41 protein-coding genes and 1 pseudogene (1 of these 42 only partly in view) are annotated in these 46,682 nt (G+C 64.3%); 22 read left to right on the top strand and 20 right to left on the bottom strand.

Annotated features, from left to right (window positions below):
- Window positions 1–707 (top strand): annotated as a pseudogene (locus IVB29_RS22860) (hypothetical protein); the annotation flags it as partial.
- A 30-nt stretch (window positions 708–737) separates the two neighbouring features.
- Here IVB29_RS22860 and IVB29_RS22855 read toward each other — a convergent pair.
- From IVB29_RS22855 to IVB29_RS22820, 8 genes are read right to left on the bottom strand one after another with little or no spacing between them, the layout of a single operon-like run.
- Window positions 738–1,685: a hypothetical protein gene (locus IVB29_RS22855; protein ID WP_247505657.1), complete on the bottom strand. Its 948-nt coding sequence runs from the start codon at window positions 1,683–1,685 to the stop codon at window positions 738–740.
- Window positions 1,669–2,325 carry a class I SAM-dependent methyltransferase gene (locus tag IVB29_RS22850; protein ID WP_247505656.1) on the bottom strand — a complete coding sequence of 219 codons (657 nt, stop codon included), beginning with the start codon at window positions 2,323–2,325 and terminating at the stop codon, window positions 1,669–1,671. Before IVB29_RS22850 ends, IVB29_RS22855 begins: the two co-directional genes overlap by 17 nt.
- On the bottom strand, window positions 2,315–3,019 hold the full coding sequence (locus IVB29_RS22845; RefSeq protein ID WP_247505655.1) for an acetyltransferase: 705 nt from the start codon (window positions 3,017–3,019) through the stop codon (window positions 2,315–2,317). The genes IVB29_RS22850 and IVB29_RS22845 overlap by 11 nt, the downstream gene beginning before the upstream one ends.
- On the bottom strand, window positions 3,016–4,188 hold the full coding sequence (locus tag IVB29_RS22840; RefSeq protein WP_247505654.1) for a class I SAM-dependent methyltransferase: 1,173 nt from the start codon (window positions 4,186–4,188) through the stop codon (window positions 3,016–3,018). The genes IVB29_RS22845 and IVB29_RS22840 overlap by 4 nt, the downstream gene beginning before the upstream one ends.
- Window positions 4,185–5,180 carry a glycosyltransferase family 2 protein gene (locus IVB29_RS22835; protein ID WP_247505653.1) on the bottom strand — a complete coding sequence of 332 codons (996 nt, stop codon included), beginning with the start codon at window positions 5,178–5,180 and terminating at the stop codon, window positions 4,185–4,187. Before IVB29_RS22835 ends, IVB29_RS22840 begins: the two co-directional genes overlap by 4 nt.
- 4 nt (window positions 5,181–5,184) lie before the next feature.
- Complete coding sequence (locus tag IVB29_RS22830; RefSeq protein ID WP_247505652.1) at window positions 5,185–6,711, bottom strand: amino acid adenylation domain-containing protein; 1,527 nt, start codon at window positions 6,709–6,711, stop codon at window positions 5,185–5,187.
- Window positions 6,711–7,448, bottom strand: a complete 738-nt coding sequence (locus IVB29_RS22825) for an SDR family oxidoreductase (protein WP_247505651.1) — start codon at window positions 7,446–7,448, stop codon at window positions 6,711–6,713. The genes IVB29_RS22830 and IVB29_RS22825 overlap by 1 nt, the downstream gene beginning before the upstream one ends.
- Window positions 7,449–7,451: 3 nt before the next feature.
- The gene (locus tag IVB29_RS22820; RefSeq protein ID WP_247505650.1) at window positions 7,452–7,670 is read right to left on the bottom strand and encodes an acyl carrier protein; all 219 of its coding nucleotides are present in this window, start codon (window positions 7,668–7,670) and stop codon (window positions 7,452–7,454) included.
- 462 nt (window positions 7,671–8,132) lie between these two features.
- Between IVB29_RS22820 and IVB29_RS22815 the strand changes: the two genes are divergently transcribed.
- The gene (locus tag IVB29_RS22815) at window positions 8,133–8,984 is read left to right on the top strand and encodes a right-handed parallel beta-helix repeat-containing protein (protein WP_247505649.1); all 852 of its coding nucleotides are present in this window, start codon (window positions 8,133–8,135) and stop codon (window positions 8,982–8,984) included.
- Window positions 8,985–9,056: 72 nt separating this feature from the next.
- On the opposite strand, the gene IVB29_RS22810 is transcribed toward IVB29_RS22815, so the two are convergent.
- On the bottom strand, window positions 9,057–9,746 hold the full coding sequence (locus IVB29_RS22810) for a WbqC family protein (RefSeq protein WP_247505648.1): 690 nt from the start codon (window positions 9,744–9,746) through the stop codon (window positions 9,057–9,059).
- Between the two features lie 208 nt (window positions 9,747–9,954).
- On the opposite strand from IVB29_RS22810, the gene IVB29_RS22805 reads away from it, so the two are divergent.
- Window positions 9,955–10,500: a tetratricopeptide repeat protein gene (locus IVB29_RS22805; protein ID WP_247505647.1), complete on the top strand. Its 546-nt coding sequence runs from the start codon at window positions 9,955–9,957 to the stop codon at window positions 10,498–10,500.
- A gap of 123 nt (window positions 10,501–10,623) precedes the next feature.
- On the opposite strand, the gene IVB29_RS22800 is transcribed toward IVB29_RS22805, so the two are convergent.
- Together IVB29_RS22800 and gspD are read right to left on the bottom strand one after the other, a co-directional pair.
- A complete protein-coding gene (locus tag IVB29_RS22800) occupies window positions 10,624–11,220 on the bottom strand; it encodes an A24 family peptidase (protein WP_247505646.1) in 597 nt (198 codons plus the stop codon).
- A 4-nt stretch (window positions 11,221–11,224) separates the two neighbouring features.
- Window positions 11,225–13,597 (bottom strand): type II secretion system secretin GspD, encoded by a 2,373-nt coding sequence (gene gspD, locus IVB29_RS22795; protein WP_247505645.1) that lies wholly within the window; start codon window positions 13,595–13,597, stop codon window positions 11,225–11,227.
- A 129-nt stretch (window positions 13,598–13,726) separates the two neighbouring features.
- On the opposite strand from gspD, the gene IVB29_RS22790 reads away from it, so the two are divergent.
- The 9 genes from IVB29_RS22790 to gspM are packed head-to-tail and all read left to right on the top strand — an operon-like array spanning window position 13,727 to window position 21,232.
- The gene (locus tag IVB29_RS22790; RefSeq protein ID WP_247505644.1) at window positions 13,727–15,424 is read left to right on the top strand and encodes an ATPase, T2SS/T4P/T4SS family; all 1,698 of its coding nucleotides are present in this window, start codon (window positions 13,727–13,729) and stop codon (window positions 15,422–15,424) included.
- 5 nt (window positions 15,425–15,429) lie between these two features.
- A complete protein-coding gene (locus tag IVB29_RS22785; RefSeq protein WP_247505643.1) occupies window positions 15,430–16,641 on the top strand; it encodes a type II secretion system F family protein in 1,212 nt (403 codons plus the stop codon).
- Window positions 16,642–16,687: 46 nt separating this feature from the next.
- Window positions 16,688–17,143 carry a type II secretion system major pseudopilin GspG gene (gene gspG / locus IVB29_RS22780; protein ID WP_247505642.1) on the top strand — a complete coding sequence of 152 codons (456 nt, stop codon included), beginning with the start codon at window positions 16,688–16,690 and terminating at the stop codon, window positions 17,141–17,143.
- Window positions 17,106–17,600 (top strand): prepilin-type N-terminal cleavage/methylation domain-containing protein, encoded by a 495-nt coding sequence (locus tag IVB29_RS22775; RefSeq protein ID WP_247505641.1) that lies wholly within the window; start codon window positions 17,106–17,108, stop codon window positions 17,598–17,600. The genes gspG and IVB29_RS22775 overlap by 38 nt, the downstream gene beginning before the upstream one ends.
- Complete coding sequence (locus IVB29_RS22770; protein ID WP_247505640.1) at window positions 17,578–17,973, top strand: prepilin-type N-terminal cleavage/methylation domain-containing protein; 396 nt, start codon at window positions 17,578–17,580, stop codon at window positions 17,971–17,973. The genes IVB29_RS22775 and IVB29_RS22770 overlap by 23 nt, the downstream gene beginning before the upstream one ends.
- The gene (locus tag IVB29_RS22765) at window positions 17,970–18,692 is read left to right on the top strand and encodes a general secretion pathway protein GspJ (RefSeq protein ID WP_247505639.1); all 723 of its coding nucleotides are present in this window, start codon (window positions 17,970–17,972) and stop codon (window positions 18,690–18,692) included. The genes IVB29_RS22770 and IVB29_RS22765 overlap by 4 nt, the downstream gene beginning before the upstream one ends.
- Entirely contained in the window at window positions 18,689–19,603 is a 915-nt protein-coding gene (locus IVB29_RS22760; protein ID WP_247505638.1) for a type II secretion system protein GspK, read from the top strand. Before IVB29_RS22765 ends, IVB29_RS22760 begins: the two co-directional genes overlap by 4 nt.
- Window position 19,604: 1 nt before the next feature.
- Complete coding sequence (locus IVB29_RS22755) at window positions 19,605–20,642, top strand: PilN domain-containing protein (RefSeq protein WP_247505637.1); 1,038 nt, start codon at window positions 19,605–19,607, stop codon at window positions 20,640–20,642.
- The gene (gene gspM, locus IVB29_RS22750; protein WP_247505636.1) at window positions 20,639–21,232 is read left to right on the top strand and encodes a type II secretion system protein GspM; all 594 of its coding nucleotides are present in this window, start codon (window positions 20,639–20,641) and stop codon (window positions 21,230–21,232) included. The genes IVB29_RS22755 and gspM overlap by 4 nt, the downstream gene beginning before the upstream one ends.
- A 77-nt stretch (window positions 21,233–21,309) precedes the next feature.
- On the opposite strand, the gene IVB29_RS22745 is transcribed toward gspM, so the two are convergent.
- Entirely contained in the window at window positions 21,310–24,918 is a 3,609-nt protein-coding gene (locus tag IVB29_RS22745) for an autotransporter domain-containing protein (protein ID WP_247505635.1), read from the bottom strand.
- A gap of 333 nt (window positions 24,919–25,251) precedes the next feature.
- On the opposite strand from IVB29_RS22745, the gene IVB29_RS22740 reads away from it, so the two are divergent.
- Both IVB29_RS22740 and IVB29_RS22735 read left to right on the top strand, forming a co-directional pair.
- Window positions 25,252–25,941 carry a hypothetical protein gene (locus IVB29_RS22740; protein WP_247505634.1) on the top strand — a complete coding sequence of 230 codons (690 nt, stop codon included), beginning with the start codon at window positions 25,252–25,254 and terminating at the stop codon, window positions 25,939–25,941.
- Between the two features lie 91 nt (window positions 25,942–26,032).
- Window positions 26,033–27,865 carry a hypothetical protein gene (locus tag IVB29_RS22735; protein WP_247505633.1) on the top strand — a complete coding sequence of 611 codons (1,833 nt, stop codon included), beginning with the start codon at window positions 26,033–26,035 and terminating at the stop codon, window positions 27,863–27,865.
- Window positions 27,866–27,891: 26 nt separating this feature from the next.
- Here the strand turns inward: IVB29_RS22735 and rffA are convergent, their stop codons facing one another.
- A complete protein-coding gene (rffA, locus tag IVB29_RS22730) occupies window positions 27,892–29,028 on the bottom strand; it encodes a dTDP-4-amino-4,6-dideoxygalactose transaminase (protein WP_247505632.1) in 1,137 nt (378 codons plus the stop codon).
- A gap of 265 nt (window positions 29,029–29,293) precedes the next feature.
- Here rffA and IVB29_RS22725 point away from each other — a divergent pair, with 265 nt between their 5' ends.
- From IVB29_RS22725 to IVB29_RS22695, 7 genes are all read left to right on the top strand, one after another.
- Window positions 29,294–30,874: a hypothetical protein gene (locus IVB29_RS22725; RefSeq protein WP_247505631.1), complete on the top strand. Its 1,581-nt coding sequence runs from the start codon at window positions 29,294–29,296 to the stop codon at window positions 30,872–30,874.
- 75 nt (window positions 30,875–30,949) lie between these two features.
- The gene (locus IVB29_RS22720; protein WP_247505630.1) at window positions 30,950–32,401 is read left to right on the top strand and encodes a DUF6056 family protein; all 1,452 of its coding nucleotides are present in this window, start codon (window positions 30,950–30,952) and stop codon (window positions 32,399–32,401) included.
- A 222-nt stretch (window positions 32,402–32,623) separates the two neighbouring features.
- Window positions 32,624–33,394 carry a glucose-1-phosphate cytidylyltransferase gene (rfbF, locus tag IVB29_RS22715; protein WP_247505629.1) on the top strand — a complete coding sequence of 257 codons (771 nt, stop codon included), beginning with the start codon at window positions 32,624–32,626 and terminating at the stop codon, window positions 33,392–33,394.
- Window positions 33,391–34,518 (top strand): CDP-glucose 4,6-dehydratase, encoded by a 1,128-nt coding sequence (gene rfbG, locus IVB29_RS22710; protein WP_247505628.1) that lies wholly within the window; start codon window positions 33,391–33,393, stop codon window positions 34,516–34,518. Before rfbF ends, rfbG begins: the two co-directional genes overlap by 4 nt.
- Window positions 34,519–34,523: 5 nt before the next feature.
- Complete coding sequence (gene rfbH, locus IVB29_RS22705; RefSeq protein ID WP_256466901.1) at window positions 34,524–35,885, top strand: lipopolysaccharide biosynthesis protein RfbH; 1,362 nt, start codon at window positions 34,524–34,526, stop codon at window positions 35,883–35,885.
- A gap of 13 nt (window positions 35,886–35,898) precedes the next feature.
- Window positions 35,899–37,656: a thiamine pyrophosphate-binding protein gene (locus IVB29_RS22700; protein WP_247505626.1), complete on the top strand. Its 1,758-nt coding sequence runs from the start codon at window positions 35,899–35,901 to the stop codon at window positions 37,654–37,656.
- Window positions 37,657–37,689: 33 nt separating this feature from the next.
- Window positions 37,690–38,610: an NAD(P)-dependent oxidoreductase gene (locus tag IVB29_RS22695; RefSeq protein WP_247505625.1), complete on the top strand. Its 921-nt coding sequence runs from the start codon at window positions 37,690–37,692 to the stop codon at window positions 38,608–38,610.
- 3 nt (window positions 38,611–38,613) lie between these two features.
- Here the strand turns inward: IVB29_RS22695 and IVB29_RS22690 are convergent, their stop codons facing one another.
- The 3 genes from IVB29_RS22690 to IVB29_RS22680 all read right to left on the bottom strand — a co-directional run bounded on the left by IVB29_RS22690 (window position 38,614) and on the right by IVB29_RS22680 (window position 41,796).
- On the bottom strand, window positions 38,614–39,567 hold the full coding sequence (locus tag IVB29_RS22690; RefSeq protein WP_247505624.1) for a glycosyltransferase family 2 protein: 954 nt from the start codon (window positions 39,565–39,567) through the stop codon (window positions 38,614–38,616).
- Window positions 39,568–39,646: 79 nt separating this feature from the next.
- Window positions 39,647–41,245: a glycosyltransferase family 39 protein gene (locus tag IVB29_RS22685; protein ID WP_247505623.1), complete on the bottom strand. Its 1,599-nt coding sequence runs from the start codon at window positions 41,243–41,245 to the stop codon at window positions 39,647–39,649.
- A 47-nt stretch (window positions 41,246–41,292) separates the two neighbouring features.
- Window positions 41,293–41,796 (bottom strand): hypothetical protein, encoded by a 504-nt coding sequence (locus IVB29_RS22680; RefSeq protein WP_247505622.1) that lies wholly within the window; start codon window positions 41,794–41,796, stop codon window positions 41,293–41,295.
- A gap of 183 nt (window positions 41,797–41,979) precedes the next feature.
- Here IVB29_RS22680 and IVB29_RS22675 point away from each other — a divergent pair, with 183 nt between their 5' ends.
- Window positions 41,980–43,539 (top strand): hypothetical protein, encoded by a 1,560-nt coding sequence (locus tag IVB29_RS22675; protein ID WP_247505621.1) that lies wholly within the window; start codon window positions 41,980–41,982, stop codon window positions 43,537–43,539.
- A 24-nt stretch (window positions 43,540–43,563) separates the two neighbouring features.
- Here the strand turns inward: IVB29_RS22675 and IVB29_RS22670 are convergent, their stop codons facing one another.
- The 4 genes in view from IVB29_RS22670 to IVB29_RS22655 are tightly spaced (each overlapping or abutting the next) and all read right to left on the bottom strand, a layout consistent with a single transcriptional unit that may run on beyond the window.
- Entirely contained in the window at window positions 43,564–44,772 is a 1,209-nt protein-coding gene (locus tag IVB29_RS22670; protein WP_247505620.1) for a glycosyltransferase, read from the bottom strand.
- The gene (locus tag IVB29_RS22665) at window positions 44,769–45,536 is read right to left on the bottom strand and encodes a class I SAM-dependent methyltransferase (protein ID WP_247505619.1); all 768 of its coding nucleotides are present in this window, start codon (window positions 45,534–45,536) and stop codon (window positions 44,769–44,771) included. The genes IVB29_RS22670 and IVB29_RS22665 overlap by 4 nt, the downstream gene beginning before the upstream one ends.
- Window positions 45,533–46,654 carry a DegT/DnrJ/EryC1/StrS family aminotransferase gene (locus tag IVB29_RS22660; RefSeq protein WP_247505618.1) on the bottom strand — a complete coding sequence of 374 codons (1,122 nt, stop codon included), beginning with the start codon at window positions 46,652–46,654 and terminating at the stop codon, window positions 45,533–45,535. Before IVB29_RS22660 ends, IVB29_RS22665 begins: the two co-directional genes overlap by 4 nt.
- On the bottom strand, window positions 46,651–46,682 hold the end of the coding sequence (locus IVB29_RS22655) for a hypothetical protein (protein ID WP_247505617.1). 415 nt of this gene lie beyond the right edge of the window; the window shows 32 of its 447 coding nt (coding positions 416–447); its start codon lies off the right edge, out of view — the gene reads right to left on this strand; it ends in the stop codon at window positions 46,651–46,653. The genes IVB29_RS22660 and IVB29_RS22655 overlap by 4 nt, the downstream gene beginning before the upstream one ends.

The following is a 46,682-nucleotide window of genomic DNA, read 5'->3' as shown; positions in this document are numbered from 1 at the left end:
AGTTTGCGCCGTTCGCGCCGATCGGTGCGGAGAAGACCTCGACCGGTTATGATGTGGCCTGGAAGGTCGCGGGTGCGGACCAGTACATCATCTGGGGCGTTGACTCTGGCGGCAACTTCCTCAGCAATCTCACCAGCGTCGAATCCGGCAGCAGCAACACGATCAAGTCGTTCGAGAGCGTATTCCACCAGGACCTCAACGGCGACGGTACGATTGGGAGTCCAGGCGCCGCCGCGACGACGGTGATCGAGTCCGCCGGCTCCACCAGCCTCACGCAGATTGGAAGCAACTTCTATTTCCTTCAGTCCGGCTCGGGGCCTGAGCTGATGCGTGGCGGCGCGGCCGTCGTCGCCAATCAGTTTGCGCCGTTCGCGCCGATTGGCGTCGAGAAGACCGCGACCGGCTATGATCTGGCCTGGAAAGCCACCGGTGCGGACCAGTACATCATCTGGAACGTCGACAGCAGCGGCAATTTCGTCGCCAACCTGACCGGGGTCGAATCCGGCAGCAGCAGCACGTTGAAATCCTACGAGTCGATCTTCCAGCAGGACCTGAATGGCGACGGCGTCATCAGTCCATCGGCGGCAAGTCCGGTGGCGTCGGTGGTTCAGCACGATCCCGGCAACACGTTCGCACTTCAACACGATACCAGCACGATCGGTGCGCAGCTTGCGGAGTTGCTCGCGCACGACTTCTTCATTCGATGACGCGGCTGCCCGCAGTCTTCGCCGGTGCGATCAGCCGGCGAGGCGGCCTCGCATGCGCGCCACGCCGAAGCCATCCTTGCCGTAAGCGTTGCCGTTGTAGAGCAGATAGCTGACATCGCCGTGCTGCAAGAGGCTGCCGTAGCAGACCATCTCGGAATCCCAGCCGGAGCGGCTCGTGGTCAGCAGCGGCTCGTCGGTCCGCTTCCAGGAAATGCCGTCGTCCGAGGTCGCGGTGTAGATGCGGTAGGTCTCGTTGAGGCGGCGTGCGCAGTAGATCATGACATAGCCATGGCCCTCGCGCATGACCACGGGCCGGGCGAGGGCATGCTCGCCCTCGAGATAGGGCAAGCAAAGCCGCTCGCTGGTCCGCCAACTGACGCCGTCGTCGCTGACGGCATGCTTGATCGTGTAATAGTGCACCGGCTTGGGGCCGCCGTCGGGATCATCGATCCATTGGGTACCGGACACGTACCACATCCGGAACACCCCGTTGTCCCTGAGCACCCACGGTGCGCCTGCCAGGTAAGGATCATGCGGATTGCGGCCAAGCACCGGCGCCTCGGAGATGCGCTCAAACGTCTCGCCGCCGTCTGAGGACTGCGCCAGCCCGACGAAGAAGTGGAAGGGGACCGTGCCTCCGAGCGTCCAGCCACCGTAATACATCATGAGGCGACCGTCATGCTCGACCATCGAGGCCGGGACCGCGCCGGAATCGTCGAACGCACCAAGCTTGCCCGGCGCGATCGACGGTCTTGGCGCAAAGCGCAGCAGCTTCAGCCCGTCGTCCGCCGCCTCGAACTCGGCCCAGGCGCCGTGCGAACGGTTGCGGTCGTCGCGGCTCGCGAAGTGAATCCTGTAGGTCGAGGGTGTGAGTTGTTGGGTGAACGGCCCGAGGCAATGAGTGCGTGCCCAATCCAGGCCGTTCGGCCGACAGAGCAGGCCCAGTGGCTCGACGGACGGCTCAGCTCTGCCGGTCATGGCGAACCAGCACGGTGAATTCGTAAGGCGGCCGGCCATGCGCAAGCGAGGCGCGGCGGCCGTAACGGGCGATGCATCGGTTCAGCATCTCGCCCGGATCGGCGTAGTAGAGCCGCGGCTCCCGCCGGTCGCGGTCGCTGAACGAGGTCAGGCAATTGAACGCGAATCCGCGATCCGCGATCGCGGCCATCAGATCGGTCGTGGCAAAGATATAGTCGAGCCAGACATCGTCGGGAATGTCGAAGCGGACGTTGAAGATGCCGCTGGCGACGCAGTAATCGGCGCGTCGTTGCGGCAGGACGCCGGCGTCGAGCCGCGCGAACTCCGCATCCGGATAGGTCTTGCCGGCCGCATCGACCATCTCCTGCGCAATATCATAGCCGGCATAGGTCAAGTCGAGCCCCGACTGGTGGATATAGCCGTACAGCGCGCCATAGCCGCAGCCGAGCTCGATCAGGCTCGCGCCCGCACCATCGGCAATCTTCAGCAGCGCGTCGAACCGAACTTCCTGGCTTTCCCGGTCGCGCCAATCCACCCCGCGCGGCGTAGGCCCGTGCTCGCGCAGCTTCCCGGCGTAATAGGCGGCGACCCGTTGATGGATCGAGCCCTGGCTCGTCGCGTTGTTGCCCTCAGATGTCATGGCGCAGCAGCTTCACGAACCGCTTGCTGTCGATCCCCATGGCAGGCGTGGGCTCGACCACGTGGACCGCGCCTTCTGCGGTGTCGGACGCGATCAGCGCATTGGCGCCAATGAAGGAGCGCGCGCCGAGCTTGATGCCGTGGGCCAGCGTGCAGTTGCTCGAGAGATAGCTGCCGGCGCCGACGTCGACGAAGCCGTTGACGACAACGTGCGAGCCGAAGAAACAATTGTCGCCGATGCGGCTGCCGTCGCCGATGTGACAACCGCTCCACATCACGACGTTGTCGCCGATCGCGCAGTCGTAATTGGTGGTCTGCCGTTCCAGGATGAAGCAGTTCTCTCCGACCGAGCCCTTGTTATAGACGTCGTTGGAGGAGTGCACATAGCTGAGGAAGCGATACCCCAGCGACTTCATCAGCGCATATTTCTCCGTGCGGACCTGGTTCATCCGGGCCGCACCCATCGGCACGAAAGCGAAGACCTGGTCGGGAGGAAACCGCTGCAGGACTTCCTCGACGGCGACCACGGGGGAACCAAGAAGGTCGCGGGCCTCGAGGAACTCGGCATCGACGGCGTAGCCGACGACCCGATGCGCCGTGTCGGCGTGAAAATATCGCGTGGCGGTCACCGCAGCCTGGCCGGCGCCGAAGATGACGATCTGCCTTGGCGTGTCGGACCGGCCTGCTGCGCTCATGACTGCACAACCTCGTCCCAACGTATGACGGCGCGGCCCTCGGCGGCAAAGCGCTCCGCGAATGATGCCTGCGTGACCGGATTGACCCCGAGCACGAGGCGGTCGGCCGCGTCTGCCGCAATTTCGCCGAGCGGTTTGACGGCCTTGTCCAGGCAGCGTCCACTAAAACGATCGACGACGCAACAATCGACGCGGCGCCAGTATTCCGGACAATAGCCTGCCAGGAACCAGGTCCATGAGCTCGAGCCGAAGTTGAAGGTTCGCGCGGCACCCTCGATCTGCGCGCAGAGCTTGCCATCGAGCGATCGCCATTGCTCGATATAGTCGCGGCGCGCGGTCAGGAGTTGCGGAAGCGTCAGCGCCGCGATGCCGGGCCGTCCCACGCCCGCGTGCGCGCGGCCACGCTTGGAGAACACGACGAGCTGCTTGTCGAGGACCGCGTTGTTGCCCGGATTGGGCAGCCAGGCGTGAACCACGTAGCCAGTCTTGTTCGCAAGCGCGACGAGATCCTCCGGCCGGAACGAGTGGTTGTGGTCGGTGCACAGCATCTCGCAGCTCGGGCGCGTCGCGTCCGGGCAGGTCAGCACAAGCAGGCTGTCGCTCGAGAGATAGCCGTGCAACGCGGTGAGGAATTCGATCGGCGATGAAACGTGCTGGAGCACGTTGTTGGCGTAGACGAGGTCGAAAGTTTGCTTCGACGTCGCCGCCTCGCCAATCTTGCCGCGGCCGACCTTGAAACCTTCCTTGCGCGCGCGTTCAGTGTTGATCGTGGAGGGCTCGATGCCCTCGATCTCCGCGTCGGGGAACTGTTCGAGCGTGGCGCGCATCATCCAGCCGGCGCCGCAGCCGACGTCGAGGATCGATTGCGGCCGGAAATTGCCGAGACCGGCGCGCATCCATTCAGCCATCACGCGGTAGCGCGGCGCGTCGTAGATCTCGGCGCCGGCGCGCAGGTAATAGTCGGCGTAGCGATTTTCGTAATAGTCGGAATTTCCGACGAAATCGGCATTGGCCCGTTGCAGCAATCCGCACGCCCCGCACTGCGCCTTCGCCAGCGGCTGCTTGAGCAAGACGCCGGCCGTCGTGATCGACCGGTTGGGAAGAGGATCGGGGATCGCCTGCCACTGGTCCGCGCCGCATACAGAACATTGCATGGCGTTCTTGATCATTGTCCCCGACTGTCCTGAAATCTGGTGTCTTTCGTCACCGCGTGCGCGCCGCGGTCGTTGGCCGCGTCCGCCGCATCCTTCTGGTGGACCTTGCGCACGATCGAATAGGGCCGGTTCTTGGTCTCGATGAATATCTTCGAGATGTAGATCCCAACGACGCCGACGCACAGGATCAGCAATCCACCGAGGAACCAGACCGAGATCATCACGGAAGTCCAGCCGGCGAGCACCTGGCCGAGGAACAGCTTGCGAAAGAGCAGGCTGAAGCCGACCACAGCGGACAGCATGCAGATGATGATGCCGAGATAGAAGATGCCGACGAGCGGAACCTCGCTGAACGAGGTGACGCTGTCGATCAGCATCCGCCAGCGGCGCCACAGACTATAGGTCGACGTCCCCTTCGAGAGCTTGGCCACGGGAACGCCGATCTGGCGGAAGCCTGTGATGATCCAGAGGCCGCCGATCACCGTTTGTCGCTCCTTGTGCATCAGCAGTGAATCGACATACTCCCGCCGCATCAGGCGGACGGTGATGTGATTGCGCGGGACCGGAAACGCGATTAGCAGCTTGAACAGCCAATACGCGATGTAGCCCGTCAGCCGCTCGCCGATGCCGCCCTTGCGATCCTCCTGATAGCCGTAGACGACGTCGGCTCCGCTGTCCTCGAGCTTGTCGAAGAAGGCCGCCAGCAGCTCGGGATCTTCCTCGAGGTCGCTGTCGATCAGGAAGCACAGTTCGCCGGTGGAATGGTCGAGCCCGGTCATCAGGGCCTTGTGATGGCCGAAATTGCGCGAGAGTTCGACGACGCGGACGCGATGATCCCGTTCGGAGATCTCTGTGGCGAGTGCGAGCGAATTGTCCGGCGAGCCGTCGTCCACCATGACGATCTCGTAGTCGTTCGTCAGCACCTCCGCGGCCGCTTTCGCCCGCCGATAGAACCGGTCGAGCGTCGGCGCCGACTTGTAGAGCGTGGTGACGATGGACAGTCTCATGAGATCATCTGGGTTGCGCCAGCAACGACTTCGTCGCCAGCCTGTCGACCTTGCCGTTGGCATTTCGCGGCAAATCCTCGAATTGAACCACCCGGGCCGGCTGCATGTAGGTGGGCAGCTTGTCGCGGCAGCAATTCAGAACCTCCTGCGAGGGGATAGCGCGATCGGCGACATAGGCAACCGCAATCTCCTCGCCATCCACGCCGCGGGAGACGACGGCGACGGCACGCCGCATCCCGGCGAGGCTTTGCACGGCGAGATCAATTTCCTCGAGTTCGATCCTGTGGCCGCGAATCTTCACCTGGTTGTCGACCCTGCCGTGGAACCAGAGCAGGCCGTTCTCGTCCTCGCGGACGCGATCGCCGGTCCGGTAGAACAGCGCGCGGTAATCGTCCTGCCGCGGGTCCTGACGGAATCGCGCCGCCGTTTCCTCCGGGTTGGCGTAGTAACCGAGCCCGACACAGGGACCGCCGATCCACAATTCCCCGGCTTCGCCGCTCGGAACCGGCTTCTGCTCGTCGTCGAGGATGGCGTGGGTGAAGTCGGGATGCATGCCGCCAAGCGGGGGAAATTCGCTGTCGGGTGCGGCGAGAATGTCGGCCGTGATCTCGATGCTCGAGCAGATGCAGCTCGTCTCGGTCGGGCCGTAGACATTGACGAGGCGCGCCTGTCCGGCGAAGCGGGCGTGAAAATCGCGCAGCTTGCCGATCGGATAACCTTCGCCGCCGAACTGGAGCGTGCGCAGGTCGGGCAGCGTGCGAGGTGTCAGCAGGCCGAGTTGGTCGAGGATCAGAAACAGCGTCGGCACCGCGAACATCACGCTCGCTTTGCCGTTGCGGATGATCTTGACCCAGCTTGCCGGATTCTTGACCTCCGACGTCTCGACCGGCACCAACGCGGCGCCGTTGAACAGGCCGCAATAGACGTCGAACACCGAATTGTCGAAATGCAGCGGATTGATGCTGGTGAAGCGTTGCCGCGGCGCGTTTCCCACGATGCTTCTCGACCACGCGACCAGGCTCAGCACGCCTTGATGCGGGATCACGGCGCCTTTCGGCTCGCCGGTCGAGCCCGAGGTAAACATCACATAGGCCGGATCCATCCCGGTGATGCGCGGTGTCGGGGCGTCGGTCGCGGCGATGTCGCCGAGCCAGCTGTCTTCGTGGTCGTCCGACAGTCGCAGTGTCGAGCCGAAAGCGTTTTCGGCATCGGACATGCTCAACAGCAGCCTGGGACGAAGCTTCGCCACCATGCGACGGGTGCGCTCCGCCGGATTTTTGGGATCAAGGAACACGTAAGGCGCGCCAAGACGCAGACACGCCAGCAAGAGTGCATAGGTGATGCGGCGTTTGGGAAGTTGCAACGCCACGACATCGCCTTTCGCGATGCCGCGCGCGACAAGAGCCGCCGCGCAACGTTCGGCAAGCTGCTTCAACTCGCCGAAGCTGGCGACGGATTCGCCGGCGACCAGCGCGGGGGCGGCCGGGTCGGCATGGGCGATCTCCGCGAATGCGCTCCACAGATCCGGCATTAGAGACGCAGGCCTCCGTCCAGCTTGACGATGGTGCCGTTGGCGAAAGCGTTGGTTGCGAGAAACTCGACGGCGTTGACGACGTCGTCGAACCGTCCGAGTCGGCCGACCGGAGTCTTCTGGATGTAATTCTGCAGGCGCTCCTCAGCGACGGCCTGCCGCGTCGTGGCGACGTCGATGAAGCCGAGCGCCACCGCGTTAACGCGCACACCGAGCGGACCGAGCTCGATCGCCATGGTGCGGGTCAGTCCCTCCACACCCGCCTTGGCGGCGCCATAGGCGGCCTGTCCGGCATTTCCCTCGCTCGCGATCGAGGAGAAATTGACGATGGCGCCGCCGCCGCGCCGTGCCATCCTGGCCGCGACCTGGGACGCGACGACGAAGGGCGCGGTGAGATTGGCGTCGATCACCTTGCGCCAGGAGTCCAGCGCGTGGGTGACGAGCTTGGCGCCTTTGAAGCTCAGCGTCGGCTCGTTCCAGATCAGCCCGACGGCGTTGACGAGCAGCGCGATGGAGGCACTTGTCGGAATGACGTCCGCGAGCACTGCGCGAACCTGATCCTCGTCGGTGAGGTCCAATGGCCGCGCCACCACCGACGGCGGTTGAGGCGAGGCGGCGAACGTCCGATCGAGCGCGAGCACCGGACGGCCGCTTGCGGCGAAATGCGTCACGAATTCGCACCCGACGGCGCCGCCGGCACCCGAGATCACCACCCAGCGGTCATCAGTCGGTGTCATGTGTCATGTGACCTTCAGAAGACGCTCGACATCGTGGACCGATCGAAGCCGCTCGATGTCGTCCTCGGACAGTTCCCTGCCGATGATCTCTTCCAGGCGAAGCACCAATCGGACGCCCTTCAGCGAATCCCAACCTTCGAGTTCTGCCAATGGCGTGTCGCCATGTGGGATCGAAATGCTGCTTCGCAGTACTTCCGCAATCAGCTCATTCGCCTGCATCATCGTCTCTTCGGGAACCGGCGCCGGTCGGGTAAATCGCCGTGGACTTGCAATATCTTATAGGGATCGCAGCATGGCCGCGAGGTTCGGTCCTTTTTCATACGGCAAGTGAGCGGGAGGCGCAAACGCGCGGTGACCGGAATCAACCCTAGGGATCTGTGCGACAAATGTGCACGAGCTTTGAACCGGTGTCACAGTTGCGGGACATAGTAGCAGGGTGCAGTTTCGTCCGTCCGGCGAGCCACGGCACCCCGGCCTGATTTACTTCTGAAATTTTGTTGTCTGCGTACCCATTCCATTTCGTCTCGATCGACGTCGACGGGCTGCAATCTCTGGAGGCGATTGCAAGGCGCGTCTATTCCGAAAGTAGAGAACTTTGAAATTGCCGGTCGCAGTTCCGGGAGCGACGATTACTGCATGCATTTCAGCAGGCTGGAAAGAAATTCCGGTCAACAAGGAGGGTTCATGATGCGCCATTTAGCTTTTCTCACACTAGCCATTGGTCTTTTCCTACCATTCCTTGCGTCCGCTCCGGCACACGCCCAGGCGACGCGGACCTGGGTGTCAGGCGTCGGCGACGATGCTAACCCGTGCAGCCGCACCGCGCCCTGCAAGACCTTCGCCGGTGCCATTTCGAAGACGGCCGCGGCGGGCGAGATCAACTGCATCGATCCCGGCGGTTTCGGCGCGGTCACGATCACGAAGTCCATCACGATCTCCTGCGAATCTGGCACGGCGGGTGTTCTGGTGTCCGGCACCAACGCCATCATCGTCAACGCCGGCGCGAACGACTTCATCTACCTGAAGGGACTGGATTTCGAGGGTCTCGGGACCGGCCTTTCCGGAATCAAGTTCATCGCCGGCGGCGGCCTCGTCGTCGATAGCTGCGTGATCCGCGGCTTCGGCAGCGCGAGCGGCCTCGGCATCGAGTTCGTGCCTACCGGCAACGCCTCGCTGATGGTCACCAACACTGTCGTGATCCATAACGGCGCCGCGAATGGCGGCGGTATCAAGGTCGCACCGGTCTCGCCGGCGCTTGCCCACGCGGTCCTGAGCCGCGTCACGATCGACCGCAACACCAATGGCGTCGCCGATTTGACCGGCGGCAACATCCAGATCTATGAATCGACGATCACCAACAGCACGCAGGTCGGCATCATCAATGCGGGCTCCGGCAACATCCGTGTCGGCCGTTCGGTCATCGCCAGCAACGCCGGTGGCTCGATCTCCGGCACCGTGCTCTCCTATGGCGACAACCAGGTCAACGACAACACGCCGGATACGGCTCCGACCGCAGTTCCGGGCGGGTACAAATAAGACTGCGACCAGCTAGGACGAGCGCTCCGGACGATGACCTCGTCCGGAGCGTTTTTCTGTCTGTGTCGCCGTTCAGGCGCTCCGATCGAGATAGCGTGCGGCCTCTCGCCCGGTGTTGAACAGCAGGTCGAGCGCGCTGACTTCGTGGACGAAGTCGCCGTGCAATTGCGTGTATTCGGGATAGCCGCGGTAGCTCATCCATTCCGTCGTCACGCCGGCGGCGCGGAACATGTCCTCGTCGAAATAGTCGCGTGCCGAAGGGCCGCTGAGATAGCGGTCGGCGCCCGCCGCGCGGGCGATGGCGAGCAGACGTTCGGTCTTGGCCCCTTGCGCCGGATAGGCGGTGTCGCGCGTCATCCGCGTCCTGATTCCGAGCAGGCCGGCGATACCGTGCAGGAAGATGGCGTTGATATCGGTCAGCCGCCGCTCGCGCTCGGCCTGTTCGTACCAGCCCTTCACCAATTCGGCGAAATCGTCGAAGAACGCGGCGCGGCGATAGGCGAGCGCGATCGCGCGCCAATGCTTCTCGGCCCAGGGCCCCGCGATCTCGACCTCGTCGATCGGCTGCTCGAAGCGGCCCTTGACCACGACGGGGATGGTCAGCCACGTCGGGCCGTTCGCCGTCTTGATCAGGTTGCGATTGTGCCAATGCCGCTTCACGTACTGGACGCGGTCGAAGATCACGTATTCGTCGCAGCTCCGGATCAGATCGAAGAAGCCCTTCCAGGGGATGTAGCAGGACTGGATGATGCAAATCCGCACAACGCGCGATCCTGTACCCGTGACGGCCGTGTCCGCGCATTCCGCGCGGTGGCCAAGAGAAGATGTCCAAGCAACCTTCGAAGAGATTCTCGCTCGTCTTATAGTCGGGCCTGCGCTGCGCCCAAAGCGTCAAATCGGCCGCTCGGCCGCGCTCTGGATTCTCGTGTAGCGGCAGACTAATCTGGCGCGCAGGCAGGGAAGGAACGGCATGACATCTTTCGGCAAATGCGATTCCGTGCGTCGGCGTCAGGCCGGCCTCATCCGACGGGCCGGGTGGGCCGTCGCTTTGGCCGTGCTCGTGCTGCTGCCGGCCATCCCCGCCCGCGCCCAATCGGTCCGCCAGGGCGTCTCCGCGTTCCAGCGCCAAGACTATGTGGTGGCCTCCCGGATCTTCATTCCGCTCGCCGAGCGCGGCAATGCGGCGGCGCAGACCTATCTCGGCTTCCTGTTCGAGACTGGCCGCGGCGTGCCGCAGAACTACACGGAAGCCGCGATGTGGTACCGCCGCGCGGCGGAGCAGGGCGACACCCGGGCCCAATATTCGCTGGGACTGCTCTACGACCGGGGCTTTGGCGTGCCGCAGGACATCGTCGAGGCCTCCAAATGGCTCAACCTGTCGACGGCCGCAGCGCCGCCGCAGGCGCGCGAGGCGCGGGTCCGGATCCGGGATGCCGTCACCACCAAGATGACGCGCGGAGAGATCGCCCAGGCCCGCCTGCGGGCCCTGGAATGGGCGCCGAGCCGGGAGCACTGAGGCACGTCGGCTCACGGGTACCGATCGTTTCGACAAAAAAGCCGAAAACAACCCCATGCACAGTAGGGGACGGCGGAAGGCGGATTGCGCCGCGACGAGGATTAGACCTGATCGCGTTTGGCCTTAGCCCGGCCAGCCGCCCAGCCAGTTCACATACCAGGTCTCTCCCAGCCAACCGATCCAGATCGCCGGGGCCAGGAAAAGCCCGAAGGGTAAAAAAGCGGTCCCGCGCAGCGGCTTTCTTTGCAGTGCGGCATTGGCGACATAGACGCCAATCGCGAGTAGCGCCGCCAGCTCGATCACCGCGGCGACGGTCGTCAGATCGAGCCAGGCGCCGCAGACCGCGGCGAGCTTGACGTCGCCGAGTCCGAGCCCGTCGCGGCCGCGCCAGCGCCGGTAGAGCGCCATCAGCAGCAGCAGCGGGAGCGCAACGGCCGCAGCGCGGGCCACGGGCCAGAGCAGCGCCTCGATGCCGATATCCGGAACGAACGCGGCGGCACGGAGCAGAGCGAGCGCGAATGCGGCCCCCGTCAACTCGTTGGGAATGAGGTAGTGGCGCGCATCATACGCTGCGATCGCGAACATCAGGGCGGCGAGAAACGCGCCGTACAGGCCTTCGGCGCCCGGCGCGGTGACGAGGCTCGCGAAGACGCCCAGCAGCAGGGCAACGCTAAATGCGAGCGCGGGGCCCGCTCCCTCGTTCACATGTTGTTCGGGCACGCTGCTAGCGTGCCGCCTTGGGCACGGTGACCACGGGATTGCTGGTGCCGACCAGACGGCTGTTCATCTTGCTGCGCATCTCCTCGGCGATGACATGCGCATCGACGCCGTCCTTGAGGACGGTCGGGCGGATGAACAGGATCAACTCGGTGCGGGCCCGGGAATTGGTCTGATGCGAGAAGGCGTCGCCCACGCCCGGAATGGAATCCAGGATCGGCAGGCCCTGGCGCTGCTTGTTCTCGGTCTCGCTGATCAGGCCGGCGAGCAGCACGGTCTGGCCGCTCGTCACAGCGATCGAGCTCTTGACCCGGCGCTGCGAGATCGTCGGCGTCAGTGAATTGGCACTGCCGGCGGCGATGTTCGAGATCTCCTGCTCGATGTCGAGCACGACATTGCCGTTGGCGTTGGCGCGCGGCAGCACGCGCAGGATGATGCCGGTGTTCTTGTAGTCGATGGTGTTGACCACGGTGTTGTTGGCGGTCAGCACCGTCGCGGTGCCCGTCGAGAACGGCACCTGGTCGCCGACCTGCAAGGTCGCCGGCTGGTTGTCCAGCACCACCAGCGACGGATTCGACAGCACCTTGACGTTGGTGATGCCGTGCAGCGCGTCGAGCACGACGCGCGGCGAATTCTCGGCGCCGATCAGGAAGTTGAAGCCGGGCAAGACGCGCCCAACCAGCGCGCCGGCCGCACTGTTGACGGCGTTGGACGCCGTTTCGACGGCACCGCTGCCAACTGTCGCGGCATTGCTGACGCCGGCGATGGTGTTGGAAATCGAGCCTTTCTGGCTCGCCAGGAAGAACTGCACGCCATAGTTCAACTGGTCATTCAGCGTCACCTCGGCGATCGTCGCCTCGATGGCGATCTGGCGCTGTGGCCGGTCGATCTGCCGGATGGTCTGCTCGACGATGCGCTGCGCTTCCTGATTGGCATAGACGAGCACGGCGTTGTTGGTGACGTCGGCCGTGACCCGGACGTTCTGGAGGATGCCGTTGAGGCCCGGCTTCGCTCCGCCGCCCGACAGTGCGCCGAGGCCCGTGTCTTGCGCAGGCGTCGCCGATGCGGCCGGTGCAGGGCGTGCACCGAATGCTGATCCCCCGGGTGCGGTGACTGGAGTAGAAGCGCCGGCGGCGGCGGTCGGCAGCGCGCTGAGCGAGGCTACCGGATTGTTCGACGTCGAGGTCGAGATCCCGGCGCCCGGCGAGATCTGGCTCGATGCGTTGTCGAGCGTCGAGCTGCTCGTCGCGCCCTGGCTGAACAGCATGTCGTTCAGCATCGCCACGATCAGCTTGGAACTGCCGTAGCGCAGCGGATAGGACTTCAGGTTCACCCCGTCGGTGTCGGAGCGATCGAGCCGCGCGATCCAGGTCTGCGCACGCTTGAGGTATTCCGGCTTCTGGCTGACCACGAGGATCGCGTTCTGTCGCGCGATCGGCTGGAGCTTGATCATGTTCTGGCTCATGCCGCCTTCACCGGAATCCATGATCTTCTCGATCTCGGTGATGACGGGCTCCGGCGCGGAATTACGCACCGGGAAGATGCCGACGGACTGTCCGCGCATCCAGTCGGCGTCGAAGGAAAGAATGGTGTCGACCGCGGTCGCACGATCGGTGCCGCTGCCGCTGACGATCAGCGTGTTGCGGGCGTTGTCGGAGCGCATGGTCGAGGCCTTCACGCCGAAGGCGTCGAGCAGCTTGAAGATGTTCTGCGCCGAGACATAGCGCAGCGGCACCACCGTGACGCCCTGGCCGGCCACTGCGTTCCCCGCGCGGTCGACGCCGCCGGGACCGGCTTCCGGTGCCGGCAGCAGGCGATAGCCGGTGCGGTCGCGCACCAATGCGACGCCGGACATGCGCAGCGCGTTTTCAAGCACGAACAGCGCGTCCGCCTTGGGGACCGGTCGCACCGAGGCCAGCGTCACGGTTCCCTGCACCCGCGGGTCGATCGTGTAGCCGACGTTCAATACGTCACCAAGAATGACCTTTGCGACGGTGGCGACCGGTGCGTTCTCGAAATTGAGGTCGTAGCCGCTGCCGCCGGTATCGTCGCGCTCGGCAAGCGCACCGCCTTGCGGCGTTGCACCATCGCTCAGATAGATCGCGGGCTTGGACGATCTCGCCTGCGCGACGCCGCCCGATCCGGTATCCGCGGGTTGCCGTGGCTGGAGATCGAGGGAGCGGATCTTGTCGGCGATGTCCTGGGCGCGCGGATCATTGGGATCGGATTCCACCGACTGGTCGGCGGTGACGATGCAGGCGCCGAGCAGGAAGGCAGACGACAACAGGATAAGCGTTCCAGACAACGCTGAGCGGAGTCGCAAAAGCGGCTGCCTGATCAAAATACGCCTGCCAACGCTAGAAGTGATTGGAAATTGCATCCGATCCCCCCTCGGTTCGGACGCGCAATAGTTTGCGCCACGATTATGTTTTTGCTAAGAAATAAGTCAAGGGCAAAGGGCCCTCCGTGCCCCGTCGAGTTGTTGCATTCGGGTAACAAGGTCAACGCTGTGAATGCGATGCGCGACCGCTCCGCAGATAGCTTCCGGCAGCACCTCCTGGAAAAATACTCACTGCCGCCGCGGGCGCACGCCCATGTGGACAAGTCCGGCAATCCCGCGCTGACGCGCCCCTTGCGCGAATTGTGGGAGGCCACCGATCTTTCCGCGGCTGAATTCGCCGATGAAGTCTCCGACTATTTTGCGCTGCCGCGCCTGAGCCTTCCGCAATTGCTCGCGGCCACGCCCCGACTCGACGGCTTTTCGCGCCGCTTCCTGCGTGAATCCACCATCTTTCCCTTCAGCGCGACCAATGACGGTTTCCGGCTGGCGGTCGCCGATCCCGCCGACACGGCGGCCATTCGCGCCGCCGAAATCGTGTTCGGAATGCCGGTCGATGTCGTCGTGGCGTCATATGAGGACATTACGACGGTCCTCGATCAACGGGCCGAGGCCGACGACGCAAATGCCGATCGAAGCGGCGGACGCGTTGCGCAGCAATCCGACGACGACATCGAGAGTCTGCGCGATCTCGCCAGCGGTGCGCCGGTGGTGCGCGCGCTCAACGATCTCCTGGAGCGCGCCGTGGACTTGCGCGCGAGTGACATCCATGTCGAGCCGTTCCGCGCAGGACTTGCCGTGCGCATGCGCGTCGATGGCCTGTTGCGCGCGCTGCCGTCGCCGCACGGTATCCCGCCGCAGGCGCTGATCTCGCGCATCAAGATTCTCGCCAGCCTCAACATTGCGGAACGGCGCCTCCCGCAGGACGGCGCCGCACGCGTGCGCGTCGGGCGCAGCGAGATCGACGTTCGCGTCGCGACCATGCCGACGCAGCACGGCGAAAGCGCCGTCATCCGCCTGTTGCCGCGCGACCGCGGCCTGCTGGAGATGAGCAAGCTTGGTCTGCTTGCGCGCGATGAGAGCGTGATGACGCGGCTGCTGGCGATGCCGCACGGCATGATCGTCGTCACCGGACCGACCGGCAGCGGCAAGACCACGACGCTTGCGACCATGCTGTCGATCCTCAACGAGCCCACGCGAAAAATCCTCACCATCGAGGACCCCGTCGAATACGAGATCCCCGGCATCAACCAGTCACAGGTCAAGCCGTCGATCGGGCTGACCTTTGCATCCGCGATGCGCGCCTTCGTGCGTCAGGACCCCGATGTGATCATGGTCGGCGAGGTTCGCGACGCCGAGACCGCCCATATTGCGATCCATGCCGCGCTGACCGGCCATCTCGTGCTGACGACGCTGCACACCGAGACGGCGGCGGCCGCGATGCCGCGCCTGATCGATCTCGGCATCGAGGGCTTCCTGCTGAAGTCCACGCTGCGTGCTGTGGTCGCACAGCGCCTGGTGCGCATGCTTTGCGACCGCTGCAAGGTGCCGCACGTGCTGAGCGAGGCCGATCTCGCCAAGGACCCGCGTTTTGCCATCATCGGTTTCAAGTGCGGCGAGGTCGTGCACCAGGCCGGTGGCTGCGAACGCTGCGGCGGTACCGGCTATCGCGGCCGCAACGGCGTGTTCGAGATCCTGGAAATGACCGACGAGGTGCGGGCGCTGGTCGGACCGCAGACGGATTCCCACAGCATCGATGCCGCCGCGATGCGGGGCGGCATGACCACGATGCTGGAGGACGCGGTGGCCAAATGCCGGGCCGGCCTCACCACCGTGCCCGAAGTCTTCCGTGTCACGACTGTGCGCTGACGCCCATGCCGAACTATCGCTACCGCGCGCTCAACGCCAACGGCGAACTGGTCTCCGGCGCCATCGCCGCGCCGGCGCCGGGCGATGTTGCGCAGCGGATCGAGCGGCTCGGGCTCGTCCTGGTGGACAACGTCACGCCGGAAGAGGGCGGCGCCTCCGGCCGCGTGGTCGGCCTCTTCAACAGGCCGAAGCCGGAAGACGTCACCATCTTCACCCGCGACCTCGCGCTGTTGCTGCGCGCCGGTGCGCGCATCAATGACGGGTTGGAGCTGCTCGCGGCCGATCCCGATTTCGGCCGGCTGCGCCCGGTGGTGGCCGACATCCGGTCGCGGGTCGTCTCGGGCGACAGCTTTGCCGAAGCGCTGGCGCGGCACGAAGGGCTGTTTCCGCCGATGTATATCGCGCTGGTGCGGGTCGGCGAGGCCTCGGGCTCGCTCGATCAGGTGCTGGAGGTGCTGGCCGGCGAGCGTGCGCGCAGCGAGGCGTTGCGACGCCGGCTGTCGGATGCGATCCGCTATCCGCTGTTCGTGCTCGGCGCGGCCGGCTGCGTGCTGCTGTTCTTCCTCACTTTCGTGCTGCCGCAGTTCGCATCCGTGTTGCAGGATTTCGGCGCCAAGGTCGATCCGGTCGTCGGTGTCTTCCTCAACATCTCGACCTTCCTGCGCGGCAATTCCGATGCGGTGCTGGCTGGGCTTGCGGCCATTATCGCCGCGACATGGCTGCTGCTGCGGCAGGAGCGTATCCGTCGCGGCATCAGCAATGCGATTACGCGGCTGCCGGCGATCCGCAACATCATGAGCGCGTACCGCACCGCGCTGTTCTGCCGCAATCTCGGCCTGCTGCTCGGCAGCGGCGTCAATCTCACCACCACGCTGCGCATCCTGGTCGACATGATGGCAACGACCGGGCCGTCCGCGGTCTGGAGCGATGCCGCCGACCGTGTCCGCCATGGCTCGAAGCTCTCCGACGCGCTGGCCGAAACCGCGGCGCTGCCGGCGATGGCGGTGCGCATGCTCCGGCTCGGTGACGAGACCGGGCAATTGCCGATGCTGTCGGGGCGCGTCGCCGAATTCTACGAGACCAAATTGCAGCGCACGCTGGATCGCGCCGTCGGCATTGCGGGGCCGGCGGCGATCATCGCGATCTCGCTGGTCGTCGGCGGCCTGATCACCTCGGTGATGACGGCGCTGATGTCGGTGAGCCAGATTGTCGGTTAAGGCAAGAAACGGACAAGGAATGGGCAGGGAACGAGAGAGGCTTGAAGTGATCAAACATCCATCCGCCCGGCGCGGCCGGCGGCGCAGAGGCCGAGGGGAGGCGGGCTTCACCCTCGTCGAGATGCTGGTCGTCATCACCATCATCGGCATGATCATGGCCCTGGTCGGTCCGCGGGTGCTGAACTATCTCAGCGAGTCCAAGGCGAAGGCGGCCAAGATCCAGATCGAGAGCTTCTCCAGCGCGCTCGATCTCTATTATCTCGATCTCGGGCGCTATCCGACCTCGAACGAAGGCCTCCCTGCGCTGACACGCAACACCAATCAAGCCGGCTGGAACGGGCCGTATTTGCGCGGCGGTCTGGTGCCAAACGACCCCTGGGGCCACGTCTATGTCTATCGCTCGCCGGGTGCGAGCGCGCCCTATGACATCATCTCGCTCGGATCGGACGGGCAGGAAGGCGGCAGTGGAACGGCAGCCGACATTGTCAGCGGCACGCGCTGAGCACGTCCGCGATGCGCGCGGCTTCGCGCTGATCGAGATCCTGTGCGTGCTCGCGATCATCGGCCTGCTCGCGGCGATCATCCTGCCGGCGATCCCGCGCTCGACGACGCGTGCCAAGCTGGAAAGCTATGCCGTCGAGACCGCGGCGTTGCTGAAGGCCGACCGCAATTCGGCGCTGCGCCGGCAAGTGAGGGTGGCGACACAGGTGGATGCGGACGCGCGTGCGATCCGCTCCGGCGTCACCGGGCGGACCATCCGCCTGCCGGGCGACGTGGTCGTGCAGGCGACGCTGGCCACGCGCTGCGCCGATCGTGCGGTGGGCCGCTCGATCGACTTCTTTCCGTCGGGCATGTCGTGCGGGGGGACGATCGCGCTGGCGCGGCCCGGCATGGGCTATGAGGTGCGCGTCAACTGGCTGACCGGAGGCGTCGAGATTGTCCCGCAGAAGCTGCTCTGACGCCGCCGGCTTCACCCTGATCGAGGCGCTGGTCGCGCTCGCGATCATCGCGGTCGTGCTCGGGGCGATCGGCTCGGTCATTGCCACGACGACCAGGGGCACACGCGCGATCGATCAGCGTCTGGCGCTATCAGGCACCGCCGAGACGCTGCTCGCGGACCTGCCGGCGCGGGGGCTGCTCAAACCCGGCCGGCAGAGCGGCGAGCTCGCCGGCAGTCGCTGGCGCGTCGACGTCACGCCGATGAACGTGGCGGGCGGCAATCCCGACACCGACCGCTTCGTGCCGATGGCCGTCAATCTGCGCCTCCAGCGCGCCGACGGAGCTGCGATCCAGATCACGACGGTGAAGCTGGTGCCGAGGGCTTTGCAATGAAGGCCCTGACCATGAAGCGCTTGCGTCATGCGCTCGCCGATGAGGCAGGCTTCACCCTGCTCGAAGTGCTGCTCGCAACGCTCTTGATGACCGTCATCCTGGGGGCGCTGGCGACGGTGACGGCGCAATGGCTGCCGAACTGGAATCGCGGCATTGCCCGCGTGCAGCGCGCCGAGCGTCTGGCAACCGGCATCGACCGCATCGTCGCCGACCTGTCGGTCGCCGAGCAGATCACCGTCAATGGCGATGCCAAGGCGCCGCTGTTCGACGGCGCCGAATTGTCGGTGACCTTCCTGCGCACGGCACTCGGCCCGAGCGCGCGTCCGGGCCTCGAATTCATCCGCCTGATCGAGAAGGCCGATGCGCAGGGGCTCGCGCTGGTGCGCGAGCGTGCGCCGTTCCAGCCGATGCCGTCGGACGGGCAGATCCGTTTCGTCGACCAGGTCGTGCTGATCCGCGCGCCGTTCCGCGTCAGCTTCGCCTATGCCGGGCCGGACGGTCAGTGGCTGCCGACCTGGCACGGCCAGACGCAGCTACCGGACCGCATCCGCGTCACCCTGCGCAACAGCGCTACCGGGCAGGTGCTGGCAGTCTCGGGTGCGGTGGTCCCGCACATCACGGCGCCGGCCGAATGCGCGCGGGCCAAGAACCCGACGACCTGCGTGGCGGCGCGCGGCCGTCCGCAACAGGCCGAGAAAAAAGAGGAGCAGCAGCTGTGAGCGGCGCGCGGCCCGACCATGCGAGCCTTCGCGACGACCGGGGCTTCATCGTCGTCGTGGTGCTGTGGATGCTGGCGGCGCTCGCCGCGCTCGCGCTGATCTACCTGAGCTATGTCACCAACACCGCGATCACGGTGGCCGTCAACGCCGACCGGTTGCAGGCCGATGCGCTGGTGAACGCCGGCCTCGAACTGGCGGCCTACCGCTTGACGGCGCAGAGCGAGGCCACGCGTCCGACCAGCGGCACCTTCAATGCGCGGGTCGGAGCAGGCCGGGTGAGCGTCACCTTCCGCTCGGAGGCCGCGCGCGTCGATCTCAACTCGGCGCCGAAGCCGATGCTGGCGGGCCTGATGACCGCGCTCGGCGTCTCCGCGACGGATGCGCCTGTTTATGCCGATCGCATCCTGGCCTGGCGCTCGTCGACGGAGCCGGGGCTGGAGAATCCGGAGGATTCCTATTACCGCACGCTCGGCGCCTCCTATCTGCCGCGCCATGCGCCGTTTCCGCACAGCGACGAGCTTTGGCTGGTGCGCGGCATTCCGCCCGCGGTGGTGGAACGTGTGCTGCCCTTCGTCACCGTCTTCAGCAACATGACGACGGTCAACGTTCTGGACGCCGCGCCCCAGGTGGTGGCGGCGTTGCCCGGCATGACGCCGGAGACGCTGCAACAGGTGCTGCGCGACCGCACGGACCCCAATATCGACCCGCGATCGCTGGTCGGACTCGCCGGCAGCACCAATGCGACGGCCGAGGGCGCGAAGGCCTACCGGATGACGGTCGCTGTCGAGGCCCCGTCGCACCGGCTGAGCTCGGCCGAGATCGTCATCCTGCTTCTCGAAAGCGGCGATGAGCCCTATCGTGTATTGTCGTGGCACAACGCCTTCGACGGCTCCGCCGGAAAGCCTCTGTGAGATGAGTTCGCTCAATTCCCTTCGCGGCATTGTCGATGCCTGGACCGGCACCGTCGCCGGCACGATCGTTGCCGCACTGGAGCGGATAGTCGCGCCGCGCGTGGTGCGGCTGGTCGAGGGCGAGGCCGGTGCGTTCGCGCTCGAGGCAGCGAAGTTGGATAACGGGCCGAAGCAGCTCTCGTTCGAGGGCGACAGGTTCGAGGGCGTCAATCTTGCGCAGATCGCCCGCGGCAGCCGCGTCGAGATCGTGCTGCGGCCGGCGCGTTTCCTGTTCCGTCCGCTGGAGCTGCCGGCCCGCGCGGCTGATTTCATCGAGGGCATCGTGCGGGCGCAGATCGACCGGCTGACGCCGTGGAGCGCGGCTGAGGCGGTGTTCGGGTGCAGCCCGCCGGTGGCGCTTGGCAGCGAGAGCATCACCACGGAGATCGCGGCAGCGCCGCGCAGGCTGGCGATGACCTATGTCGAGGCGGTGTCCCCGTTCCATCCGTCCGCGATTGCGATCGTGACGGAGGTGGGCGGTGGCGGGCGCATCAAGGTGTTCGAGCAGAAGTCGCGCGGCGCGATCGACCCGGTGCGGCTGAGCCGGATGCTGCAGGTGGTGCTGGCGCTTGCCGCGGTCGTCGCGGTCGTCGGGTCGGTCGCCGCAAGTTACCTCGCCGACAGCCTCAGTGCGCAGGAGGGCGAGCTCGAACGGCAGATCACCCAGCGCCGCGCCGCGCTGCGCGGCAGCGATGGCAGCGAGCGCTCGCCGCTCGCGCTGCTCGAGCGGCGCAAATACGAGACGCCGGCGAGCGTGATCGTGCTGGAATCGCTGAGCCGGCTATTGCCTGATCACACCTATGTCACCGAGATGCATCTGGCCGGCAACAAGATCCAGATCGGCGGCATCACCCGCGATGCGCCCGGGCTGATCCCGCTGATCGAGCAGTCCCAGCATTTCACCCGCGCAACCTTCTATGCGCCGACGACGCGCAGCTCCACCGATCCCGGCGAGCGCTTCCACATCGAGGCGCAGATCGAACCGAGGAATGCGCCATGAACAGCGCCATGAGCAGCACCAAGGTCGCGGGCGGAAACGCCGTGACGCGGGCGCTGACCGGCTCGCCGCTGATCGCGGTCACGCTGTATCTCGCCATTGCCGGCGGGCTGTTGCTGATGGCTGGCCTGTCGATCGCCGACGTCATCGCGCACCGCCAGGCGCTGGCGCAGACCTCAGACCTGCTCGACCAGCTGCGTGGCCGCAAGGGCGGCGCCAAGAATGCCGCGGCAGTCATGGCCGAACATCCGGGTACGCCGTTCCTGGAAGGGCCGACCGTGACGGTTGCGGGCGCCAACCTGCTGCAGCGGGTTGCTGCCGCCGTCGGCAATGTCGGCGGCTCGGTGCAGTCCTCGCAGGTCGACGTGACAGGCGCGCAAACCAAGGACGGCTTCGTCGGCCTCGTCGTGAGCTGCGAGCTGGAGCAGCCCGCGCTCCAGAAGTTGCTGTACGATCTCGAAGCCGGCATGCCGTTCCTGTTCGTCGACCAGCTCGACGTCCAGGTGCCGCAAACCACCGCGCTGGGCGATGCCCCCACCGGCCGCGTCAGAGTGATTTTGGGTGTCTCCGGCCAGTGGCAGGCGGGGAAGTAGGGCCGCTAGCTTTTGTTTAGACGCGTTTTCTTTACGCGAACCGGTATCCACTTCGCTCGAAAACGCTCTAGCTCAGCTCACCAAGTATACTTGAACACGCCCTTGCCGGAATAGCTGGTGACGTTGCCGGAGAACTCGCCGTCAAAGGTGCCGGCGACCGAGAAGCCGCTCAGCCATTTCATCTCGGCGCTGGCGCTGACCAGCGCGGAGTCGGCGTCGACCCTGGCGCCGTTCACGACGAAGCTGGTGCCCGGCAGGGTCTGGAACAGCGCGGTGACGGCGCGGCCCGTATTGTAGTCGTGCGCCCAGGCGGCACGGCCGCGCAAGGTCAGCACGCCGTTCTGCATTCCATAGGATTTGTCGGTGCGCAGGCCGAGCTCGGAGCGGGTGTCGGTCAGCGACTGCGAGGTATAGTTCAGCGCGAACAGGCCACCGCCATTGAGGCTGACTTCGGAATAATTCGGCAGGTTGAAATTGGTCACCTGCGCCGCCGCGTAGGGCGTGATGCCGACCATCGGAGTCGCGAAGCGATAGCCGCCTTCGAAGCGGGCCGAGAAGGTGTCGGCCTTGAAGCGGCCCTGGAGCTGGTCGAAGCCGCCGGGCGCGACAGTGCGGTTGGTGGTGACGTCGTGCCAGCCATAGGCGAGCGCGGCCGAGATGTAGGCCGGGCCGAAATTGTGCCGGCCATAGGCGCCGGCCTGGAACATATCGGCCGAGCCCGAGCCCATCGCATTGGCGAGCGAGTAGTTCAGGCCGCCGCCGCCGAGCGCGAAGCCGACCAGCGTGTCCACCGAAAGCCTGTAGTCGGCGCCCGCGGCGCCGCCCCAGACCCGCGCGGTCAGGTCTTGCGAGCCGACCACCGCATTGCCGCCGACCTGCGCCGAGCCGCCATAGCCGGCCGACCAGACGCTCCAGCGATTGGCCGGCTGCATCGACAGCAACTGCGGCGCCTTGGTCGCCATCGCATAGGCCTCGCGCTCGCGCGCATTGGCCGGACGCATGGTGGCGTAGGCGGCCGCATCATCGCTCTCGGCGAATTGCGCGACGCTGCCCGCCTTGGCGAAGCCGCCGCTGCGGCCCACGATCGTCGGGTCGAGCATCAAATTGAGGAACTGGCCGTCGGCATTGATCGCGGACTGGATGATGCCGGTGCCGAGTTCGCCCGAGGCGGTGGTCAACCCCGCCGGCGTCAGTGCGGCGAAGGCTGCGGGAATGCCACCGGTGGTGTTGAAGAAGTTGGTCAGCGTGTTCGCGACGTTCTGCTGGTTGGTGCTGAGACCGCCGCCGGATGGAGTGAGGTTGACGTTGATGTTGAGGAAGACGTTGTTGGGGTCGTAGCTCAGCGTCGCGTTGATCGTCGGCATGTTGGAGACGACGGTCGGATTGAAGCTGGTGCCGCCGAGGCCGCCGGTCGCTGACAGGATCTTGTACTGCTTCTGGACCGTACCCGAGATGAAGTTCGCACTCACCGTTGCGTTGCCGAGCGTGGCTGCGCCAAGGACGTTGGCAAGGCTGGCGTTGGTCGAGGAGACCTGGACGAGATAGGTCGAGGCCGCGGTGAAGCTGAGCGGGCCGTTCACGATCAGCGGTCCGAACGGGCTCGCCGTGCTGCCCGGCGCCAGCGTGCCGCCGGTGACAGCGACGCTGCCGACCGCGCCGGAGCCTGCGAGCGTGCCGCCGGCATTGACGATGCTCGCGCTGGCGATCGAACCGTCCACCACGAGCGTGCCGCCATTGACGGTGGTGATGCCGGTATAGGTGTTGACGCCGGACAGCGTCTGGGTGCCGCCGGCCATCGTCAGTCCGCCGCCGGCGCCGCCGTCGTCGATCACGCCGGCGAAGGTGCTGCTGGCGTTGGTGATCGTGAGGAAGTTGGTGCCGAGATTGACCGCACCCGCGCCCGACAGCGACTTGATCGAGGTGCCGCCATTGGTCAGATTCGAAATGTCGAACACGCCGTTGGCGATGACGTTGCTGGATGTCGCAATGCTGCCGTGACTTCCGCCGGACGAGGCGAGATCGAGCTCGCCGGTCGCATCGATGGTCGTCGTGCCCGTATAGGTGTTGGTGCCGAGGAGGACCTGAAAGGCACCGCCGGCAATGGCGAGGCTGCCGCCGCTGCCGCCGGCAATGCCGCCATCCTGGATTACGCCGCCGAAGGTGCTGCCGGACGAGATCGTCAGCGTCTTCGATCCGAGCGCGACGATGCCCCAGCCCACGGGCGAGGCCAGGCCGCGGATCGACGTGCCCGAGTTCGTCTGCGAAATATCCAGCGTGCCGGTCGGACCCAGGAGGCTCACGGCGGCCGAACTTGCAATCGAGCCGTTGCCCTTCAGCGCCAGCGTGGCACCGGCGTCGATCTGGGTGACGTTGCTGTAGGTGTTCACGCCCGAGAGCGTCTGGGTGCCGGCGCCGACTTCGAATCCGCCCGTGCCCTGGATCACGCCGGCGAATTCGGTCGAGCCGTTGAAGATGAACAGCCCCTTGCTGCCCATGTTGACGACGCCGCTCGAATTGCCGGCAAGTGTCGTGATGGCGTTGAACGAGAAGGAGGACGCCGAGATGTCGAGCGTCGCATTCACAGTGACGAGGCTGGAGCTCGAGATGTCGCCGAATCCCGACAGCGCCAGCGTTCCGGCCGAGACCGTCGTCGCGCCTGTGTAGCTGTTGAGGTTGGTCAGCGTCAGCGTACCGGTGCCGACCTTGGTCAGGCCGCCGCCGGTGCCGGAGATCACGCCGTCGACCTGGGTCGAGGTGTTGAGGCTGCCGGTGGTGAGCGTGTTGGCACCGAGCACGTAATTGCCCGCGCCTTCGATCGAACCCGCGGTCGTGCCGCCGTTGGTCAGGCCGGAAATATCGACAGTGCCGCCGGCATTGGTGATGAAGCGCGCGCTGCCGCCGGTGCTGGTGCCGGTGAAGCTCGTGGTGCCGCCGTTCTCGGTGGTGATAGTGGAACTGCCGGCGGTGGCGGAGTTGCCGAAGGTCAGCGAGCCGCTGTTGGAGATCGTCGAGGTGCTCGCCGTCGACGTGTTGTTGAACGTCATGAAGCCGGCGGCGGCGTTGGTGATGTTGGCGCCGTTTGCCGAGGTCGCGTCGTTGAAGTTCATCACGACGTTGTTGGTGATCGTCGCGGTTCCGGCATTGGCGGTGTCGTTGAATTCGATGTCGCCGTTGTTGGTGATGTGCGCCGTGCCCGCAGTGCTCGTATTGGTGAAGGCCATCGCGCCGCCGCTGACGCTGTACGTCACGAAATTGCTGCCGCCGCTCGCGCTGCTGGAGTTCGTGAACACCATGCTGGAGCCGACGTTGAACGTCTGAACGTTGGTCGAATTGTTCGAGATGCCGGCGCCGCTCACCACGAAGATGTCGTTGGTGTTGACGGTGTAGGCCTGCGCATTGGGAGCGGACGTGAACACCACGGCGCCGACGTTGACGAGACCGTTGCTGTCGACCGTAGTAGCGCCGGTGTTGGTGAAGGTCGCGGTGCCATCAGGCACGGTCGGAGTCGGGCTCCAGTTCGTTCCGTCCGTCCACTCGGTGGACGTTGCACCGGTCCAGGTGCTGTCCACGGCATCCGCGGCGACGACGCCGAGCGCGGTGGTCGCGAGCAGGGTTGCCAGCGCGTGACGGAATACGGACCGCATCCGGTATTCGATCCCTTCACGCCCGATCGTCGGTCCGGCCATCGTTGCTCTCAAATCAGAAAAAGAAATCGGCATAAACATGCAACGCGGCGTGCGGCGCAGCTCCGCGCCCTGTCATAATCTCATGGCGTCGCGGCGCCTCGCAATGAACGGGGGTCCAATTGCGCAGGGTTCCTGCCTGTTTGGCGTGCAATTTCGCCGATCGTGGCCGTTGGGCAACATTTTCATGCATCGCAACATGGGCAGTCTGGAGCGACGAGCTCTCCGGCAGAATTGAGCAGATACGACGCGGGTTGATGGTCAGGCGCATCAGGCCTAGTTTGCGCTGGAAGGCTTGCCGCGTGCTGGCGCGGCCGCTGGTCGTAAGGGAATGTGATGTCCGCTTGGCTGAGAGCGATGGGATTGGCGGCGCTGTGCGCGGTGCTGGGCGTTGCCGCGACCTCGGCTGCCACCTCCTCGCGCATGGATATCCTGCCTGATGATGCCGCTGGTCCCGCCGAAAGCGTCGATGTCGGCGCGGTGCGCCCGATCGTCCAGCCGGCGCAGGCTGTGAACAAGCCTATCCCCCGCGGCAATCCGCTGTGGGCCGTGCCGCTGTCGGCGCTGCCCACGACCCAGGATCGCCCGATCTTCTCGTCCTCGCGCCGGCCACCGCCGCGCGCAGTCGCCGCGTCTCCGGTCGACGAGACGCCGGCTCCGCCGCCCAAGCCGGTCGATGCGCCGCCGCCGCTGTTGCTGGTGGGGGCCGTGGTGGGCGAGGGCGACGCGATTGCGATTCTCGTCAACCGCACCGACCAGAAGGTCGTGCGCCTGCGGCAGGGCGAGTCGCTCGGCGGCTGGTCGCTGACGGCGGTTCAGCCGCGCGAGGTGACGCTCAAGCAGGGCGACCGCAGCGAGGTCCTGGCGCTACAGCGGCCGGACGGAGCTACCACGGCTCCGCCCGCAGGCGCCACCATGCCTGCCGATGCCGGCGGCAAGCTGATGATGCCGACCACGGCCGATACGCCATTCGCGCCCTTCGTGCCGCGCTCCACGCCGAAGAACGGCGAGTCGGACGGACTCTGAGCACCGCAGCGCCGATCGATGTGTCATCAGGTTTTCAGTGTCCGGTCGAGAAATTGTGCGTTCTCGGTCGCTTTGGAGCGGTCGAGTTCAAGTGATTGATGCTTTGCGGAGGACGGGCGGTTCGGCTGCGGATCTCGCCCCGGGGGCAGCATTGCTGGCTCTGGTGCTGGCAAGTCTGTGCCTGCTGCGTTGGCTGCTGCTCCTTTGCAATGCCGGGTTCGACCTGACCGACGAGGGATTCTATCTGAACTGGCTCTCCGGGCCTGCGAACTATTCCTTCTCGGTCAGTCAATTCGGATTTGTCTATCATCCCCTGTACAAGCTGCTCGGCGGCGACGTCGTGCTCCTGAGGAGCGCCAATCTTCTCATTTCATTCGCCCTCGGCTGGGTGCTCTGCTTCGCGATCATGCAGCAGGTCTGCGATCCCTGGCGTTCGGCCTCCTGGGGCACACGCGTGGCCGTCATGGGGTGCGCGTTTGCAGTAGCCACGGCGTCGCTCTCGTTCTTTGCACTCTGGCAGCCGACGCCCAACTACAACTCGCTGGTGTTCCAAGCTCTGATGATCGTCGCGACGGGACTCATTCTCATGCGGCGGAGGAGCCTCTCGCTGCTTGCCTGGCTGCTGATCGGCATAGGAGGAGGCGCTGCCTTCCTGGGAAAGCCGACCAGCGCTGTTGCCGCCGCCGTGGTTGTGCTCCTGTATGCCACGATAGCCGGCCGGCTCGAGATCAAGGGACTATTGGTTGCGGCCGCCACGGCCGTGATGGTGCTGGTCGGCGCGGCGTTGCTGATCGACGCCTCGATCTGGGACTTCATCGAACGAAACCGCGCCGGTCTTGAAATGGGCAATCTGTTGTTGCCCTTCCGAGACGGCATCCTCACCAGCTTTCGCTGGGAGTTTCTGCACTTCAGTGACGAGTTGTCGGCCAGATTCGACTATCTCGCCGTCGCCTATTTGACGCTGACGACGGTGTGTTGTGCCGTAACCCCTCCCGCGCGCGTGTCGGCCGCGCTGATCGTATCGTTGAGTTCGGCTCTGTCAGTTCTCGTCCTGGTCGGATCCGTGTCCAATGAGATATCGAATGAACCGGCCGAGCCCTATCTCTTCCTCGCGGGCGCCATCGGCGTCGCTGCGGCGGCGGTGGCACTTGGCTCTCGAACCTGGCCGTCTCGAGACGCGCTTGCCATCATTTGCGCGTTCAGCCTGCTTCCGTTTGCGTTCGTGGCCGGAACGAACACCAATGGCTGGATGGCGGCCGGACGGGCCGGCTTCTTCTGGCTTCTGATCGGTCTCGTGGCCTCGAGCAGTCTGGCGGTCGCGCGGCGCACGTGGCATCCCCTGCTCGCCGTCGGCTCCTTGTCCCTGCTCGGCACCACCATCGTTCTCTATCTTGCAACGGAACATCCCTATCGGCAGTTGCAGCCGCTGCGATTGCAGCAGCATGCCGCCGAGGTCGGGACGATGCGATCGCAACTGCGGTTATCGGAACAAGGGGCTTCGCTGATTTCCGCTCTTCAGCGCCTGGCCGGTACCAGCGGTTTTGAAGCCGGTCAGCCGGTGCTTGATCTGACGGGCGTCAGTCCCGGGCTGCTCTATGCCCTGGGCGCACGCTCGCTCGGTGTTGCCTGGGTGTCCGGAGGCTATCCCGGAACCGTGGATTTCGTGACCGCGGGGCTTCGCTTGGAAAGCTGCGCGGCGATTGGCGTATCGTGGATCCTGTCGGCGCCGGAGCAGCCGGATTCGATCGCACCTGATTTTCTTCGCAAGTTCGGCATAGACGTCGGGACCGACTATCAGGAGGCCGGGAACATCGATTCCGTGTTGTCCTTTGCGCCGTTTTCGAAAATCAGATATCGCCTCCTCAAGCCCGCCAGAAGTCCGGCGGAGGCCAGCCTGGCTTGCGAGCGCGATCGAGGCAAATAAGCCTCGCCACGGCAGATCTGCGCAATTTAGCGCCGCAGATGGCGTCCGAGCACCTCGACGACGCGCTGCTGTTGGCTCTCGCCGAGACCAAGCCACATCGGCAGCCTGACAAGCCGCCCCGACAGCGACGTCGTCACCTGTAGCGGGCCATGCGCCCTGCCGACACGTATTCCCGCGGGCGCGGAGTGCAGCGGAACGTAGTGGAACACCGCGCCGATCTGCTGACGTCTGAATTCGTCGAGAAGGCTCGGGCGGTCGAACTCGGGCGCCAGTATGATGTAGTACATATGCGCGTTGTGCTCGCAGCCATCAGGCACGACGGGGCGCTGAATGAAGCCTGCCTGTTCGAGTTGGGCGAGCAGATCGTGATATCTGTCCCAGATGGCGAGGCGTCCTTGCGTGATCTCGCGGGCCTGCTCGAGTTGGGCCGTCAGGAAAGCGGCGGCGAGCTCTCCCAGCAGGAACGACGAGCCGACATCCTGCCAAGTGTATTTGTCGACCTCGCCGCGGAAGAAGCGGCTGCGGTCGGTACCCTTTTCGCGCAGGATTTCCGCGCGCTGGACCAGGTTGCGCGCGTTCACGAGCAGGCTGCCGCCTTCGCCTGAGGTGACGTTCTTGGTATCGTGGAAGCTGAAGGTGCCGAGATCTCCGATCGAGCCCAGGGCGCGGCCCTTGTAGGCAGCCATCACGCCCTGCGCGGCATCCTCGACGATGCTGAGATCATGGCGCCTGGCGATCGCAACGATCGCATCCATCTCGCAGGCGACGCCGGCATAGTGGACGGAGACGATCGCGCGCGTGCGCCCGGTGATCGCAGATTCGATGAGACGCTCGTCCAGATTCAGGGTATCCGCGCGGATATCGACGAACACCGGCACGGCGCCGCGCAGCACGAAGGCATTCGCCGTCGAGACGAATGTGAACGAGGGCATGATGACTTCATCGCCGGGCTCGATGTCCAAAAGCAGGGCGGCGAGTTCCAGCGCGGCCGTGCAGGAGGGCGTCAGCAGGGCCTTGGCGCAGCCGGTCTCGCGTTCGATCCACTGATGGCAGCGCTTGGTGAAAGGCCCGTCGCCCGAAAGCTGATGGTTGCGGACGGCCTCGTCGATATAGGCGTGCTCCTTGCCGGTCACGTGAGGCCGGTTGAAGGGAATATGGATCAATGCCGCCGCCTGATGTTGTCCGCGCGTGATTCATGCACGAGTGAGCTGCCTATTTGTTACCGTATCCCGAGCGCCCAGGCAGCCCCAGCGAAATGAGCCGCCAATCGCGCGTCGCCGGGGATGCGAAAGCTGGTGCGGACGACCCGTCATTGGTAATATACCACTTTGGTCGGGCCGTGGCTGTGTTCCTGGCCTGTCGTTTTGATGCAACTTGACGTGGCATCCGCGCCCGTGTCAAAGCCAGACATATTTGCAAGGGGGCGACGTGAAGCGTGTGAACAACTCAGCCATTGTCTGGCTGTTTGCGTTGGTGACGTCAGCGTTTCTGGTCTTTCACTTCGGCACATTCATTGACCGAGCGACCCCGGCGCTGGTCGATGATCATGATATCATCAGCCCGCTGAAAGCGTCAGCCACGGCGCCGCTGGCGGATGTCTGGGCCGATCTGAAGCAGACGGACGAGTATCAGGAGCTTGCAACCGTCGGCAAAGCGTCACGGTTCAGGCCGGCGCACTATCCGCTCAAGTCGCTGCAGATCTATCTTTTCGGTGACAATATCCGCCTCTGGTACATCGCGACGTTCCTGATGTATGTGGGGACTGCGACGGCTCTATTCGCGCTTGTTCTCCACAGTCTGGGCCTGACGAGTGCGCTCGCCTTCGGCGTGTTTTATTTCGCGCATCCGGCGTGGTCCGATATCTTTCCCCGGCTTGGACCGGTCGAGATCGACTGCATCCTGCTGGGAACGATTCTGATCTGGCTGCTATGGCGAGGAATCGTGGATGCGCGCCGCGTCAGCATGGCGCTCGCCTTCCCTGCGGCCTTGCTATTTGCTGCCGACAAGGAGCCCAACTCCGTATTCCTGATCGCGCTTGGCGGGCTCGTTTTGGTCTGCGGCCTGATCCTGCCGCATCGACGGATGATGGTGGGGGGCGCTATCGCGGCAGTCGCAGGCGCGCTGATTATGGCGATCTTCCTGTACCTGAACTCTGCCGTGGGCAGCGGAATTATCCCGTTCTCGGCCCCGTTCGACAGCTATTTCTTTCATTCGGTCCGCGATGAGGGCCACCGATGGATGCTGTTCGCGCGGGACGACCGCACCGGATGGGTTGTGCTCGCGCTGTTGGCTGCGCTCGCATATGCAGCCGTTGCGAAAGCGCGGCGGGAGACGCAGATCACTTGGAGCGAACTCCTGGCGCTGCTGCTTGCGGTCGTTGCAATCGAGGCGCTGAGATTCACAATCTTCTACGTCACCTATGCCGTCAGCAATGGGGGCGGCCTGGATCCGATCGGGATGCGATATGGTTCCCAGATGTTTGTCATGACCTCGATCGTCGCCGCGATCGTGTTCGGGCGGCTGGCCACCAACGCGACACCCAGATTTTCGATCGCCGTCAGTACCTTTGCTGTGGGGTGCGTGCTCGCGATGCTGGTGACGAATCGCGGCATTTTGACGCCGAAAACGCTTGCCAGCCTGGAGCAATGGCGCGCCTTCAATGCCGAAGCCGAGGCCGCGATCCAGGAGACCGCAGTTTGGCTGACGAAAGCGCGAGAGCAGGGCAGATCTCCGATCCTGCTCGTCACGGGCCCGTCGCTGGAATGGGAGCCAAAACTCTCCCTCATGCTCTTCTTTCGCCATCGGATGCCGGATACGCCGGTTTATTTTGATCCCAACGAGGAGTCGATCAATCGCGGCTTCTATGTTCCTTATTCCGCGCGTTATGGCGGCCAGCCGATGCCCGGCACGATGGTTCTCAAGCCCGAGAACTGCATCCAAGTCCATGTCGACGTCGAACGTTTCCGCGGTAACAGATGCACCACGTTGAGCATCGTCAAGCCGAATTGAAGTGAGCTGGAAGCTGTGATGTCTTTGTACCTTCTCCGCGCGAGTCCTTAGATCCCCTGTCCCAGAAAAGCATTCATGTCCAGTGATGCATTTACGTTGGCTGAGCGCCCGACGAGGATTGGCAAAGCTCGCGTGGCCTGGACCGTCGCCAGCCTGATCCCCGCGATATTCCTGCTTGTCCTTTTCGCCCTGAGTTTTTTTGCGGCTCCGGAGCACGACGATTTTTGCATTGCCACCGAATTCGCGCGCAGCGGCTTGGTGGCGACCGTAGTCAATCTCTACAACCAACTGTCTGGACGGGTCGTGCCATTCGTCCTGCTCCAGATACCCGCCGCGATCGCCTCCGCAACGGGCATAAGTGTGGTGTTGGCCTATTCCTTGACAATGGCCGCCGGCGCGATTGCGTTTCTTACCGGAACCAGTTTTGCTATCGCCCGAACGCGACCGCCCATCGCCGGGCCTCACCTGGTTTTCCTCGCGCTCGGATTCGCCGCCGCCGTCGTCGGCGCTACGCCCAGCATCCGCGATCTGCTCTATTGGTTGCCCGCCTTCGCCTGCTACGTGCCGCCAGCGCTCGCGTCCATTTTGATTCTCGGAGAATGCGTCCGTGCGCTGGATCGCGAAAGCGAGTTTTCCGCACGCGCGACATGGGCGATGGTGATCGTCGGCTTCCTGGGCGCGCTGTGCAACGAATTTACCGGTGTGTGGCTCGTCGTCATGATCGTGAGCTCGCTATCGGCACGCCATTTTTTTGGCCAGAAGCTGCAGATCGATCGTCACGCCTTGATTGCAATCGCGATCTTGATCGGTTGGCTTATTGTCGTAACGGCCAAGAGTAACAGCGTTCGTATGGCAGGTATCAGCGGCTCCGGAGATCTTGCGCGCTCCCTGCACGATGGTTTGCGCGTCTCCCTGGCCGGACTTCGTCGGTTCTTTCGTGACCCCGCGATCATTGGGTGGTTTGCGACCGTTGCGGCCCTGTCTCTGACGGATCAGATGCGGCCGGCCTCTGCCCGCGCAGCACTATTGGCGCTCGGCGTCACGGTGGTCTGCCTCGCGTGCTGCTATTTCGAATATTTCGTGCACGCCTTCTCAACGGGGGGGCCGCTGGTCGAAAGAGCGCAGAACCAAGCCCTCATTTTTATATTGTTCGGCCTCACTCTAAGCTTGTCCTTGGCTATTCGCGCGTGTCGCGCCAAGTTCCGGTGGCCCCGGGGGCTGCGGGAGACAGACGCGTCCCACTCGGCTGCTTTGCCAGTTGTGTTGGCCGTCGTGACGGCCGTGACGCTCTATTTGAGCCCGACAGCCTCCCTGCTCCGGCGTGAGGGAAGCGAACTCTATCCCTATTGGCGCGAAAGCGTCGCGCGGGACAGCCTGCTTTCGACGAGCCGTGAGGAGGTCGTGGTCGTGTCCCAACACAGATGGAAGCCTGAGATCCTGATGACCGCGGACGTCTCGATCGCGACCAGTTGCGTCGCCAGCTATTATGGAAAGACGAAGGTCGTCCCAGTCGATCCCGATCCGTAACGTCGCCAGCAGGCTGCCGATCGATCGACAGACGGTTGGGATCGTCTCGGTACGTTGGTTCGGATGGTGCAACACGCCCGTCGGGAGGGCACCGGGAACCCAAGTAGCTGTGAAAGGAATTGGTGTCATAATACCTCTGAAGCACGAGGATGGTTTGCGAGCCGGGCCGCATCGTATAGAAGCGCCTGCGCAGCCACTTGCGGTTGCCGTCGGAGACAATGGATGAAAGCGGTTATCCTTGCGGGGGGTCTGGGCACGCGCATAGCCGAGGAGACGACGACCCGTCCAAAGCCCATGGTCGAAATCGGCGGCAAGCCGATTCTGTGGCACATCATGAAGATCTACAGCCGCTACGGCTTCAATGATTTCGTGATCTGCTGCGGCTACAAGGGCTATTTGATCAAGGAGTATTTCGCCAATTACTTCCTGCACATGTCCGACGTCACGTTTCATCTCGCCGAAAACCGGATGGAGGTGCATCGTGAAACGGCCGAGCCGTGGCGTGTGACCCTGGTCGATACCGGTGAAGAGACGCAGACCGGCGGCCGGCTCAAGCGCGTGCTGCCTCATGTCGCCGATGAGCCTTTCTTTGCCCTGACCTACGGCGATGGCGTCGCCGATATCGACCTTGAGGCCGAGATCGCCTTCCACAAGAAACATGGCTGCAAGGCGACCGTTTCCGTGGTGCGGCCGGCGCGAAGGTTCGGCGCGGTGACCATCGAGAACGACCGTGTCGTCAATTTCGAGGAGAAGCCGCATGACGATGGCGGCTGGATCAACGGCGGATTCTTCCTGCTGTCGCCTTCGGTCGGCGATCTGATCGCGGGCGACGAGACCGTGTGGGAGCGCCAGCCGATGGAGCAGCTTGCCCGCACCGACCAGCTGCGCGCCTTCGTGCATCCCGGCTTCTGGCATCCGATGGATACCTTGCGCGATCGCAACTATCTCGAGGACGAGTGGGCCAACAACCGCGCGAAATGGAGGGTCTGGTGACGGATCCGGCGTTCTGGCGCGGCAAGAAGGTCTTTCTGACGGGGCATACGGGCTTCAAGGGCGCGTGGGCGTCGCTGCTGCTGCGACGGTTCGGCGCCGAAGTCTATGGTTACGCATTGCCTCCGACCCATCCATCGTCGCTGTTCGTGGCGGCGCGGGTCGCCGACGACATGAAGCAGTGTCTTGCCGACATCCGCGATCTCGGCAAGCTGAGTGCGGCCCTGTCGGAAGCTCAGCCCGATGTGATCATTCACATGGCAGCGCAGGCGCTGGTGCGGCCATCCTATGCCGAACCGGTCGAGACCTTCGCGACCAATGTGATGGGGACGGTGCACGTTCTGGAAGCCGCGCGACATCTGCCTTCCGTAAAGGCCGTGCTGATCGTCACCAGCGACAAGTGCTATGAGAACAATGGCCAGCAGGCGGCCTTCCGCGAGGGCGACCGGCTGGGCGGCAACGATCCCTACAGCAACAGCAAGGCCTGCGCTGAGCTCGTGACCCATTCCTATCGGCGAAGCTTCTTCGCCGATAGCGGCGCGGTCCGCATCGCGAGTGCGCGCGCAGGAAACGTGTTCGGTGGCGGCGACTGGGCTCGTGACCGCCTGGTGCCGGATGCGATGCAGGCATTCCTGGACCGTCAGCCGCTGCGCATTCGCAATCCCAATTCGGTGCGGCCATGGCAGCACGCGCTCGATCCCATACTCGGCTATCTGACGCTCGTCGAAAAGCTGGTCGCAGATGCGAGCCTTGCCGATGGCTGGAACTTCGGGCCGGACGCCGAGAGCGAGCAGCCGGTGCGGAATGTCGTGGAACATTTGCAGGCGATGTGGGGCGATGGTGCCGGCTGGACCAGCGATGACGGTCCGCATCCGCATGAGGCCGCGTTTCTCAGGCTCGACTGCGAACGCGCACGCTCGCAATTGAACTGGACGCCGCGTCTCGACTTGGTCCAGGGGCTCGGTCTGACCGTCGACTGGTACAAGGCGTGTCAGCGAGGCCAGGATTTGCGCCGGGTCTCGCTCGAACAGCTCGAACTCGTCCTGGACGGCGCCGTCACGAACGGCACGTCGCAGGCGCCATCGGAACCATCTCGCGGCAAGGTTGCCGCAGCCAACACGAAGTGACTGACATGAAATCGGCGCCAGCCTCCGCACGCGCGGGTCAACGAAGCCCCGAAGAGATCAGGGCATCGATCATGGAACTGGTGGAGGAATACTCCGCCGTCGCGCATGCGCCGAAGCCGTTCGTCGCCGGCCAATCGTCCGTGCCCGTATCGGGACGCGTCTTCGATGCGAGTGACGTCAAGTCGCTGGTCGATTCCGCACTGGATTTCTGGCTGACCACGGGGCGCTTCAACGAGGAGTTTCAGACGAAGCTCGCCAAGCGCGTAGGTGCGCGTTATGCGATGACCGTCAATTCCGGTTCCTCGGCCAATCTGGTCGCCTTTTCGGCGCTGACCTCACCCTTGCTCCGCGACCGCCAGGTCCCTCCCGGAAGCGAAGTGATCACGGCTGCGACCGGATTTCCGACGACCGTCAATCCCGCGATGACGCAGGGCATGGTGCCGGTGTTCGTCGATGTCGACATTCCCACCTACAACATCATCCCGGAGCGCGTGGAAGAGGCGATCACGCCGAATACGCGCGCGATCATGGTGGCGCATACGCTCGGCAACCCGTTCGACGTCGGCAAGATCGCCGATATCGCCAAGCGTCACAAACTGTGGCTGATCGAGGATTGCTGCGACGCGCTCGGTGCGACTTACGACGGCCGTCATGTCGGCACGTTCGGCGACATCGGCACGCTCAGCTTCTACCCGGCGCACCACATCACGATGGGCGAGGGCGGGGCGGTCTTCACCAGCCATCCGGCCTTGCGCCGCGCGATGGAGACCTTCCGAGACTGGGGACGCGATTGCTACTGCGATCCGGGCAAGGACAACACCTGCCAGCGCCGCTTCGACTGGCAGCTCGGCGAGCTGCCCCACGGCTACGATCACAAGTACATCTACAGCCATCTCGGCTTCAATCTGAAGATCACCGACATGCAGGCCGCGGTCGGCGTGTCCCAGCTCGACCATCTCGAAGGCTTCATCGCCGCCCGGCGGCGGAACTTCGATCTGTTGAAGAGTGGAATGAAGGGGCTCGAAGAGTTCTTCATCCTCCCCGAGCCGACGCCGAACAGCGATCCGTCCTGGTTCGGCTTCGTGCTGACGCTTCGCGACGGCGCGCCGTTCCAGCGCGACGCCATCGTGCGCCATCTGAACGAGTGCGGGATCGGCACGAGGCTGCTGTTCGGCGGCAATCTGGTGCGGCAGCCCTACATGATCGGACGGAATTTCCGCGTGCATGGCTCGCTCACGAACAGCGATACGATCATGAACCGGACCTTCTGGATCGGCGTCTATCCGGGGCTCGGCGACGAGCACATCGGCTACGTGCTCCAGGTGATCCGCGATTTCTGCGCTGCCCAGACCCGTAGCGCCTCGTGATGGGAATGACGCGATGAACGGAGCCCAGTACATTGCGGAGTTTCTCGCGCGGGTCGGAAGCGATCGGGTCTTTCTCCTGACGGGCGGCGCCTGCGCGTTCATGATCGATGCGGTCGCGCAGCACCCGAAGCTCAGCTACACCTGTTTCCAGCACGAGCAGGGCGCGGCAATGGCCGCGGACGCGCTGTGGCGCGTCAATCGCAAGGTCGGCGTGACGCTCGCGACCTCGGGCCCGGGGGCGACCAATCTCATCACCGGGATCGCCACCTCCCATTTCGATTCGATTCCGTCCCTGCACATCACCGGCCAGGTGAACCAGCGCGAGAGCAGCGCATTCCACGGGGCGAATGTGCGCCAGGCCGGATTCCAGGAAACCCGGATCGTGGACATGGTCCAGCCGGTCACCAAATACGCGGTGATGGTCAAGAGCGCGGCCGAGCTGCGCGAAGAGCTGGCCAAGGCCTATTCGATGGCGACCTCCGGCCGCATGGGGCCGGTGCTGATCGACGTTCCCATGGACATCCAGCAGACCGAGGTCGGAGACGACATCCTGCTTCCCTCAAAACTGCCCGCGACGACGGAAGCGCCTGAGCAGGTGCTGGCGGATCTGAAGCGGACGCTGGGCGAGGCGAAGCGCCCGGTCGTGCTCTGGGGCGCGGGCGTGGGGCTCGCCGGTGTCGAGCGGGACGTTGCGGACTGGCTTGAGCGTAGCCGCTTGCCGTTCGTCTCGAGCTGGGCCGGGCTCAGCTATTTCGACCACGATCACCCGGGCTTCGTCGGCCAGATCGGCGTCTACGGCAATCGTGGTTCGAACTTCGTATTGCAGAATGCGGATGCCGTGATCGTGCTCGGCAGCCGGCTCGACAACCGCCAGCGCTCCGGCAACACCAAGCAGTTCGCGGCCGGCGCGACCGTCCACGTCGTCGATGTCGACGAGGAGGAGCTCGCCAAATACCGCAACGACGGCTATCGCGTCAGCCATCTGGATTTCGCCGCGCTGCCGGAGGTGTTGCGTCAGCTCGATGTCGGCCCGCAGGGCCGGGAGTGGAGCGACTATGTCGCCGAGATGAAGCAGCGCTACTACCACAAGGAGGTCAGCACCTCCGCTGCGCGGTTGAACTCACTGTCGCCCTACGACGTGATCCGCCGGGTCAACGAGATCATCGCAGAGGATGCGATCGTCATCGGCGATACCGGTGCCGCGGTTTGCTGGCTCTACCAGGCGTTCAAGGTCAAGCGTCACACCCTGTTCAATCCGGGCGGCAACTCGCCGATGGGCTACGCGCTGCCGGCTGCGATCGGCGCAAAGATCGACCGGCCGGACCGGCAGGTCATTTCCTATAATGGCGATGGCGGATTCCATCTCAACATCCAGGAACTGCATACCGTCCGGCACAACAATCTCGATATCGCGATCATCGTGATGAACAACGGGTCGTACGGGATCATCAAGCAGTTCCAGGACAGCTACATGCAGAGCCGCTACAGCGCCTCGCGCGACGGCTTGAGTTTTCCTGATTTCGGCGCGCTCGCGGCGGCCTACGGCCTGCGCTACGCACGCATCGAACGTCTCGAGCAGATCGAGCCGGAATTGTTCGAGGGCGGCCCGATCGTGATCGACGTGATGCTGAGCGAGCACACGCTGATCGAACCCAAGCTCGAGATGGGGCGTCCCATCAACGATCAGTTTCCCTATCTCGGCGAAAGCGAATATGCGGAAGGCAACCGCTTCGTCGAATATCCGAGACCGGCGTCGCTGCGAACCGTTTAGGGCGGGTCATTCCAAAACACCGGCGGGATCGCGATGCGCATATTCGTGACGGGCGCGACGGGCTTTCTGGGATCGTACGTCGCAGAAGACCTGGTCGCGCAGGGACATGACGTCGCCGTGCTGCTGCGGCCGGGCACGAGGCCGTGGCGCCTCACCGCGATCCTGGATCGCCTCACCGTCATCGAGGGCACGCTGGATGATCCGTCCACGCTCGGGAACGGACTTCGCTCCTTCGCGCCTGATGCCGTCGTGCACATGGCCTGGCGCGGCGTGGGCAACAGCGAGCGAAACAGCAAGGACCAGGCGCGCAACATCGCCGACACCGTGGAGATGGCCGACCTCGCGGCGGATGCGGGCGCAACGATCTTCGTCGGCGCGGGATCGCAGGCCGAATACGGTCCCTATAATCGCGCCATTGCCGAGAGCAACGTGCCGCGACCGACCACGTTTTACGGGATCGCCAAGCTCGCGAGCGGGCTGATGGCCGAGCGCCACTGCGCCGAGCGCAAGCTGCGCTTTGCGTGGCTGCGCATATTTTCCGTCTACGGCCCGAAGGACAACGAGGCCTGGTTGATTCCGAGTCTGATCAGGACCCTGCGCGCCAATGGGCATATGGCTCTGACGGGCTGCGAACAGCGTTGGGGCTTCCTGCACGCCCGCGATGCGGCGGCCGCCGTTCGCCTGGTGCTCACGAGCCCGGTGGCGCAAGGCATCTACAATCTCGGCAGCCCCGATGCGCCGCAGCTTCGCGATACCGTGAGGCGGCTGCACGAGCTGATCGGCGCCGGCGAGCTCGGCCTTGGCGAAGTGCCGTATCGGCCGGACCAGGTCATGGTGCTTGCCGCGGACATGACGCGACTGGAAGCCCTGGGCTGGCGTCCTGTGGTCGGCCTCGATCAGGGACTGCGTGAAACGCTCGCCTGGCACGCGGCCGCTGAACGGGGCACGAGTTAAGTCCTACGGCTGCGGCCCGTCGAAATTGACGCGCTCGCGCTCGAACACGACGGGCTTCTCGCGGACCTGACCGTAGATCGCCAGAATGTATTCCCCGATCATGCCCATGAAGAAGAGCTGGACGCCGCCGAAGAAGAACATCGCGACGATCAGGGTCAGGATCCCAGGCTCGGCAAGGCGCTGATAGAGGATCAGGCCGAGCAGCAGGTTGGCGACGGCATAGCCGATGCTCAGGAGCGAGAGAACGAAGCCCGCATACAGGCCGAAGCGCAGCGGAGCCGAGGTGAAGGAGACCAGCCCGTTGAGGCCCTGATCGATCAGTGCCGCCGCGCGATTTTTCGACAGCCCCTTCTTGCGCGCGCGCCAGGTATAAGGCACGCCGACGGCGCGACCGCCGCATTCGAACGTCATCATCCGCATAAACGGATATCCGTCGCGCACCTGCCGCATCCGGTCGACCACCTTGCGGTCGACGAGCTGATAGTCGCCGACGCCGGGCGGCACCTTGATCTCGGAGAAGCGGGTGAGGAGTTGGTAGTAGGCGTTGCGGATGCCGCTCATCAGCCGGCCTTCCTCGCGCACGGCGCGGATGCCGTAGACGATCTCGTTGCCGGCTTCCCACAGCTTGACGAAGTCGGGCAACAATTCCGGCGGGTCCTGGAGGTCGGCCGGCAAGAACAGAAGCACGGCATCGCCGCTCGCGGCCATCACGCCGTTGAAGGTGTTGCGCAGGGGTCCGAAATTGCGCGCATTGACGATGATCCGCACCGACTTGTCCGAGGCGGCGATCTCCCGCAGGATTTCCAAGGTGCGGTCCTCGGACGCGTTGTCGCAGAAGATGTGCTCGCGCTGGTAGCCCTGGAGCTTTTCGTCGAAGACTTTGCGGACTGCTTCGTAGCAATCCCTGACGTTGAGCTCTTCGTTGAAGCAGGGGGTCACGACAGTGATGGTCTTCACGGCTGGCGTCTCACCAAATTGATATCGAATGGCGCATTGTGCGCCGGAAGGTCGGCCCGCGCTGCAGCGCGAGTGCGTCTCATCGGTTTCGCGCGAGCACCACCTCGGAGCCGTTCTCGGTGACCAGTGACCAGCCCGATCCCGGGGAGAGCAGGTCGTTCACATAGGCCTCGACCTCGGGAGTTGCATCATAGCGGAGGTCCCGGACGAATTGCTTGTCCTTAAACGAAGTATGCGGCCGCTTCCAGATATAGTTGCCGGTTGCACCGCGGGTCAGAACGATCAGATCAGGCGCTTCGCTACTGAGCTGCTTGTGCGTCTGCATGTTGGTGTAGACCACGTTGGTCATGACGGGCGGCAGATAGGTGTAGGCATCGGCCAGGATCTTGGTCTGGGGGGGATAACGAAGCGCAATGAAATTGCCGAGCTTGACGACATCCTCTTCCGGCTTCCCGGAGGCCGCCGCCATGACGCGCAGATCAAATCCGACCTGGGCAGAGACGCAGGCGAGGAGGAGAATTGCAAAGGCCGCGCTGGTCCATGCCGGCCGAACGAAGCTCTTGGTCAGGTTCTGCAATACGCTCAGCCAGGTTGCCGTGCTGAGCAGAAGGACGAACGGGACGACGTGATAGGTGATGCGGGCCTCGCGATCGTGAACGGAGATCGCCAGATGCGCGGAAGCGACCAGGATATAGAGCGCCAGCACGAAAGCGCAGCGCGTCTCCGCCGACAGGCAGGCGGCGCGCCAACCGATGCGGCGCAGACGGTCGAAGAGAAGCAGCCAGGCCAGGACCCAGCCGCTGAACAGGTAAATGACTCCGAGACCGAATTGCTGCTTGAGGGGAATGAGCCACAGCGTCGGATCGGCCGGCTCGATCAGGCCGTGGCCCGTGCTGGTATATTTCATCTGCCAGACAAAGGTTGCGACGAAGGTCGAGAAATCCCTGACCGCATACGGGTTGGTGATGGCGAAGACGGCCACGAAGACCGCGATCATCGCCAGGCCCTGCCGGAAGAGCTGCACCAGGATCCGAAGCGAGAACGGATGGCTTGCAAGAGTGGTCAGAGCGAGAGGAAGAAAGCTGAACGGCAGGACGGCCGCGCCGACATACTTCGTACTGAAGGCGAGCCCGGCCCAGAACGCGGACAGCAGCGCGAACCCGAAGGTGGGCCGGACCAGCGAGGTGCCGAGGCCAAGGATGACGAACAGGGTCTGCAGCGTGTCCGGGTGCATCGTGCGGGAAAAGGTCACGAAGTCAGGCATCGACGCGAGGCCCAGGCCCACGGCCAGCGCGACGACCCTCGGCAATCCGAGATGTTCGCTCAACCTCCACAAGGCGAGGCTGGCGAGAGCGCCTGCGATGATGGACATCAAGCGAAGCACGAAGCCGACGAGCGGGGTGTTGACGATCCACCCGAACTTTTCGAAGAACGAAATGCTGTAATAGCCGATGGTGTCGTAGAGATTACCGTAGCTGAAGAACATGTCGGGATCGAGCGTGCTCTGCTCGAGACTCACTTTCAACTTCGTCACATATCTTGCTTCGTCCAGTCCGAAGGCCTGCACCATGCCGATATTGTCGAGGCCATAGATCGAAGCGACAATGTTCGCCGCGACGACGATGGCAAGCAGGGCGAGGGCGTAACCTGTGACGATCCGGTTGATCGCGCTGAGCATAGATATCTTTCAATATATCGGGAGCGAATATCGGATCGGCTGACGGATCATCGGATCGCGAGCTTGCGCGACTGACGCGCCGCATAATCCTCGGGCGTCATGAGCCAGCCGACATATCCCACGCCGCGGTGCAGCGGGCGTCCTCGCCAGGAATAGTCGAGCTGGATGTTGCCGAGGGTGAAATGGCGCCAGGCACGGGAGACGTCGATGGCATCGGGGGCGACGCCGCAAGTCTCGGCCGGTTCACCGTCGTTGTGCTGGGCCTGTTGACACCAGGCTCCGTCGCCGGCCTTTCGAAATGTGATCGTGTATGTGTCGCCGCATTTGAAGTCAGGCGACGTGCTTGGACAATCGGGGACGAACAGGATGGGCAGACCGCGCAAGGCCCGTTCGCGCCATTCGTTGATGATGAATTTCCGATAGGGGCCCAGCAGGAGTGCCGTCGCCACGACCGCGACCAGAACGCCTGCGATCACCATGCGGACATGATTGGTGGTCCGCGTGGTTCCTGTTGGAAGCGGCTGGTCGAGAGTCCCCTGGCTTTGCAGCATTGCCCCGGCTTTCGAAGCGCTCTAAAAGGCCATCCGAGCGCGGAATTGCGATTTCGCCAAATTGGCGTTTTCCACCGAGGGAATCAACTACCGATTGGACGAATAGGACGGACCACGGCGTTCAGTCCATTCGACGGAATCGGCCTGGATATCTCACATCTTGTGCGTTGACGAGGAGGGGGCTTGACGAGCGCGCGAGACGATGTGCGAGCCGGGTCGGCGGAGCTTGGAGGCGGCGGCCGCTTTCGGCGGTTGATGCGGGGTTGGTCGGCTAATCTGGTTCAGACCATTCTTGCTCTCGTCCAGCAGCTTCTGCTGGTTCCGATCTTCCTGCATGTCTGGACCGGGGAGATGCTGGCGGCATGGCTGGTCATCTATGCGGCGGGCAGCCTCGCGGTCGTCGCAGACGCAGGACTGCAATTGCGCGCCATCAACCGCTTTCTTGCCTTCAAGGCCTGTCGCGATTGCGACGGACGGACCGCAAACTACTATGCCGCAATGCTGCGGATCTATGTTGCGGTCGATATCGGGCTCGGCGTGTTGGTGCTGGCCGGCGCTCTGCTTCTGCCGCCATCCCGAAGTCTCGGATTTCACGAGATGGCTTCGTTCGATTCGGCACTGCTCGTCATGACGGTCGGTGTGCTGCTCGTCCTGCCTGCCAATCTGGTCTCGGGACTCTATCGTGCACGGGGCCGATACAGCCGGAGTGTCTGGTTGCAAAACGGCGCGCTTCTGTTCGGACAGATCGCGCAGTTGATCGCTCTCGCCGCCAACGGCGGTCTGGTCGCCGTGGCACTGGCTTTCGTCTCGCCCCAGATCCTGTTGATGATCTATCTGGTCGCGTATGATGCGCCGCACCTGTTTCCGTTCCTGCGCGCGGGCCGCGGCAGCCGGAGCTGGCGTTGGGGGCTCGGCCAGTTTCGCCTTGCGTTTCCCTTTGCCGTCGCGAACCTGTCGGAAGTGGCGCTCGTGAATGCGCCGGTGCTGATGGTTTCCGCCTTCGTCGTGGATCGCGTCGCGGTGGCTCAGTGGGGCCTGACGCGCGTGATCGCGAGCTTTCTCCGTGGTCTCTGCGCGCAGGTGACGTTGCCCATCGCGGCCGAGCTCGGCCACGACTACGCCATCGGCGACAAGGAGCGGCTGCGTCAGCTCTATGCCCGTGGTTCGACATTGGTCACGGTCATCGCCAGCGTGATTGTCGCCGGTCTGCTGCCGTTCTGGCCCGATTTCTTCACCCTGTGGACGCATGGCAGCATCCCCTATGATGCGCCGCTGGCGCACACGTTGCTGCTCGGATCGGCCGCCGTGGCGCCCTCCCTGCTCGCGCTTGCCTTCGCCAATCACAGCAACCGGGGCGGTCTCCTGGTCCGGGCCAAGGGACTGCAGCTGGTCGTATTCCTGGCGCTCTCAATCATCTTGATCCGCTTGCTCGGACCGCTCGGCGCGGCAATTGCCGTCGTTGCGAGCGATCTTTGCGTTCAGTTCGGTCTGCTCGGTTTCGTCATCATGGGAGCGACGTTGCAGCACCCGATCCGCCACACTCTGTTCCTGGCGGCGGTCATGGCGGTCACCGTGCTGTCGGGCTGGGCCATTGGCATCGCGGTCGCTTCGCTGGTGCCGGGGGCCGGGTTTGCGCACTTCATTGCCGAGTGTGCAATCTGGTCAGCGCTGGTCGGCCTCGTCGCAAGCCCGCTCCTGAGCAAGCGGCTTCGCGATGGTCTGATAGCCCGCATTCCGGCGTAGCGCGGCGGGCCACCGTACGGTGGCTCAGTGTCGTGCCAGCGCCAGGCGATGCTTCAGCCGCTCCATCAGCCGTGCGAACTGCTCGCGCCCCACCGCGGTCGCTTCGACGAACTGCTGTAGCCTTCGCTGACCCGCGATACGAAGCCTGTCCCTGATACCATCGGTCCGGAGCTCGAGGATCGCGTCGGCCAGCGATCGCGGATCGTCGTAGTCGAACAGAATGGCGGCATCACCCGCCTGCGCCTTGAACGCCTCGGGGTAGATCACCGGTGTTCCGACCGCCCAGGCTTCGAGCGGCGGCAGATTGGTCGGCCCGAAATAGGTCGGCATCACCAGCGCCGATGCACCGCGATAGAGTGCGCCGAGCTCGGACGAATCGACGAAGCCGATGATGGAGACCTGCTCGGTGAGACCATAATGGGTGATGGCCCTGTCGATGTTCTCACGGCCGCCCCGATCGGATCCGCACAGCACGAGCCGTTCGACGATGCCCTGCTCGCGCAGCAGGGCGAGCGCTTCCAGCAGGGTGATGTGATTCTTGTGCGGCCAGAACTGCGCCGGATAGAACAGATAGCCCGGCTCGAGGCGGTGCTTGCCGAGGATCACCGCATCGGCCGCATCGTCAGCGGCGGATTGATCAATGTAGGTCGAGGGCGAGAACGGGATGCAGACCGCGCGTTCCCGCTCCATGCCGTAGCGCCGGCACAGATCCTCGGTCAACTCCTCCGCGTTGACGATCACCAGAGCCGCCTTCACGCTCGCGAGGCCGAACAGAATCTCGCGGCGCTCGAACTCGCCGAATGCGCGAACCTCGGGAAATTCCGGCGCATCGCGATGACAGCCGTCGAAGATCGTGATGATGAATGGAAGTTGATAGAGCAACAGATGCCGTTTCGATGTCGAGGTGAAATGCACGATATCGATGCCGTCGCGGACGAGGGCGCGTTCGAATGGCGATTTCAGCCGCCAGGCGATCTGGGCGAGATCGAACGGCCGGCAATATTTGAGGAACAGGAATATGTAGTCCAGCACGCTGAACTTCAGCAGCCGGGCCTCGATCCCGAACTGCTTCAGGATTTCCAGCGACTTTTCATAGGGTGAGTACACCAGCACTTCGTTGTTGGACTTCGCGGCCCAGTCGCGCAACCAAAGTACGTCGTTTAGCGGCTGCTGGAATCCGCCGCCGACCTCGACGGCCTGTTCCAGCATCACCGCCAGGCGCAACGGTCTCACGACGCGGCGCTCTTTCTCGCGACCGAATAGGCGGCCCACGCCTTCGAGCCCGGCGCGTCACTGGACAGCCACGCATAGTCGCCGAGAGGTTCAAAGCCGCAGGCCTTGAGCGAGGCGTTGATCTCGAACGGGAACCAGTATCGCATCCGATGCGTCTCATCGACGCGACGGATGGTTGCGCGATCCGTGTCCTCGCAGAACAACGTGTAGTTCACGAGAACGGTCGCATTCACTTCGTCATGATCCGATTGAGCGATCCGGGTGAGACGCAGCGGCTTGCGTTCGATGATCTTGACGCGTGTCTCGACGCCCTGTGCGAGCACTGCGCCGCCGTACCAATAGTCGAAGAAGAACACGCCGCCCGGCTTCAACGCCGCATGAGCGGTCCTGAACAGCTGCTCGAGCCTTGCGCGGTCGTTCTGGTAGCTCGCCACGTGGAACAGCGACACCACGGCGTCGAAGCCATGCTCCGGACCGGTCTCGCAGGCGTTGCCCTGACGGAAAGGAATGCCAAGCCCCGCCTGCTCGGCTCGGGACTTGGCACGTGCGATCATCTCGTGGCTGAGATCGATGCCCGCGACGCTCCAGCCGCGCCGGGCGAATTCGATCGCATGCAGCCCGGTGCCGCAGCCAAGGTCGAGCACCTTGCCCGGTGCGACGCCGTGCTCGCGCAGGCGCGTCTCCACGAAATCCACCTCCGAGGCGTAGCTCTTGTCTTCATACAAGAGATCGTACCAAGGCGCGTATTCCGCGAACACCGTCACGCCAGAATCTCCTTGAGAGCCTGCGCCGAGCGCGCGATCTCCGCTTCGGTCAATGCAAGTCCACTCGGCAGGTAGAAGCCGCGGCGAGCGATGCGCTCGCCGTGCGGGTGGGACTCATCCAGCATGTATCCCATCCGCCGCAGTACGGGCTGTTCGTGCATGCACCAGAAGAACGGCCTGGTGCCGATGCCCTTCTTCGCCAGGCGCTGCATCGCCTCCTTGGCGTCGAACGGAACGTCGTCGTCGAGCACGATGCCGTAGACCCAGTAGATGTTATCGGCGTAGTTGGTGCGGGGGACGGGGCGGCGGATGCCGGCGACGCCTTCGAGATGTTCGTCGTAGAGCCGGCCGATCCGGTGCTTGATCCCGACGGTGCGGGGCAGGCGTTCGATCTGCGCGACGCCGAGTGCGGCCTGCAGATTGGTCATGCGCGCGTTCCAGCCGAGCTCCTCGTGGATGAAACGCTGCTGCGGAAGGAAACAGAGATTGCGCAGGCTCGCAAGACGTTCCGCCAGCGCGTCATCGTCCGTTAGGATCATGCCGCCTTCGCCGGTCGTGACGTGCTTGTTCGGATAGAAGCTGAATGTCGAGACGTCGCCGAAGCTGCCGCACGGCGCGCCCCGGTAAGTCTGGCCGTGCATCTCGGCCGCATCCTCGATCACCTTCAGGTCGTGCTTGCGGGCAAGATCGAGGATCGGTGCGAGATCGACCGGCAGGCCGTAGATGTGGACGAGCATGATCGCGCGCGTTCGCGGCGTGAGCGCGGCTTCCACGCCTTCGATCGTCATGTTCCAGGTCGCAGGATCGCAGTCGACGCCTACCGGAACCAGGCCCGCGCGGACCACGGCCGCGGCGCAGCTGATGATGGTGAAGGTCGGGATGATGACCTCGCTGCCCGGCTCTAGGCCCAGCGCGTGCACGGCGATGTCGAGCGCCACCGAGCCGTTGGTCACGGCGACGCCGTGGCGCCGTCCCGCGGTCTCGGCCATCCCCTGTTCGAAGCGCTTGATGAAAGGGCCTTCAGACGAGATCCATCCGGTCCGGACGCATTCCGCCAGATAGGCGGCTTCGTTGCCGTCGAGCAGCGGGGTGTTGACCGGAATGAAATCCTGGCTCACGAGACCGGACCCTTGATCTGAATTTCCG

Origin of the sequence: Bradyrhizobium sp. 1 (genome assembly GCF_023073315.1) — a bacterium.
Classification (GTDB): domain Bacteria; phylum Pseudomonadota; class Alphaproteobacteria; order Rhizobiales; family Xanthobacteraceae; genus Bradyrhizobium.
Note: the sequence above shows the minus strand (reverse complement) of the source record. Positions and strands in the feature narration are given on the sequence as shown.

Excerpts from the sequence above, each read along its gene's own strand:
- IVB29_RS22765 (WP_247505639.1), top strand. The coding sequence starts at position 17,970 with ATGAAGGCCCTGACCATGAAGCGCTTGCGTCATGCGCTCGCCGATGAG.
- IVB29_RS22785 (WP_247505643.1), top strand. The coding sequence starts at position 15,430 with ATGCCGAACTATCGCTACCGCGCGCTCAACGCCAACGGCGAACTGGTC.
- IVB29_RS22700 (WP_247505626.1), top strand. The coding sequence starts at position 35,899 with ATGAACGGAGCCCAGTACATTGCGGAGTTTCTCGCGCGGGTCGGAAGC.
- IVB29_RS22680 (WP_247505622.1), bottom strand. The coding sequence starts at position 41,796 with ATGCTGCAAAGCCAGGGGACTCTCGACCAGCCGCTTCCAACAGGAACC.
- rfbH (WP_256466901.1), top strand. The coding sequence starts at position 34,524 with ATGAAATCGGCGCCAGCCTCCGCACGCGCGGGTCAACGAAGCCCCGAA.
- IVB29_RS22740 (WP_247505634.1), top strand. The coding sequence starts at position 25,252 with ATGTCCGCTTGGCTGAGAGCGATGGGATTGGCGGCGCTGTGCGCGGTG.
- IVB29_RS22830 (WP_247505652.1), bottom strand. The coding sequence starts at position 6,711 with ATGCCGGATCTGTGGAGCGCATTCGCGGAGATCGCCCATGCCGACCCG.
- IVB29_RS22755 (WP_247505637.1), top strand. The coding sequence starts at position 19,605 with ATGAGTTCGCTCAATTCCCTTCGCGGCATTGTCGATGCCTGGACCGGC.
- IVB29_RS22745 (WP_247505635.1), bottom strand. The coding sequence starts at position 24,918 with ATGGCCGGACCGACGATCGGGCGTGAAGGGATCGAATACCGGATGCGG.
- IVB29_RS22685 (WP_247505623.1), bottom strand. The coding sequence starts at position 41,245 with ATGCTCAGCGCGATCAACCGGATCGTCACAGGTTACGCCCTCGCCCTG.
- IVB29_RS22825 (WP_247505651.1), bottom strand. The coding sequence starts at position 7,448 with ATGACACCGACTGATGACCGCTGGGTGGTGATCTCGGGTGCCGGCGGC.
- IVB29_RS22695 (WP_247505625.1), top strand. The coding sequence starts at position 37,690 with ATGCGCATATTCGTGACGGGCGCGACGGGCTTTCTGGGATCGTACGTC.
- rfbF (WP_247505629.1), top strand. The coding sequence starts at position 32,624 with ATGAAAGCGGTTATCCTTGCGGGGGGTCTGGGCACGCGCATAGCCGAG.
- IVB29_RS22815 (WP_247505649.1), top strand. The coding sequence starts at position 8,133 with ATGATGCGCCATTTAGCTTTTCTCACACTAGCCATTGGTCTTTTCCTA.
- IVB29_RS22820 (WP_247505650.1), bottom strand. The coding sequence starts at position 7,670 with ATGATGCAGGCGAATGAGCTGATTGCGGAAGTACTGCGAAGCAGCATT.
- IVB29_RS22840 (WP_247505654.1), bottom strand. The coding sequence starts at position 4,188 with ATGATCAAGAACGCCATGCAATGTTCTGTATGCGGCGCGGACCAGTGG.
- IVB29_RS22720 (WP_247505630.1), top strand. The coding sequence starts at position 30,950 with ATGTCCAGTGATGCATTTACGTTGGCTGAGCGCCCGACGAGGATTGGC.
- IVB29_RS22805 (WP_247505647.1), top strand. The coding sequence starts at position 9,955 with ATGACATCTTTCGGCAAATGCGATTCCGTGCGTCGGCGTCAGGCCGGC.
- gspD (WP_247505645.1), bottom strand. The coding sequence starts at position 13,597 with ATGCAATTTCCAATCACTTCTAGCGTTGGCAGGCGTATTTTGATCAGG.
- IVB29_RS22845 (WP_247505655.1), bottom strand. The coding sequence starts at position 3,019 with ATGAGCGCAGCAGGCCGGTCCGACACGCCAAGGCAGATCGTCATCTTC.
- IVB29_RS22855 (WP_247505657.1), bottom strand. The coding sequence starts at position 1,685 with ATGACCGGCAGAGCTGAGCCGTCCGTCGAGCCACTGGGCCTGCTCTGT.
- gspM (WP_247505636.1), top strand. The coding sequence starts at position 20,639 with ATGAACAGCGCCATGAGCAGCACCAAGGTCGCGGGCGGAAACGCCGTG.
- IVB29_RS22835 (WP_247505653.1), bottom strand. The coding sequence starts at position 5,180 with ATGAGACTGTCCATCGTCACCACGCTCTACAAGTCGGCGCCGACGCTC.
- IVB29_RS22850 (WP_247505656.1), bottom strand. The coding sequence starts at position 2,325 with ATGACATCTGAGGGCAACAACGCGACGAGCCAGGGCTCGATCCATCAA.